Raw genomic sequence first — 56134 nt, 5'->3', positions numbered from 1 at the left:
AGCGCGGCCTGGACATCCACCAGGTGCAGGGCTCCGGCCCCTCGGGTCGCATCGTGAAGCGCGACATCGAGGAGGCGCTGGCGAAGGGCGTCACGGCTCCGGCGGCGAAGCAGGCCCCGGCGCCCGGCGCGCGTCCGGCGGCGGGTGTCCGCCCCGAGCCGCAGGTGGTCCCCCTCTCGTCCATGCGCAAGGTCATCGCGCAGCGGATGACCGAGGTGAAGCCCGGCGTCCCGCACTTCTACCTCACCATCGAGGTGGACATGGACGCCGCGGTGAAGGTCCGCGAGGAGGCCAAGGCGATGGAGCTCAAGGTCTCCGTCAACGACCTCATCGTGAAGGCCGTGGCCATGGCGGTGCGCCGCTACCCGAAGATCAACGTGTCGCTGCAGGGCGACCACGTGGTCCAGTTCAGCACCGTGGACGTGGGCATCGCCGTGGCGCTGGAGGAGGGGCTGATTACGCCCATTCTCCGCGACGCGGACCAGAAGGGCCTGCAGGCCATCGCCACCGAGGTGCGGGAGCTGGCGGAGCGCGCCCGCAAGCGCGCCCTCAAGCCGGCCGAGTACACCGGCGGCTCCATCACCGTCAGCAACCTGGGCATGTACGGCATCGACCAGTTCGTCGCCGTCATCAACCCGCCGCAGGCCTCCATCCTCGCGGTGGGCGCGGTGGCCGACAAGGCGGTGGTCATCAACGGGCAGCTCGCGGTGCGGAAGATGATGACGGCCACGCTGTCGTGTGACCACCGCGTCATCGACGGCGCCATCGGCGCGGAGTTCCTGCGCGAGCTGCGCGGCCTGCTCGAGCACCCCACGCGGCTGCTCTTCTAGGCCCCGGGCGGTACCCGCCCCCGTGCCCCCATGACGGGGCGCACGGAGGCGGGGAGGGGCCGGGGCGCTACTCGCGCGTCGGCTCCTTCGAATCGTCCATGTCCTTCTCCAGCTGGCGCTGCGCGTTCGTCACGCTCGCCTGCTGCTCTCGCGGGGTGCCGGTGGGCAGGTCATGCTCCTCACCCTTCGAGCGGCCCTCGATTCCAGGCCACGGCTCCGGCCGGGTGGCCTGCACATGCTCGATGCGCTCGGCGTAACCCTTCTCGCCGCCGGCATTGCGCTTGTTCTCGTCCGCCTTGTCCTTCTTCGCCATGGCGCTGTCCTCCTTCGTTGGAATGACTCCGTGGCGGTAACGGTGGGACGCGTCACGCGGGCTGACCACCCGGGAGCATGACGCGGACCGGCTCGCTCTCCTGGTTGCTGGGCGGCCGTGCAAAAAAGGTCGGCGGCCGGGCGCGTTCGCTGCTTAACTTCAATGCAATGAACGACGACATGACACGCGAACGGCTCGCCCAGGGTGTGTCGGCGTTGGAGGCCCGCGTGGGCCAGCCGCTGCCCCTTGCGCAGTCGCTGCACGAGGCCCTCCTCGGCGCCGTCTTCCCCCTCACCGCCGAGGAGCTGACGTGGGTGGCCCGGGAGAACGAGGCCCCCCCCACGGTGCTGTCGCTGCTGGGCGGACTGCCGCGCGGCCACTTTGCCTCCCTGGACGCGGTGGCCCTCGCGCTGGAGGGAGACCTGTCCGGAGTCGACGCCGCCCCGGCGCACCCGCCCGCCGCGTCCTCGCGCTGAGTCGCGTCCCGCGCCTCGCGCGTTGGGGCTGACAAGCGTGTAAATCCCGCGAGTCTCCCGCTCTTCACTGTCACTGCAGGATTTCCTCGGGAAGCCTCCCTCGGAAGAGAGGAGGGACGGGGGGATGCTACGCGTCAGGGTCTCCCCATATGCTGCCTGGTGCGCGCCGCACCCAGCGAACCCAGGTGGGGGGAGGCGCTATCCTATTGGCCGTACCAGCCTGGCCCCCGTCGGGACACCCCGGCCAGGAGGAGCGTCATGAATCCGTCTGAACTCCCCGCGGTGCTGTACGTCGATGACGACGCCCTGAACCTGCGGGTCTTCGACGCGAACTTCGGGCAGCGCTTCCGAATCTTCCGCAGCTCCTCGCCCAACGAGGCGCTGGCCCTGCTGGAGCAGCGCCGGGGCGAGATTGGCGTCATCCTCTCCGACCAGCGCATGCCGGGCATGACGGGCGTGGAGCTGCTGGAGCGCGCACGCTCGATTGCGCCCGACGCCAAGCGCATGCTCGTCACGGCGTACGCGGACATGCAGGCCGTCATCGACGCGGTGAACCGCGGCCAGGTGACGCGCTACTTCGTCAAGCCGTGGGACCGGGCGGAGCTGCAGTCGGCGCTGGACGACGCGCTGAAGATTGCGCGGCTGGAGCTGCGCATCCGCGAGGTGGAAGGGCGGATGCTGAAGTCCGAGCGTCTGGCCACGCTGGGGCAGGTGACGGCGGGCATCGCCCACGAGCTGATGGGGCCGGTGGGCTACCTCTCGCAGAACGTGGTGTCGCTGCAGCGCGACCTTGCGGGCGTCATCCAGTACGTGTCGCGGCACCTGCAGACGGACCCGAACGCCGAGGTGGCGGAGACGGTGGAGGACCTTCCCGCGCTCATCAAGGACCTGTCGGACGGCGCCGAGCACCTGAGGCAGGTGGCGCTGGGCCTGCGCGCGCAGGCGCGGGGCGAGGACCATGAGGCCACCGCGGACGTGGCCGAGGTGGTGTCCTTCGCGGTGAAGCTGGCGCGCGCCGAGGTGCGTGACAGGGCGCGGCTGACGAGCAACGGCGACCCGGTGCGCGTCACCTTCGGGCCGGTGAAGCTGTGCCAGGTGGTGCTCAACCTCATCGTCAACGCGTCGCAGGCCATGGGCGGCACGGGCCGGCAGGGCCGCATCGAAGTGCGGTGGACGGCGCGCCAGGACGACGTGGTGCTGACGGTGGCGGACAACGGCTGCGGCATTCCCCTGGAGCTGCAGGAGCGCGTCTTCCAGCCGCTCTTCACCACCAAGCCCGTGGGCGTGGGCACCGGGCTGGGGCTGTCCATCTGCAAGGACCTGGTGACGCAGTCGGGCGGCGCGCTGCGGCTGTCCTCCACGCCCGGCGAGGGCACGGAAATCGAGCTCACCCTCCGGCGAGCCCCGCCCCTCTGAGCCCGAAGGCGTTGCTCAGCATGCGCCACACGCGGTGCAGCGTCTCGCCCTCGGCGGGGCGCACGCCCTCCACCAGCACCGCGCGGCGCGGCGGCTCGCCCTCGGCTGCGTACTCCACCACCAGCGCGTAGCGCGGGCCCGGCCGCTCCACCACGTGCACGGCCTTCACCGCGTCGAAGGGCACCAGCTCCGTGCGCGTGGCCCCGGGCGACCAGGCCAGCCGCTCCACGCGCAGTGACTCCGAGCGGAAGTGCAGCACGAAGCGGCGCCGGCCCAGCCGCGACTCCAGCCGCAGCGCCAGTCCCACCAGGGCCGCCGCCGTCAGGGCCAGGGCGAAGGACGCGGCCGGCAAGGTGCCGCCCTCCCTGCCCACCAGCACGGCCGCGCCCAACGTGCACCCCAGTGCCACTCCCACACACAGCCCCGGCAGCAGGCGCCTGTCCCAGGGAGGGGGCAGGGACTCGCCCACCAGCCTGCCGCCGTCGTAGCGCAGCCTCACGTCGCCCAGCAGGCGGGGCACCCGGTTGTCCTGGAGCGCGTCCTCGAAGCTCGCCACGCCCCGCAGCATAGCGGGCCTGACATCCGAGCCTCGAAGTTGGAAGAGAGCTGTGCGAATCTCCGCGCATGGATCTCCCGTTCGAGACCGGGGACGGCGAGGGTGGGGAGGGGGGAACGCTCGCCTCGACGGTGCTGGTGGTGGATGACGAGCCCGTCGTCCTGGACATCTGCGCGCGCCTGCTGGAGCGCGAGCCAGACCTGGCGGTGACGCTGGCTCAGAGCGCCGAGGAGGCGCTGCCACTCCTGGCCGAGCAGCGCTTCGACGTGTTGGTGACGGACAAGAACCTGCCCGGCCTGGGCGGGGTGGAGCTCATCGCCGAGGCGCGGCGGCTGCAGCCCTCGCTGGAGGCGGTGATGATTACCGCCTACGCCAGCTCCGAGTCCGTCGTCGCCGCCTTCGCCGCCGGCGCCAGCGACTACATCCTCAAGCCCTTCGATGACCTCCGGGTGCTGCGCGCCAAGGTGCGGGCCGCCCTGGAGCGCCGCACCTCCGGGGTGCGCGTGCGAGAGCAGGCCCGGGAGGTGGCCCGAGAGGCCGCCGTGCTGCTGGCCGCCGGCCAGGACGCCCCCGAGCCCGCCCACGAGGCACTGGAAGAGGAGCTGCGCGCCTACGAGGAGGCCGTGCGCGTGGGCCTCAACGGCCGGGTGGCGGTGGTGGGCAGCAGCGAGGCCGTGGCCGTGCTGAAGGAGCACGGCTTCGAGACGCTGGACCTGCCGCCCTACGCGCCGGAATTGGAGGGCGCGGACGTCGTCGTGGTGGAGACGGGCGACCCGCAGTGGCGCACCCTGGCCGAGCGGCTCCAGCGCCTGCCGCCGGACGTGCTGCTGCTGGCCAACCCGCAGGCGGACCTGGGGGATTTGCTGGAGGCGATTACGCTCCGCATGGACCTCGTCGGCTTCGGCAGCACCCAGGGCGCCAGCGCGCTGCCGGAGAAGGTGCGGATGCTGCTGCTGCGCCGGGGCGTCCAGCGTGCCCAGGACCGGCTGGCCACCGCGCTCGCGGCCTTCCGCCAGAGCATCGCCTCGCCGCCCGCCTGAGGTGCGGAAGCGGGGCGTGAGCCCGCACGGGAGGGACGCCATGGCCCGCAAAGCAGAACGCCCACCTTCTTTTCAGAAGGTGGGCGTCTGAGTGACCCTGCCGGGATTCGAACCCGAGTTTGAGCCGTGAGAGGGCTCCGTCCTAACCACTAGACGACAGGGCCGACACTTGTTTCAACCGGTGCTAACTGCCGCTGCTTCCTACATTTTCCGTCTGCCCTCGTCAACCATCTCTTCGTGCTGCTGGTTGCTTCGGACCGCCGGGTGCTGCGAGCTGGGGAACTAGGATTCGAACCTAGATAAGCAGAGTCAGAGTCTGCTGTCCTGCCGTTAGACGATTCCCCAAGAACTGCGGCGCTTCTCTACCAACACCGACTCGGGACTGCAACAACTTCGAGGGGTGCTTCCTTCTTCCAATCCGCTGCTTTTCCGCCTGCTGCTACTTCTTCTTCGGAGGCTTCGGATTCTCGGGCTTCTTCACCGGCCTGGCCGCCTGCTGGCTCGGCACGATGAAGATGCGAACCTCGTCGTTCGCCTCGTAAATGTTCAAGCCCGCGAAGTTCTTCCCCGAGGGATTGATGATGTGGACCGCCTTCACGCCCGGCTGGTTGACGATCTGCCGGCGAGGGTAGTTCGACGTCGAATACACCGAGCGGTAGTAGTCGAGCGTCGCCTCGAAGTCCCGGGGCGCCCGGTAGCGATTCTCGCCGACCTTCTGCGAGCCGTCCGGGAGCTGCGCGCCGCTGACCACCTCGGCGCCCGCCACCGTGGCCCAGAGCGTGAACAGCGCCGCCCCGAGCGGGCGCGCCTTATAGAAATGGCGTTTCAGGCTGTCAAGCGCTCGCATCATGGGTCCGAAAGATAGGTGCCGCATCCACTGACGTCCACCGCTACCTGTGCCTGACGTTCAGCCGCGAGCGAGCGCCGCGTCGATGCGGCTCAGGGCCTCGTCCCGGCCCACGAGCAGCAGCGTCTCGCCGATGCCCGGACTGGTGGTGTTGCCGGTGAGGGCCACGCGCACGGGCTGGGCCACCTTGCCCATGCCCACGCTGGACGACTCGCTCACCGTCTTCACCACGCCGTCCAGCGCCTCCACCGTCCACCCGGGCAGGGCGGTGAGCGCCTCGCGCACCTTGCGCAGCAGGCCGAGGGAGTCCCCGGTGAGGTGCTTGGCGGCGGCCTTCTCGTCCAGGGTGACGCCGGAGCGGAAGTAGACGTTGGCCGCGGTGGTGGCCATCTCCTCCAGCGTGTTGGAGCGCTCGCGCAGGGCGCGCACCAGCGGCTCCAGGCGCGCGTCGCCCTTCGCCTGGACACCCTTCGCCTCCAGGAAGGGCAGCAGCCGCTCGGCGATGACGGACTCGGGCAGCAGCTTCAGCCACTGCTGGTTGAGCCACAGCAGCTTGTTGCGGTCCCAGATTCCGGACGTGGTGCCCACGCCGGTGAAGTCGAACCACTCCACCATCTGCTCGCGGGAGATGACCTCGTCGTTGCCGTGGCTCCAGCCCAGGCGGATGACGTAGTTGAGCAGCGCCTCCGGCAGGATGCCGTCGGCCTTGTGCCGCATCACGTCCGCCTCGGGGTGCAGGCGCTTGGACAGCTTCTTGCGGTCCGACGCGAGGATGAGCGGCAGGTGGGCGAAGTCCGGCGGCTGCCAGCCCAGCGCCTGGTACAGCATCAGCTGCGGGAAGGTGGAGTTGACGTGCTCCTGGCCGCGCGCCACCAGGGTGATGTCCATCAGGTGGTCGTCGATGACGCAGCCGAAGTTGTAGAGGGGGATGCCGTCCGCGCGCAGCATGACCCAGTCATCCAGGTCCGAGTACGGCTTGGTGATGACGCCCAGCGCCTTGTCGTCGAAGGAGACGGAGCCCTCGCCCGAGGGCATCTTGAAGCGGATGACCGCGTCCTCCGCGCGCTTGCCCGGGGGCGGGGCCTTCAGCTCGCGGCAGGTGCCCGGGTACTTGAAGGCGCCGCCGGCCTTCTCCGCGGCCTGGCGCTGCGCGTCCAGCTCCTCGCGGGTGCAGTAGCACCGGTAGGCCTTGCCCTCGGCGAGCATCCGGTCCGAGTGCTCGCGGTAGGTGCCCAGCCGCTGCATCTGGAAGTAGGGGGCGTACGGGCCCTCCTTGCCGGGGCCCTCGTCCCAGTCGATGCCCAGCCAGTTGAGGCCGTCCAGGATGGCCTGCACCGACTCGGGCGTGGAGCGGCCCTGGTCCGTGTCCTCCATCCGGAGGATGAAGGTGCCGCCCTGGCGCCGGGCCTGGAGGAAGTTCATCAGCGCCGTGCGGGCACCGCCAATGTGGAGGTAGCCGGTAGGCGAGGGAGCGAAGCGGACGCGAAGGGCGGAAGGCATACTGGCGCGCGGATTAGCAGGGAGAGGGTGGGGGGTCAACGCGGGCGGCCATTCTGGATGACATGCGGAGCGGGGCTGTTGGGGTAGGCTCGGGGGCCAGGGAGAACGCGTATGTCCATTCGTCAGGTATTTCGCACGTTGCTGCTGGCGGCCCTCCTGGGGGCCCTGCCGGCGAGCGCCACCACCCAGCTCGCCGTGGACCTGTCCGGGCTCGCCCGGGGCGCGGACGCCGTCGTCCACGGAGTCGTCCGGCGGGTGGAGAGCCGCTGGAGTGCCGACAAGATGCGCATCGTCACCGACGTGGAAATCCAGGTGACGGAGGCCCTCAAGGGGCAGCCTGGCGGCTCGGTGCTCGTCATCCAGCCCGGGGGCCGTGTGGGTGACGTGGGGCAGGTGGTGCATGGCCTGGCCTCCTTCACTCCGGGCGAGGAGGTGGTGGTGTTCCTGGAGAAGCGCGGGGCGCGCGCCTTCCGCGTGTCCGCCATGGCCCAGGGCAAGTACCAGGTGAAGCGTGACGCGGACGGCAAGGCCGCCCTGGCGGTGCCGGAGTCCTCGGAGGCGCTGCTGCTGGACCCCGTCACCCGCAAGCCGACCGAGAGCGCGCTCCGGCCGCTGACGCTGGCGGAGCTGAAGGCGGCCGTCCACGCCGCGCTGCGGACGGCGCCCGCGCAGAAGGGGCAGACGCCGTGATTTCGCTCGCCCCCCTCATGGTGGCCCTGGCGCTGGGCCAGTCGGACCCGTACGTGCGCAGCCGCGTGGACGCGGGCGACACGCGGACCCAGTGCCTCTTCTGGACGTCCACGACGCTCACCTGGAACCAGAGCACCTACGGCAACCCGGACACGCCCGGCGAGACGGAGTTCGAGGCGATGCGCAGCTCCTTCCAGAGCTGGCAGGACATCTTCGCCCAGTGCGGCAACCTCACGCTGGTGGAGGGCCCCCGCGTGGACGAGCGCGACGTGGGCTACAAGCGCGAGGGGGACAACCTCAACCTGGTGCTCTTCCGGGACAGGGACTGCAACGCGGTGGTGCCGGCGACGGACGCGTGCTGGGAAGAGGAGACGTGCGCCAACGAGTACGACTGCTGGGAGGATGACGACAACACCATCGCCATCACCCTCACCACGTACGACGAGCGCTCGGGCATCATCTACGACTCGGACATCTCCTTCAACGCGGGGCGCTTCGCCTTCACCACGGCGGATGGCGGCCCCTGCTTCCCGCCGGTGACGACCAACTGCGTGGCCACGGACGTGCAGAACACGGCCACGCACGAGATTGGCCACTTCATCGGCCTGGACCACACGCGCGCGCAGGGCTCCACCATGAACCCGAGCGCCCCGCCCGGCGAGGTGTCCAAGCGCAGCATCGACACGGGCTCGCGCGACTTCGTCTGCGCGGTGTACCCCAGGGGCCGCGAGAGCCAGGCGTGCCTGCACCCTGAAATCGATGAGGACCTGGGGCCCAAGGGCAGCACGGGCTGCGCCGCCACCGGCTCCGCCGCCGTACTGCCCGCGCTGGCCGCGTGGGTGCTGGGGCTGGCGCGCCGCCGCCGCGAGGAGGGCTCCCGGTGAAGACGCCGCTCCTGGTGCTCACGGCCGCGCTGGTGGTGGCGGCTCCCTCGCTGGCTCAGGACGAGGACGCGCCCTTCCGGCGCACCGTGGTGCCGGGGCGGCCGCTGTGTCTCATGTGGCCGGGACGCGACTACGTCTACCACCTGGACGCCGCCGGCAGCGAGCGCACGCCGGGCGACAGCGAGGTGGCCGCCATCGAGGCCTCCTTCGGGTCCTGGCGCGCGCTGTCCGGCACGTGCAGCGACTACAACTTCCGCCGGGGCGAGGACTGGAGCCTGCCGGTGAAGGTGGGGTACGACGAAGAGAAGCCGTATAACAACTACAACATCGTTACCTTCCGCGAGCTGTCGTGCCCGGACGTGGTCTCCGCCGAGGACCCGTGCTGGGAGGACGAGGCGTGCGGCAACGTGTACCGCTGCTGGGAGCACGGCTCGGGCACCATCGGCCTCACCACCTCCACCTTCAGCTTCCGCGACGGGCGGGTGCTGGACTCGGACATCGAGCTGAACGCGTCGCAGCCCGGTGGCGGCCCCGGCTTCCTCTTCACCACCGTGGACTCTCCGGTGTGTGCCACCGCGACGCCTTCAACGGACTGCGTGGCCACGGACCTGCAGAACACCATGACGCACGAGATTGGCCACGTGGTGGGGCTGGACCACGTGTTCAACACGGGCGCCACCATGGAGGCCACCGCGCCGCCCGGGGAGACGGGCAAGCGCATCATCGACCCGGGTTCGGCGGAGGGCTTCTGCTCCATCTACCCGCGCGGCCTGCCGCCCACCCAGTGCTTCGTCCGCGAGGGCGCGGGGCTCACGGTGGCAGCGGAGGGCCGGGGCACCGGCTGCACGGCGGCACCGGGCCCCCTGGCGCTGGGCGCGGTGCTGGCCGCGCTCGCCCTGGCACGGCGGCGGACGGCCAGGCCGCCTGGAACCCCGGACGGCGTCGCGGCCCCTCGCGGGCGGGATTGCTAGAGGTCCCCGCGTGGCCGTCGCCTTCTTCGACCTGGACAAGACGCTCATCGCCGCCAACTCCGGCTCGCTGTGGGTGCGTCGCGAGCTGGAGCTGGGGCACATCACCCGCTTGCAGGCGCTGCGCGCCAGCCTGTGGATTGCGCGCTACCACCTGGGCTTCGTGTCCATGCAGGACGCGGTGGCGCGCGCCATCGCCCTGCTCGCGGGCTCCGAGGCCCTGCCCATCCAGGAGCGCACCGCCGTCTTCTACGAGCAGCTGGTGCGGCCCCTGTACCGCCCCGGCGCGCGCGTGGCGCTGGAGGAGCACCGCCAGGCGGGAGACCGGCTGGTGCTGCTCACGTCCTCGTCGGGCTACCTGTCGGAGCTGGTGGCGCGGGAGCTGCGGCTGGACGCCGTGCTGTGCAATCGCTTCGAGGTGGACGCCGCGGGCCGGCACACCGGCCGGCCGCTGGGCGTCATCTGCTTCGGCCAGGGCAAGCGCACCGTCGCCGAGGCCTACGCGCGAGAGGCCGGCGTGGAGCTGGCGGCGTGCGCCTTCTACACGGACTCGTACTCGGACCTGCCGGTGATGGAGGTGGTGGGGCGGCCGGTGGCCGTGCACCCCGACCACCGGCTGAAGCGCGAGGCGAGAAGGCGCGGCTGGCCGGTGGTGAGCTGGGGCGTGCCTCCGGGAGGCGCTCCGGCCGCGCCGCCCGCTCCGCCGGTGGTGCCGTCCACCGGGCCCTGAGTCACCGCCAGGAAGCGGCGACCGGGCCCGGATGGAGGCACGAGCGGCTCAGCGCCGCGGCGCCACCAGGCTCATGCTGAAGGCGTACTCCACGTTGACCGGGTGACCCTGGTAGACGACGGGCTTGTAGGTGCGCGACTGGAGCGCCTCGAGCACCGCCTTCTCCATGAGCGGCACCGTCTTGAGGACGCGGCACTTCTCCACGCGGCCCTTGGTGGTGATGGTGCACTTGGCGATGAACGCGCCGCCGGCCTTCATGGCGATGGCCTCGCGCGTGTAGACGATGTCCTTCGTCTGGTCGAGCAGCTCCGGGCGGGGCATCTCGTCGTTGTAGGGCAGCACGTCGCCGCGCGCGGACGCCAGCGCCGCCGAGGGCAGCACCGGCACCGCGAGGCCCGTCATCCCCTTGGCCGGGGTCGGGTTGGCAGCGGCGGAGGCGCCCACCGCGCCCGTGGTGACGGGCTCGGGGGCGGGCATGGACGTGGGCGCCAGCATCACCGGGGCGGACATGCCGCCCGGCGTGGCCACCGGCTCGACGGCCTCCACCTCGTCGGTGGCGGAGGCCGAGGCCACCTCGATGTTGTTCCGGCCGCCACCCCCGCCGCCGCGCCGCTTCTGCAGCTTCTGGGACAGCACCACCTCGCCGGAGCCGCCCGCGACGACGGTCTCCATCTGGTAGCCCTCCAGCGCGAAGGTCAGCTCCACCGTGACGGAGCCGTCCTGTCCCGGGGGAATCTCGAGCGTGAAGGGCGTGGTGCCCCGCTCCTTGCCCCGGTAGAAGACGCGCGCGCCGCTCGGCTGGCTCATCAGCTTGAAGCGCACCTTGCCCGTGCTGGGGGCCGCGACGGGCTCCGGCGTGGGGGCGGGCGCGGCCGCGACGGGGGCCGCGGCCACCGGCTCCGGTTTCGCCTCCTCGGCCTTGCCACGCGTCAGGAAGAACACCGCGCCACCGGCGATGAGGCCCGCCACCACGAGGCCGCCCAGGCCGCCCGTCAGGAGCGTGCGCTGCCGGGCGCGCTTCACGTCCCGGGGCACCTCCACGCTGATGTCCACCGCCAGGGTGTCCCCGGAGTCATTGGCCTTGCCCACGTTGGAGAACAGCGCGGGGGACGGGTAGGGGCCCGTCGTCGTCGCGCCGCCGGGCCGCTTGAAGATGCCGCTGTTGCCGCCCGCGGACATGCTGGCCTCGCGCAGCCCCTCCAGCACCTCGTCCATCGTCTGGAAGCGCCGGGCCGGGTCCTTCTCCAGGCAGCGCCGCACCGCCGCCTCGATTTCCGGAGGCACGTTGAGGTCCGGGCGCACCTGCTGGAAGGTGGGCGGGGCCTCTTTGTAGTGGGCGAAGATGAGCTCGATGTGGTCTCTCGCGATGAACGGCGGGCGCCCCATCAGCATCTGGAACATGACGATGCCCAGCGAGTACACGTCGCTGCGCGCGTCGGTGACGTTGCGCGCCTGCTCCGGCGCCATGTACTGCGGCGAGCCGAGGAAGGTGCCGTTCTGGGTGATCTCCGGGGAGATCTGCCCGTCCTGGGGCTCGGCCACCGACTTCACGAGGCCGAAGTCCAGCACCTTCACGAGGTCCTGGTCGGACTCGTTCAGGAGCATGATGTTGGCCGGCTTCAAGTCCCGGTGGACGATGCCCAGGCTGTGCGCCTCGCGCAGCGAGCGGCAGATCTGCTGTGCCACGGAGACCGAGCGCTGCCACGACAGCGGCCCGACCTGTCCGAGCACCTGGGCCAGCGTGCGGCCGTCCAGGTATTCCATGGCGATGTAGTAGATGCCGTCGTCCGTCTGCCCGTAGTCGATGACGGTGACGGTGTTGGGGTGGCGCAGCTTGGAGGTGAGCGACGCCTCACGAAGGAAGCGCTTCTGGAACCCCGGGTCCTTGGTGCTCTGGAAGTTGGGGTTGAGCACCTTCAGGGCAACCACGCGCTCCAGCGGGGCCTGCAGGGCGCGGTAGACCTTGCCCATGCCTCCGACACCGAGCGGTTCCAGGATGCTGAAGCGGCCATTCAGGGTCCGTCCGATGAGCGGATCAGCGCCCGTGCCAGCTGGTGCCTCGGGGTTCGACGCGTCGCCCTTGATCATTCGTAGCCCCTGACAGCAAGCAACATGGATTCTCCAGGAGTGTGGCGAGTTGGCATCAAACCACAAATTCCCGACGAGACGCACCCCTGGGTTGTCTGATCCAGCACGTCTGGTTGCTCTCGGCGACGACCCTGCCCCCGAGGGAGGGTGTGGGCGGATGGAGGGTGCGGCCCCCTTTGACGCTTCTTTACCCTCCGGACTAGCGTGAGGAGTCCGGCGCTTCAGGGCTGAAGCAGGCCGGACGCGCCGATGTCCGACACCCCCAACAATCCCGTGAATGCGCAGGTGCGCCGAGTCTCGGTGCAGGAGCGACTGAGCGAGCTCGAGGCCGAGCAGGTCCAGCTGCGTCGCGAGCTGGCCACCTTGGCGGGCGAGCTGCGCCTGCCCGGCCTGTACCTCACGCTGGACGCGGCGGGCACCAGCGCGCTGCTGGCTGCGGACACGGTGCAGGAGGTCGTCCGCCTGGTGGAGCTGGAGCCGCTGTCAGGCGCGCCGCCGCACATCGCGGGCACCTTCGTCTACCGGGGCAGCCCGGCGGTGGTGGTGGACCTGGCGACGCTGCTGGGCGTGCGCCGCGTGCCGGACCTGGACGCGCACCTGGTCATCTGCAAGGGCGCGCGCACGGTGGCGGTGCTGGTGGACCGGGTGAGGGACCTGGTCGAGACGCCGGTGCTGGTGGACGGCGCGCCCGACGGCTCGGAGGCGCTGCCCTGGGACGCCACGGGGCTGATGGCGGGCCTGTGCCGCACGCCGGAAGGAGTGCGCCCGCTGCTGCGCACCTCGGCGGTGCTGGTGGGGCCGGAGGCGTCGTGAGCGAGGCGGTGCTCGACGATGCGACGCTCATCCGCGTCGAGGAGGTGCTCCGGGCGGCCTGTGGCCTGACGCTGGCGCGCAGCCTGCGGCGCTCGCTGGAGACGGCGCTGGCCCGGGCCTCCGCGGCGTGCCGGCTGGACCCGGAGGCCTTCCTGCGGCGGCTGCTGCTGCGCGAGTCCTCGGCGGTGGAGAGCTTCATCGAGCACGCCGTCATCGGCGAGACGTACTTCTTCCGCCACCCGGAGCACCTGCGCACGCTGGCGCGGCAGGCGGGGGCACACCCGGGGCCCTTCTTCCACGTCTGGAGCGCGGGCTGCGCCACCGGCGAGGAGCCCTACAGCATCGCCATGGCACTGCTGGCGGCGGGCATCCCCGAAGGGCGCTTCCGCGTGCTGGCCACGGACGTGTCGGGCCGGGCGCTGCAGCGTGCGCGCGAGGGCGCCTACGGTGCCTGGTCGCTGCGCCGCATCGAGCCGGAGCTGGAGAAGCGCTTCCTGATGGCGCGCGGCGAGCAGCTCTCCGTGGTGCCGCAGGTGCGGCGCTCGGTGGACTTCCGCCGCCACAACCTCGCGGTGGACGAGCCGCCCGTCTCGGGGCTGGGCGCCATCTTCTGCCGCAACGTCCTCATCTACTTCCCCCCGGAGCTGGTGCGCGACGTGCTGGCGCGCTTCGTCGCGGCGCTCGCTCCGGGCGGGCTGCTCTTCGTGTCGCCCGCCGAGGTGCCTCTCACCAACGGCCTGGGGCTGGAGACGGTGGACGCCGAGGGCAGCGTGGCGCTGCGCGTGCCGACTTCGGGCTCGACACGCCCCGCGGCCGCGGCCCCCGTGGCCCGCTCAGAGCGCCCCCGGCCTCTTCCGTCGCCTCCGCGCCGGAGCGCGCCCCTGCCGCCGCTGGTGGCGGAGCCCGTGCCGTCGCCCGTCGCTCGCGTCGAGGCCCCGGCCGCGCCCGAGCCGCTGCGGCTGGCGCTGGACGCGGCGCGCGCGGGCCGCTTCGAGGAAGCGGAAGCGCTGGCGCGCGAGGCGGCGAAGGGGCTGGTGCCGGAGGCGTACCTGCTGCTGGCCATGGTGGCCGAGGGGCGGGGAGACCTGAACGGGGCGGTGGAGGCGGTGCGCAAGGCGCTGTACCTGGAGCCGCAGTTGGCGCTCGGGCACGCGACGCTGGTGGCGCTCTACGGGCGGATGGACCGGCGCGAGGACTCGGAGCGGGCGAGGCAGAATGCCCTGCGCGCGCTGGAGGGGCTCGACGACGAGCAGCCGCTGCGCGGGGTGGAGACGATGACGGCGGGTGGCCTGCGGCAGGCCCTGTTGCCGAGGACGCAGGCCGGATGGCAGGGCGCGCGCTGAGCGGCGCCTGCCGGAGCAGGTGGGAGGTAACGTGGACGTCAAGGGGACGAAGCTGACACTGCCGATGCAGGCCGCGGTGGCGAAGCTCAGCCTGAGGACCAAGATCCTCGCCGTCACCGGTGTGACGGGTGCGCTGGTGGCCGGCATCCTCATCCTGGCCTTCTGGCTGCAGATGGGCGCCGCGCAGCGCGAGGACCTGTCCCGGCGCTCCCGCTCGGTGAGCGTCGAGTTGGCGAAGACGCTGACCCCCATGCTGGCCGCGAAGGGCGACCCGGGGAAGCTCCAGGCGACGGCGCACGGCGTGCTGCGCCACGTGCCGGACGTGGCCTACGTGCTGGTGCGCGACGCCAATGGCGACCTGCTGGGCGAGGTCGCCTCCGAGCGCTTCGCGGGCGAGGACCAGGTGGCGCCCCAGAGCGACGACGTCGTGGACCGCCGGCTGAGCGTCCGCGGCCTGGGCGTGGTGGAGACCACGACGCCCCTCTTCGCGCCTGTCGCCACCCCGGGGGCCACGCCCCAGCGGGTGGGCACCGTGCAGGTGGCGCTCCACGAGGAGGCCCTGGCCGATGCGCTGAGCGGCACCACCCGCTTCACCATGGTGGTGGGCGTGCTCATCCTCGCGGCCTGCCTGCTGGCGTCCTGGATGATGTCCGGGTTTCTCATCGTCCCGCTGGAGCGACTGGCGCGCGCGGCGGCGGGCATCGCCAGCGGGGACCTGCGCCAGCAGATCGACACCCAGGGGCGGGACGAGATTGGCGACGTGGCCCGCAGCTTCGCCGCCATGGCGGACGCGCTGACGCACCTCCTGCAGGACCTGCGCGGCGCGGCGGCGGAGATGGAGCGCGAGGCGAACGGCGTGCTGTCCACCTCCACGCAGCAGTCGGCCATGGCGCACCAGCAGGCCTCCGCCATCAATGAAACGAGCACCACGATGGCGGAGATTGCCCAGACGTCCAAGCAGGCCACGGCCTACGCGGACTCGGTCATCTCCCAGACGCAGAAGTCGGAGTCGCTGAGCACGGAAGGCCAGAAGGTGGTGGCCGAGAGCGTCTCCGGCATGGAGAAGCTGGGCGAGCAGGTGAAGGCCATCGCCCTGTCGATTACCGACCTGAGCGAGCGCACCCTGCAGATTGGCGACATCATCAGCACGGTGAAGGACGTGGCCGAGCAGTCGAACCTGCTGGCGCTCAATGCCTCCATCGAGGCGGCCAAGGCGGGCGAGCACGGCCGGGGCTTCGCGGTGGTGGCCACGGAGATGCGCACGCTGGCGGAGCAGTCGCGCATCGCCGCGGAGCAGGTGCGCGGCCTGCTCAACGAAGTGCAGAAGGGCACCCGGGCGGCGGTCAACGCCACCGAGGAGGGCAGCCGTCGGGCACAGGCGGCCATGGAGCTGGCGCGCGGCGCGGGCTCCACCATCCTCGGCCTGTCGGAGGTCATCCGCGAGTCCTCGGGCGCGGCGCGGCAGATTGCCGGCAACACCCGCCAGCAGACCATCGGCGTGGAGCAGATTGCCATGGCGATGGGCGAGCTGACCTCCGCCATGGGCGACTCGGTGGAGCAGACACGGCGCATCGAGCAGGTGGCCGGCAACCTCTCGAATCTTTCCAAGCGGTTCTCGGATTTGGTGGGTAGGTACCAGCTATGAACGCAACGATGGCGGGGGCACGAAACGCCATGAAGGTGCTGATCGTCGAGGACACGAAGACCATCACCAACCTCCTCCAGGTGTATCTGATGGGCTGGGGGCTGGAGTTCTTCGATGCGCCCAACGGGGTCCTCGGGCTCAACAAGGCCCGGGACCTCAAGCCGGACCTCATCATCTCCGACGTGCAGATGCCGGAGATGGACGGGTTCGCGCTCTGCGCGGCGGTGCGGGCGGACCCGGGCCTGCACAACACGCCCTTCATGATGCTCACGTCCCTGAAGGACGACGCCAGCCGGCAGAAGGGCAAGCTGGTGGGTGCCAGCGCGTTCCTCAACAAGCCGGTGTCCGTGGATGACCTGCGCTCGAAGGTGCGCGACATCCTGAAGCTGCCCGCCACCCGGTACTGAGCCCATGTCCGGCGACGACTCGAAGAAGGTGGAGATCGACTACACCGGCCTGCGGCGGCAGCTCGACGACGCGAATGCCCTGCTGAAGGGCACTCAGACGGTGAGCGCCGAGAAGCGGCGAGAGGTGCTGGGCGCGCGCGCCCGGGCGCTGGCCGAGTCCCGCCATGAGGAGCGCCAGGAGGTCCTGTCGGTGCTGGTCTTCCAGGTGGGCGGCGAGCGCTACGCGGTGCGAATCGAGCACGTGGACCATGTGCTGGAGGCGCGCGGCCTCGCCGCGCTGCCGGGGGCGCCGAGGCACGTCATGGGCGCGGTGGTGAGCCGCTCGCGCGTGGTGCCGGTGCTGGACCTGCGCCAGCTGCTGGGGCTGGAGGGCGGCGGCATGTCGGACCTGGGGAAGGTCGTGGTGGTGGAGGTGGGTGAGGAGAGCTTCGGGTTGGCGGCGGAGGGCGTGGAGGGCCGCAAGGAGCTGCCGAGGTCGGAGCTGTCGCAGCCGCCGCCGGGGCCCTTCCTGTTCCTCACGCCGGACCGGTTGACGGTGCTGGACCTGGAGCTGCTCGGGGGACCCTCCGTCGCGCGCCAGGAGCAGGAATAGGGGGGCGCCATGGACGCACAGCTCTTGCGCAGCATCTGGCCGGTGTTCTCCGCGGAGACGCGCGAGCAGATCCAGGCCATCGGGTCGAAGGTGCTGGGGCTCGAGGGCCCCGCGCAGGAGCGTGAGCCGGACCTGCTGCCGTCCCTCAAGCGCCTGGTGCACAGCCTCAAGGGCTCGGCGGCCAGCCTGGGGCTGGACGACATCGAGCAGGTGGTCCACGCCATCGAGGACGGGCTGGCCCACTTCAAGCCGGAGGAGCGGCTGGCTCGCACGGTGGTGGAGTCCATGCTGCGCGGGCTGTCCTCCATCGAGACGGCCATGAGCCGTGGCGACGCGGGCCAGTCCCCCGTCGTCGATGGGCTGGGGCCGCTGCTGGCGGCGCTGGGTCGCGAGGGCGCGGTGGCCACCCCGGCCGGCGGGCCCATGGTGAAGGGCCTGGACTCGCTGGACTTGCTGGAGGCGGCGCTGGGCGCGCTGTGCTCGCCAGACGTGCCGGACCGCGCGGCGGTGGTGCGCACGGCGGTGGAGCGGGCCCGCGTGCTGAAGGGCCTGGCCGAGGCCTCCGGGGCGGAGACGGTGGCCTCGTTGGCGGAGGCCGCGGCGCTGGGCTTCACGCGCATGGAGCCGGGCGGCGACGCCGCGGGCATGGCCGCCTCGGACGTGGCGGGCACGCTGGTGGACCTGCGCGCCGCGCTGGAGGCGTCGGGCGGGGCGGGCGTGGTGGAGCGCGCGGTGGAGGCGCTGCGCTCGGTGCCGGCGCCCTCGGCGGCGGAGGGCTCGGGGACGCATGCGTCGGCCGGGGCCTCGCAGGAGTCGCGGGGCGCGGCGGACCGCTCGGTGCGCGTGTCGGTGAAGACGCTGGAGTCACTGGCCCTGCAGGTGGAGTTGCTGGTGGCCGGCCGGGCACAACAGGCCCGCCGGGGCGAGTCGCACCGGTTGCTGATGGATGGGATGCACGAGGTGCTGTTGCACCTGGAGCGCGCGTCGTCGCAGCTCGTCCTGTCCGGCGGTGGGCCGGCGCTGGAGCCGCTGCGCTCGGGCGTGTCGCTGATGCGCGGCCTGCAGAAGCGGCTGCTGGAGCTGTCGAGGGAGACGCACCGCGACGGCGAGCAGCTCTCGCTGATTGCGCAGGTGGCGCGCGACGACCTGCGCGACTTGCGCATGGTGCCGGCCTCGCAGGTGTTGGAGCCGCTGCGGCGCACGGTGCGCGAGGTGTCCGCGCGGCTGAACAAGGACGTCACGCTGGACCTGGTGGGCGGGGACGTGCGGTTGGACCGGCGCATCCTCGACGCGCTGAAGGACCCGCTGCTGCACCTGGTGCGCAACGCCATCGACCACGGGCTCGAGTCCGCGGTGGAGCGGCGCGCGGTGGGCAAGCCCGAGGCGGGGCGGCTGTCGGTGCGGGTGGAGCCCCGGGGCACGCGCATCGCCGTGGTGGTGGAGGACGACGGCGCGGGGCTCTCCCCGGAGCGGGTGAGGGCCACGGCCGTGCGCCGGGGCCTGCTGACGGCGGAGGCGGCGGAGAAGCTGACGGACGCGCAGGCGGCGCGGCTGGTGTTCCAGCCCGGCTTCTCCACGCGCGAGCAGGTGACGGCCACCTCCGGGCGCGGCGTGGGCCTGGACGTGGTGCAGGCCACCGCGCAGCGCCTGCAGGGCTCGGTGGACGTGGGCTTCACGGCGGGCCGGGGCACGCGCTTCACGGTGGACCTGCCGCTGACGCTGGCCGCGGCGCTGGGGCTGCTGGTGCGCACCGGCACGACGGTGTCCGCCATTCCCTCCGACTGCGTGAATCGCGTGCTGCGGCTGACGCCGGACGAGGTGGGCACGGTGGCGGGCCGCGTGGTGGCGCGGGTGGACGGCGAGCAGCTGACGTTCCTGCCGCTCGCGGAGTCCATCGGCCTGCCGCGCCTGCCCATGGCGATGGACGCGGGGAAGCTCCAGACGGCGGCGCTGCTGACGGTGGGCGACGACAAGGTGCTGTTCGCCATCGACGAGGTGGTGGGGCAGCAGGAGATTGTCGTCCGCTCCCTGGGGCGGCACGTGCAGGGCGTGCGGCACCTGGCGGGCGCGGCGGTGCTGGACGACGGCCGCGTGGTGCCGGTGCTCAACGCCACCGAGCTGGTGCGGGCGGCCCGGCCGGAGACGCGCTCCGCGTCGACGCAGGGCACGCGGCCCCGCATCCTGGTGTGCGACGACGCGCTCACCACGCGCTTCGCCATGAAGTCGCTGCTGGAGATTGCCGGCTACCCGGTGGTGACGGCGGCGGATGGCGAGGAGGCGTGGAGCGTGCTGGAGCGCTCGCCCTGCCATCTGGTGGTGAGCGACTGGCAGATGCCCCGGTTGGACGGCGTCGGGCTGACCCGGCGCATCAAGGCCCACCCCGGGATGAACCGCACGCCCGTCATCCTCGTCACCTCGCTCGACAGCCCGGAGGACCGGGCCGCGGGCCTGGAGGCGGGCGCGGACGGCTACCTCGTCAAGCGCGAGGTGGAGCGCGGCAAGCTGCTGGAGCTGGTGCGCCAGCTGCTGCCCGCGTCCTGAGCCTTCCTACGCGTCGAGCGACGCGGGCACGGTGTCATCGGCGGGCAGGTGCACCACCAGCTCGCCTCCGTCCTCCGTGGGCAGCGCCAGCCCGCCACGCAGCCGCTGCGCGAGGTGCCGCAGCACCGCCGCCGTCTTCTCCGGCAGGGCCCGCCCGCCGCGCGAGTCCACGCGCAGCCGCCACATGCCTGGCTCCTCGGCTGACTCCACGCGCACGGCCACCGCCGCGCCGGACGCCGCCACGGTGCGCGCCAGCGTGCGCACCAGCAGGTCCACGTCGGCCCGGGGCCCCTTCACCGCCACGGGCCGGCCCGGCAGCGTCAGGGCCACGTCCGCCGTGCGGCCCCCGCGCGTGGCCGGAATGAAGGCGGTCCGGAGGAGGGGACGCAGGTCGTCCACGCCCTCGTCCACCCCCTTCGCCAGGCGGCGCTCGATGAGGGCGCCCTGGTCGTTCGCCACCCGCTGCATCCGGTCCAGGTACCGCTGCATGGCCGGAGTCAGCGGGCCCGCGGTGCCCTTCACCATCATGTCCACGTAGCCCTTCATGACCATCAGCGGCGTGCGCAGGTCATGCGACGCCCGCGAGCGCCGCCGCTCCTGTTGGGCCACCGCCCGCTCCAACCGCTGCTTCGCTTCCAGCAGGCGCGCCTGCCGCGCCCCCGCGTCCACTTCGCGCGCATGCGCCGCCATCAATGAGCCTCCAAAGGACGCCAGCCGGGCGAGCAGCTCCTGTTCAGAAGCCCCCGTCCGCTCCGGCCACACCACCAGCGCCTGCCTCCGCGCCGTCGGGGCACATGCGCGTGCCGGGGCGGCATGTCCCGCCCTGGCCACGCACGTACGCCCATCATAGAGAGCTGCCCCGGAAGCACCGGTCAGCCGCAGTGCCTCGCGCACCAGGGCGTCCAGCCCCGCGCGCGTGCCACACCGCAGCGCCCGCTCGGCCACCGCCGCGAGCACCTTCTCCACCCTTGCATCGAGGCTGTCCTCGATGCGCCGCCCCATCCAAGCCCCAGCCCGCACGCGCCAAGGTATGGGCATGGACCGGCCGGGACGCAACGCTGCCCATGCTGGGAAACCGGAAGGCGTCGGGCGGAAATCCTTTACCCACGCCATCCCCCCTTCCTCCCGAATTTTTACCGCCGTACGGGGTGGGGTGATCCGCCAAACCCCTTCAACTCCTCGGGAGTACCCACTGGCCGGGCGTTTGCTAACACCCTCCGCGACGGGCGGCGGAAGGGACGGATGGGGACTCTCGACTACTACGCGGCGATCGCTCGACTTGCACCAGCGGGGCTGGCGCGGAGCGCGGTGCGGCGGGTTCAAGGCGTGGCCAGGCAGGCGCTCTATCGTCGGCGCGAGCGTGCCGACGAGGTGCAGCTCCTCCAGGCCTTCGGCGCGACGGTCGCCGACGAGCTGGCGGACCTCGCCCTGGGGCAGCGCTCCTCACGCGTCTGGTGCGAAGTCTCCCAGCGGGCCTCGGTGCTCGAGGCGCTCGCCGCCATTCCGGGTGCCCGCGAGCGCGCGGTGGCCCGGGCCCACGCCGCGCTCCGGCAGGAGTGGGACCTTTTTGGCACTCGCGTGTCCTTTGGTGAGGGCCGTCCGGTGGACTGGTCGTTGGATCCGATCAGCGGTCACCGCTACCCGGTGGAGCCGGTGGAGCGGATGCCGCATCACTCGACGGGGAAGGACCCGAAGTACCCGTGGGTGATGGGTCGGCTCGACAGCGCGGTGGCGCTGGGGCAGGGCTACTGGCTGGCGGCCTCGCGCGGGGCGCGCGCCCGGCTGGCCACCGCCTTCGTGGCCCAGACGCTGGACTTCCTGCAGGCCAACCCCGTGGGCCTGGGCGTCCACTGGACGTGCGCCATGGAGATTGCCCTGCGCGCGGCGAACCTCGCGCAGGCGCTGGTGATGTTCTCCGACGCGCCCGAGGTGCGCCGGCCGGAGTTCCTGGTGCCGGTGCTGGGCTCGCTCGCCGAGCACACCGCCTGGGTGGAGGCCCACCTCGAGGACCGGAGTGCGGTGCCCAACAACCACCTGGTCTCCAACTACGTGGGCCTGCTGGTGGTGGGCCTGCTCTTCCCGGAGCTGCCAGGGGCGCCGCGGCAGGTGGCGCTCGCGGTGGGCGGCCTGAGAGACCAGATGGTGGCGCAGGTCCACCTCGAGGGCACGTCCTTCGAGGGCTCCATTCCCTACCACCGGCTGGCGGTGGAGCTCTTCGGCCTCGCGTACCTCGTGGCCCGGGGGGCGGGCGTGCCGCTGGGGCCGGGGTACGAGTCACGGCTGCGACGCATGTTCCACGCCGTGCGCGCGTGGTGCTCGGAGCAGGGGCTGGCGCCGCAGATTGGCGACAACGACTCCGGCCGCGTCTTCCCGCTGCGGGAGCGCGAGGACAACGAGCACGGCTACCTGGTGGGCCTGGGCGCGGCGCTCTTCGGTGACGCGGGCCTGGGCGGTGGCGAGCTTCCGGACGAGGCGGCGTGGCTGCTGGGCCGGGCGGGCCTGGAGCGCTTCCGTGCGCTTCCCGTCGCGCCGGCGCCCGTCTCGGTGAGTTTTCCGGACGGTGGCTTCCACATCTTGCGCGGAGCGGGTGCCGTTATCACTGTCAGCGCCGGCAAGCAGGGGCAGGGCGGAGTCGGGGGACACAGCCACAACGACAAACTTTCTTTCGAGCTCCACCTCGACGGGCGCCCCGTCATCGTGGATCCGGGCACGGGCACGTACACGCGGGACCCGGCGACGCGGAACTGGTTCCGCGGCACGGCGGCGCACAACACGGTGCAGGTGGATGGCGCGGAGCAGTCCACGTTGGACCCGGCGCGACTGTTCGCGCTGCCGGAAGAGGCCCGGGCGCGGGTGGTGGCCTTCCTTCCCGGAGGCACCGTGGACAGGCTGCTGGTCCGCCACGACGGCTACCGCATGCTGCCGGCGCCGGTGGGAATCGAGCGCACGTTCCGGCTGGACCGGCACGAGCGCGCGCTGGCCGGGCGCGACAGGTTCGTCGGCATGGGCCGGCATGACGTGGTGGGCCGGCTGCATCTGCCGGACGAGCAGGCGCGGATGGTGGCGCCGGATGTGCAGGTGCTGGAGCGCGCGAGGCGCGTGGCGGAAGGGCCGGTGGAGTTCGAGCCGCTCGCGGTGGAGCTGGGCCCGGAAGGGGCGCCGCACGCGTGGGTGGTGCTGGAAAAAGGCTTGGCGCTGAAGCTGGCGCCGTCGCGGTATTCGCCAGGGTACGGGCGCGTGGTGCCGGCGCTGGCGGTGGAGTTCCGGGGGCAGGTGACGCCTCCGGTGTGGCTGAGGTGGGTGGTTGTCTTCAGGTGAGTGTCGGGTCGGGGCGTGACCGTCGGCGACGGCACGTCGCATCAGGAGAGGTGAGGACGATGAGGGTGATGGTTGGCAGCCCGCTGCTGGATCGCATCAAGGCGCGGGACGCGAGGGTCGGGGTCGTTGGGCTGGGTTACGTCGGTCTGCCGCTGGGCATGGCGTTCGCGGAAGCGGGCTTCCCTGTCATGGGGCTCGATATCGACAAGCGGAAGATCGACAAGATTGAGAAGGGTGAGAGCTACATCAAGCACATCCCCAGCGCGCCGCTGGCGGAGCTGAGCAAGTCGGGCAAGCTGAAGGCGACGTCGGACTTCGCGAAGGCGAAGGACATGGACTGCGTCATCATCTGCGTCCCAACGCCGCTCACCGCCTCGCGCGAGCCGGACATGAGCTTCATCATCCAGACGGGTGAGGCCCTGGCGCCGCACGTGCGCCGCGGTCAGCTCTTCATCCTGGAGTCCACCACCTACCCTGGCACCACCGAGGAGGTGCTCAAGCCGCTGCTCGAGAAGAACGGCCTCAAGGCGGGCAAGGACTTCTACCTGGCCTTCAGTCCTGAGCGTGAGGACCCGGGCAACAAGAACTTCAACACCAAGACGATTCCGAAGATTGTCGGCGGCTACTCTCCCGAGTGCGCCGAGGTGGCCTGCGCCCTCTACGGCAGCGCGCTGAAGGAAGTGGTGCCGGTCTCCTCCACCCGCGTGGCGGAGCTGTCCAAGCTGCTGGAGAACATCTTCCGCTGCGTCAACATCGCCATGGTCAACGAGATGAAGATGCTCTGCGACCGGATGAATGTGGACGTGTGGGAGGTCATCCAGGCCGCCAGCACCAAGCCCTTCGGCTTCATGCCCTTCTTCCCGGGCCCGGGCCTCGGTGGGCACTGCATCCCCATCGACCCGTTCTACCTGACGTGGAAGGCGCGCGAGTTCGAGTTCCACACCAAGTTCATCGAGCTGGCCGGCGAGGTGAACTGGCAGATGCCCTACTACGTGGTGCAGCGCACCATGGAGGCCCTCAACAACAACCGGAAGACGCTCAACGGCGCCAAGGTCCTCTGCATCGGCGCGGCGTACAAGAAGGACATCGACGACATGCGTGAGAGCCCCTCCCTGCGCGTCATGACGCTGCTCAAGGAGAAGGGCGCGGAGCTCGAGTACCACGACCCGTACGTCCCCGAGCTGCACAAGGGCCACGGCTTCAACATGGAGCTGACGTCGGTGCCGTTGGACCCGGAGAAGCTCGGCCAGTACGACGCCGTCCTCATCCTCACGGACCACTCGAACATCGACTTCAACATGGTGGTGGCGAAGTCGCAGGTCGTCATCGACACGCGCAACGCCACGAAGAACGTCAGCAAGGGCCGTGAGAAGGTGACGAAGGCCTAGCGAAGACCGAGGAGTTGCCCGGATACCGACCCTCCGGGCAAGGGTCCTCGTCTCCGGACGCCGGGAGGGGCGTCGGGAGGCGAGGACCTGCTCGTCTTTCGTCATGGGCCGGATACAGTGGGGCGGTGCGAACCTTCTTCCGTCCTGTACTCCCACTGCTGGCGGCCTCGGCCGTGTTGATGGCGGCGGCGCCCGCGCCGGACGCTCGCGTGACGCTGCTCGACGCCATGGCGAGCGAGCTGACGCGCAACCAGCAGCAGCTGAAGATGCAGAGCCACGAGCCGCCGTACTTCATGAGCTACCAGCTCAAGGACTACGTGCAGTACGCCGTGGGCGCGCGCTATGGCGCGCTCTTCCTGGATGATGGCTACCGCGAGCGGAAGCTGTACGTCGACGTCCGGGTGGGCAGCTACGAGTTCGACAGCTCCGTGCCGGAGGGCTTCGAGTTCAGCTTCTCCACCAAGGGCACCAGCTACATCTCCCGCAAGGAAGGGCCGCTGGATGACTCGCCGCTGGCGCTGCGCACCGCGCTGTGGCTCATCACCGACGAGAAGTACAAGTCGGCGCTCTTCCAGTATCTGAAGAAGAAGGGCGAGGACGTCTACTCGGTGGAGGACCCGAAGCGGCCTCCGTCCTTCACGAAGGAGAAGCCGAGCACCCTGGTGCAGCCGCCCGTGCAGGCCCCGTTCAACCGGGAGCGCTGGGTGAAGCTGGCGCGCGAGGTGTCCGCGCAGTTCAACGCGCACCCGGAGCTGTTCGACTCGGAGGTGCGCGTCACCACCGACAAGGTGACGCGGCTGTTCGTGTCCACCGAGGGCAGCCGCATCATCTCCGAGGAGGTCCTCTACGGCCTCCACGTCTCCGCGGTGACGCGGGCGCCGGACGGGCAGCTGCTGGACGACTCGCGGGACTACTACTCGCCCACGGAGGCGGGGCTGCCGAACGACGCGAAGGTGCGCGAGGCGGCGGCGAAGGTCATCGAGGAGCTGCTGGCGCTGCGCGCGGCGCCGGCCATCGACCCGTACACGGGCCCGGCCATCCTCGCGCCCGAGGCGGCCGGCGTGCTCTTCCACGAGGCGGTGGGCCACCGGCTGGAGGGTGAGCGGCAGGACGGGGACAACGAGGGCAAGACGTACAAGGGCCAGGTGGGCAAGCTGGTGCTGCCGTCGTTCATCTCCATCCACGATGACCCGTCGCTGCGGATGCTCAACGGGGAGCCGCTCAACGGCTACTACCAATTCGACGAAGAGGGCGTGAAGGGGCAGCGGGTGACGCTGGTGGAGAAGGGCGTGCTGCGCAACTACCTGCTGGGGCGCGTGCCGGTGGAGGGCTTCCTCCAGTCCAACGGCCACGGGCGCAGCCAGGGCACGCTGAAGCCGGTGGCGCGCATGGCGAACCTCCTCGTGGACAGCACCAAGGCGGTGAGCGACGCGGAGCTGAAGCGGATGCTCATCGCCGAGGCGAAGCGGCAGGGCAAGCCGTACGGCCTCATCATCCGCGACATCACCGGCGGCAACACCAACACGTCCAGCTTCGGCTACCAGGCGTTCAAGGGCGTGCCGCGGATGGTGTACCGGGTGGACGTGAAGACGGGGCAGGAGACGCTGGTGCGCGGCGTGGAAATCGTCGGCACGCCGCTGTCGGCCGTGAATCGCATCATGGCGTCCGGGCAGAAGCAGGGCATCTTCAACGGCTTCTGCGGCGCGGAGAGCGGTAACGTGCCGGTGTCCACCGTGGCGCCCTCGATGCTGCTCCAGGAGCTGGAGCTGCAGCGCGCGGTGGAGGGCAAGGACCGTCCGCCCATCCTCTCCAGCCCCGCGGAGGCCCTGCGCGAGCCGTCCCTCCGCCAGGAGAAGCCCGCGACCCGCCCGGAGAAGCCATAGCGCGTCGGCGCTTCGCGGAGGCCCGCACCTGACCTCGGGGGCACTTGTGTCCGCCCCCGCTCCCTCGTCTCATGTCGATGATGCGTCCCGTCCTGCTCCTCCCGCTGCTCGCGCTCGCCGTGGCCTCCGGCGCCAACGCCCAGGCCCCGTCTGCCCGGGCCTCGCTGGAGCTGGCCCATGAGGACCGGCTCGGAGCGGAAGGGGACTGGGAGCTGCGCTCGGTGGAGTACTGGCTGGACGGCACGCCGCTGGCGGCGGAGTCGGTCGGCGTTAGCGTGTCTCTCCCCACGGGCGTGCGCCAACTGGACGTGCGCGTGGTGTACGAGGGGCGCTCGCAGGTGTTCTCGTACGTGGACGGCTACCGCTTCGTGATGCGGGGCCGCGTCACGCTGGACGCGCGCCCGAGGGACACGGTGCGAATCACCTCCACGGCTTCCGCGCGCGAGGGCGTCACGGTGGAGTGGCAGCGGCGCCCCAGCTTCCTGCTCCAGGGCCAGCCTCAGGCGGCCGTGGTGGGCATCGAATACGGGCCCGTGGAGGACACGCCGCTGGCGCGGGCCGCCGCCTCGCGCGCCGTGGACGAGGTGCTCGCCGAGGCCCGTCGCCAGGTGCCCGCCTCCGCCGCCCGGATGGAGGTCACCGCCTCGTGCGCGCTGGAGCCCGTCTTCTTCGGCTTCTTCGACACGCGCCTGAGTCCCGAGGCGGAGGCGGTGCTGCGCCGCTCCGCGGAGTGCCTGCTCCAGCAGCCTGCCTTGCGCGTGCGCCTGGCCGGCCACGCGGATACGAGCGGGCCCGAGTCCATCAACACGTCCCTGGGCCAGGGGCGCGCGCAGTCGGTGGCCGCGTACCTCGTGGCGCTCGGAGTGGCGAGCGCGCGGCTGGTGCTGCAGACGGAAGGCGACGCGCGGCCACCGTGCAACGAGCACACGCCCGAGTGCTTCGCGCGCAGCCGCCGCGTGGAGCTGGTCACCGAGGCCGCGGGCCCCTGACGCCGGGCCCCTCGCGCGGGGTTTTCAGTTGCGCAGCCGCGCGCTGGCGGCGGCCACCAGGTCGCGGACGTGAGCGGGCTCGAAGGGCTTGGTGAGCGTCGGGTTGCCCACCTGCTGGAGGAAGCGCTGCGTGTCCGGGGTGAAGGCGCCGCCGGTGACGAAGACGATGCGCTCCTGCAGCCCCGGCCAGGACTCGCGCACGGCTTCGTACACGTCCACGCCGGTCAGCTCCGGCATCATCAAGTCACAGAGGATGAGGTCGAAGGCCCGGTCGACGCGCAGCCGCTCCAGGGCCTCGCGGCCGTTGGCGGCGGTGACCAGCTCGTGCCCGCGCAGCAGCCGCCGCAGCAGGTCCAGCACCCGGGGCTCGTCATCCACCGCCAGCACGCGGCGGCCACTCGACGGCGACGCCTGGGCCGGGGCGGGAGGCTGGGGGACGACGTCCTCGGCGCGGGGCAGGCACACCTCCACCGTGGTGCCCTGGCCCGGCTCGCTGCGCACGGCGATGCTCCCACCCAGCGTGGTGACGATGTCGCGGCAGATGGCCAGCCCCATGCCCATGCCTCCGCCCACGCGGCGCGTGGTGAAGAACGGGTCGAAGATGCGGGGCAGCACCTCCGGGGGGATGCCGCGGCCGGTGTCGGAGACGGTGAGCACCGCCCCGTGGTCCGTGGCGCGCACGGAGAGGGTGATGCGGTGCTCGGAGTAGCGCCCTTCGGGGATGGCCTGCACGGCGTTGAGCACGAGGTTGAGTGCCACCTGTCCCAGCCGCGTCGGGGTGCCCCTCACCCGGGGGGTCTTCACGTCGAAGTCCCGCACCACCTGCGCGCGGTGGCGGAGCTGATTGGCGGTCATGCGCAGGGTGCTCTCGAGGACGGCCTTGAGGTCCACCGGCTCTTCGCCGCCGGTGTCCTTGAGCGAGAAGGCCCCGAGGTCCGCGACGATGCGCCGGATGCGCACCGCGCCCTCCAGCGCCTCGTCCAGCACCTGGTGGCACTCGTCCGCGAGGCCCTCCGCCGAGGAGGGGCAGGGCAGCCGCTGCTTCAGGTACTCCAGGTTGCCCGTCGTGTAGGCGAGGGGGTTGTTGATTTCATGCGCCAGCCCCGCGGCGAGGATGCCCAGCGAGCGCGCGCGCTGCTCCTGCTCCTTTTCGTGGAGGAGCAGCGTGTCACGCCGCTTGCGCTCCAGCGCCGTCACGAGCGCGCTGCCCGTCATCCCCAGCAGTTGCAGCTCTTCCGGCGTCCAGCCGCGGGACAGGCTCACCGCGTCGAAGCCCATCCACCCGACGAGCCGGCCCCCGAGCGACAGGGGCGTGTTGACGTAGGCGCGCACGCGCCGCGCATCCAGGGAGTCGCGCTCCGCGACGGCCTCGGGCGGCAGCATGGACGGGTCCGTGACAGTCACCGTCTGGCCCGCCTTGAACTGCTTCAGCGTCCAGTCGAAGCCGGCGGTGGAGCGGCCGCGGTAGGACTCCAGCCCGAAGGGCTCCGTCCCCGGCGCACACCACTCGTACGCGTCCGTCACCTGGTCGCCGTCGTCGGACAGCAGGCCCACGTAGCAGCGCTGCGCGTGCACGTGCTCGCCCAGCAGGGCGAGCGCGGCGCGGATGCCGGACTCCATCTCGTCCGGAGGCAGGTTGAGCAGCCGGTGCGCCGTGTCGGAGATGAGCGCGCTCCGCTTGAACAGCTTCTCCAGCTCACCGCGCATCTGCCGCAGCGCGGTGACCTCCTGGCGCAACGCGGCGTGGGTGTCGGCCTCGACGCCAGGCGTCGCCGGTGCGCAGAGGCGCTCCAGGCTCTCCTCGGACCGCTGGAGGCGCTCCAGCAGCGTCCGTGAGTCCGCCCACTCGCCGGCCGGCTCCTGTCGTACGCCGTGCTGCTCGACCATGAACTCACCCCTCGTGTCCGGGCGGCGGCATCCCCCTCCGCCTCCCGGATTCCAACGCGGTGAGAATAGTGCCACTATTTTGTGAGATGCATCCAGTGTGCATTTTTGGAAAATGCAGGCTGGCGGCGGATGTGGGCTTCAGTGGGCAGAGGGGGGTGGGACGGAGAGGGCCGGGGCGGAGGGGGCCGGGCGCTGGGGGGCCAGCTTCCGGCCGCCCTTGAAGCCCCGCAGGCGGACGTAGCGGCGGAAGTCCTCGAGGAACGCCTCGTGCTTCAGGCCCACGGCCTCGGCGAAGGCGTCGGAGAAGTCGGGGCCCCGGCTCATGGCGTGGAGGACGCCGCGGATGGCGGGCTCGCCGTAGCGGCGCACCAGGAAGGTGAAGGCGTGGTGGGCGGCGCCGTAAACGATGTCGCTGTCGCCCTGGTAGAGGGAGTCCGCCTGCATGAGCGGGTCCGCGCCGGGGTGGGTGCGCCAGAAGCGCTCCAGGTCATCCAGGCTGGGGACGCGGTAGCCCTGCTCGGCGGTGTACGAGGCCATGCCCTCGCGGAACCAGAGGGGGATGCGCTTGCGCGTCCAGCCGAGCCGGTCCGAGGCCACCTGGTACATGAGGCTGTGGGTGAGCTCGTGCAGCAGCAGCTCGTCCACCTGGGGCTGGCTGGCGCCGAGCAGCGTCCACGTCCTGGGGCTCTGCAGCTCTATCTGCTCGTAGCGGGCCCACGCGCGCAGGAAGTCGTAGCCGGAGCGGTTGGCGGCGCGCTCCAGGGCGGCGTGGTTGGGGTGGATGACGATGGTGACGGAGTCGTCGAAGGCGCCCCAGCGGGCCAGCCTCGGGAGGGCACGCTCCACCGCGAGCTGCACCTGGCGGGCGGCGTCGGTGTCGCGCTCCCGGTAGTGCACGTCGATGCGGGGGCCGGCGGACGTCTTCATGCGCGCGCCATCGGCGGACTCCGAGGTGGACGACTCCGTGGCGGGCACGCTGGAGCTGAGCGTCCTGGCGCAGCCCGACAGCAGGGCCAGCAGCAGCAGCGCCGCCACCCGGCCGTGACTTCCTCCCCTGTGCGTCCATCCCCGCTTCACGTGTCTCACACCACCCTGAGCCAGCGCAGCACCGCGCGCCCCACGTCGGCCACGGTGGAGAAGGGCTCCTCCGGCGACAGGGGTGGCCCGAAGTAGAGCACGGGCACGGGGTGCAGGGTGTGCCCGCGCGTGGACAGGTCCTCCACATTGCCGTGGTCACTACACACGAGCACCCGGGCGTCCGCCGGGCGGGCCGCCACCACGGCGCGGGTGAAGGCGTCGAAGGTGTCCAGCGCGTCCAGGGCGGCCTTCAAGTCTTGAGCGTGGCCGGCCTCGTCGGCGAGGTAGTGCTCGAAGAAGGTGAAGTCCGCGCCGGAGGCCACGTGCCAGAAGACGTGGGCGGCCTCCTCGGGGGTGCGTACCGGGGCGGGCAGGCCGTAGGCGCGGGCGGCGGCGCCGGTGATGTCGGGGGTGAGGCCGTCTCCGGCGCGCGCGTCATCCAACGTCCGCAAGGGGACACCGCCGGCGGCGAAGGCGAGCTTGGAGGCCGAGGGCTTCATCTTTCGGCGGGCCTCGGGAGTGACGGCGAACTCGGGAGGGGAGGTGCTGGCGCGGCGGGGCACGTCCATCGCGTCCAGGTACGGGGCGGGGTAGGCGTTGGCGAAGGTGGCGGTGCGGCCGGCGGCGACCAGCCGCTTGACGATGGAGCGGTCCGCCATCAGCCCCCGGAGGGGCGCATTGGGGTAGCCGAGGATGTGGCGGCCCAGGAGGGCGGGGGCGGGCTCTCCGGTGAGGATGGCCGTCTGATTGGAAGCGGACTGGGGCCGGCCGGCGACACCGAAGGTGGTGTCCACGGGGAGGCAGCGGCCTCCGTCCGGCAGGAAGGGGCCCGGGGCGTCCTGGAAGCAGGAAAGCAGGTGCTCCCGGTGGGCAAGTGGATTCACGGCCGGGTCCTTCCGGCCAATGCCCACGCCATCGATGAACAGGAGCGCGACTCGCACGGCTGTCGACTGTATCCTCGAATCCGACAGCATGGCCCTCCACGGCGACCTCTTCAGCTACCCGCTTCCTGAGTTCCTTCAATGGTTGGATAGCTCCCGCAAGACGGGAACGCTCCAGCTCTCCTGGGAGGCTGGCGAGCGCAAGCTCTTCGTCCTGTCCGGACAGGTGGGCGCCACGGCGTCGGAGGGGCTGCGGGGCCGGGTGGCGCGGCTGCTGACGCTGGCGAAGCTGGCCTCGGGGACGAAGGTGCTGGCGGCCTTCGACGAGCTGGCGCGCACGCCGGACGTGGACGCGGCGTTCGACTCGCATGGCCTGCAGGCGCGGTGGATTCGCGACCTGGGGCGCGAGGAGCTGTTCGCGGCGATGACGGACCTGACAATCGCCGCGCGGGGCACGTTCCACTGGACGGAGGACGCGGACCGCTCGGGCGAGGACTGGGTGCCGTCGGACATGAGCATCCGCGAGCTGCTGTTCGAGTCGCTGCGGTGGGTGGACGAGCAGCCCGACGTGGACAAGGCGCTGCCGATTGACGCGCTGAGCGTGCGCGCGCTGTCGCCGCCGAGCCCGAGCCAGCCGCTGATGCACCGAATCATCCTGGGGCTGTGCGCGACGCCGCAGAACCTGGGGCGGCTGCGGCTGTCGATGGGCGTGTCGCGCTCGTCGGTGACGCGGCGGGTGTACGAGCTGCTCCGGGCGAAGCTGGTGGACGTGGACGGGGCGCCGCAGGTGGAGGCGGACCCGGTGGCGGAGATGCTGGAGAAGGGCGCGGTGCTGATGCGCGAGGGCCAGTTCGACGCGGCGGGCATCGTCTGCGCGTCCCTGCTGGCCAGCGACCCCGCGGACCGGCGCGTGCGCGAGTTCGCCCGGCTGGTGCAGCGCGAGCACGTGGCGGCGCTCTACAGCGAGCTGCCCCCGCTGGTGGTGCCGGTGATGGTGCACGACCCGCAGGGGCTGGCGATGCTCAAGCCCGAGGAGCGGCAGGTGGCCGGCCTGGTGAGCGGAACGTGGGACGTGTCCACGCTCGTGCTGGCGAGCCCCGCGCGCGAGCTGGAGACGCTGAAGACGCTGGCGAAGCTTCAGCGGATGGGGCTGTTGCAGCTCACGTTTCCGCGCTGACGCCAGCCCGGGGGCTACTCCGCGTTGGGCAGCCCCACCGCGTTGAGCCGGACGAAGACCTGCATCAGCACGTACAGGGCGAACGCGGCGTCATCCACGCGGATGTGCTGCTGTGTGGCCATGCCCTGGAACCGGAGCAGGTCCGCTCCATCCACGCGGAGCAGGTACGCCTGCTGCGCCAGTGAGCCCTCACCCGCAAAGGACAGGGCCCGGCGAATGGCGTCCGTGCACGCGGTGACGCACGTCGCGTAGTCGCCCGACATGAACGCGGCCTCGGCGGCGCGCGCATGGTCGAACATGTCCCCCGAGGCCAGCGCGCTCGCCGCGCCCAGCAGCTTCGGGCCGGCCGGCGGCGCGGTGACCTGGGCCACCTCGGGGCGGGGCTGCGGCACCATCGTCACCGGCGCCACGCGAGGCACCGGCGTCTGCGCGGGGCCTCCACCGAAAGCCAGGCCCGGCGGCTGCGCCGGAGGCGGCTGCTGCTGTCCCGGGTTCGGCTGCTGCCGGTTCTGCAGGTGCTGCGTGAGCTGCGCCTCCAGGCCCGCGGGCTGCTGCCCTCCGGCCGGAGTCGCGGGACGCGGCGGCGGAACAATCCGCTTGGTGCGCAGGTCCTTGATGACCAGCCGGGTAATCGCCTTCAGCGTGTCGAGCACCCCGCGCCCGTTGGCCGCGGCCGTCTCGAACTCGGGCACGCCCCGGGGGTTGAGCTCCCTGCGGAGTTCATCCACGGGCAGCACGCCTTCCAGGTCGCGCTTGTTCCACTGCATCACCAGCGGGAAGCGGTCGATGCGGATGCCGTGCTCGAAGAGGTTCTCCTCCAGGTTGGCCAGGGACTCGCGGTTGGCGTCCATGGCCTCCGGCTGCGAGTCCGCCACGAACACCACGCCGTCGGCGCCCTGGAGCACCAGCTTGCGGGTGGCGTTGTAGAAGACCTGGCCGGGCACCGTGTAGAGGGCGAGCCGCACGGAGCAGTCGCCCACGCGCTCCACCTTCACGGGGAGGAAGTCGAAGAAGAGCGTCCGGTCGCCCTCCGTGGCGATGGACATCATCTCGCCACGGTGCGCGGGACGCACTGTCTCGTAGATCTTCCGCAGGGTGGTCGTCTTCCCCGACAGGCCCGGCCCGTAGAAGACAATCTTCGCGGCCACCTCGCGGGCCATCAGGTTCACGCTGCTCACGGTGTCAGCTTTCCTAGAACGACTCGACGCCTTGCGCCAGTTGCGGATGGCACATTCGCCGGAGTCCCTACGAGATGTTCGGCCGCCAGGAGCGCGAAGAGGGCTGCCTCTTTCGCACCTTCCGGGAAACCCAGGGTGTCCAACGTGTAAACCGGCAGCGGCATCATCCGGGCCTGGAGTCGCTCCATCAACGACGGGTTCCGCGTTCCTCCCCCGGAGACGTACATGCCCTCCAGCCGGGGGAAGCGCGGCAGGAGCCACGTTTCATACGACTGGGCGATGCTCTCCACCGTGAATTCCAGCGCCGTGGCCACCAGGTCATACGGGCGCTCCGGGTGCCTCGCCCACATCCGCTCCACCAGCACCTCGCCGAAGCTCTCGCGTCCGGCGCTCCGGGGCGGGGGCTGCGCCAGGAAGGGGTGCTCCAGCAGCTCCGCGAGCAGCTCCGGAATCACCCGGCCCCGCCGCGACAGCGTGCCGTCCATGTCACACGCGAGCCGGCCCTGGGTGACGCGCCGCGCCAGTCCATCCAGGGCCATGTTGCCGGGGCCGGTGTCGAAGGCGAGGGTGTCCTCCAGCCGCGCGCTGACGACGCTGACGTTGCCGATGCCGCCGATGTTGAGGAGGGCCCGGGGGGCCTCGCGGCTCCGGAAGACGGCCCAGTCCAGGTAGGGCACCAGCGGCGCGCCATGGCCACCGGCGGCCATGTCCCTCGTGCGGAAGTCGCTGATGACGGGGACGCCGGTGCGCTCGGCGATGACGGCGGGCTCGCCAATCTGCAGGGTGGAGGGCGTCCCGTCCGCGCCAGGAGGCACGTGCGCCATCGTCTGCCCGTGCGAGCCGATGGCGGCCACCTGCTCCGGTGTCACGCCGGCGCGGGCCATGGCCTGCCGCGCGGCGTCCGCGAAGTGCTCGGCCAGCTCGAAGTTGAGCTGGCTCAGCGAGCCCGCGTCCTGGGGCCCCAGCACGCGCGCCACCAACTCGCGAGGGAAGGGCACCGAGACATGCGACAGCAGCCTCAGCCGCACGCTGTCGCCCGTCCCCGTCACCTCGCACAGGGCCGCCTCCACGGCGTCCACGCTGGTGCCGGACAGCAGGCCCACGCACAGGCGCGGCTGTCGCGAGTCAGTGAGGGGCGGGTGCAGGCGCATACCGGCAGTGTAAGCCCCGGGGCCCACACCCCGCTCCTCACCGGGTCGTGCGCCTGCTCCGGGGCTTCGCGCCCCTCCGGCCGGTGGGCGAGAGGGCACGCAGGCCCTTCGCCAGGAGCCGCTTCCGGGCCTCCTTCGCGTCCAGCCCGGTGAAGTGCATGGCCAGCGCCAGCTTCACCTCCCCGCCCGCGGCCTCCAGCAGCTTCGAGGCCTGCCTGGCGGGAAGCTCCGTCAGCTCCGCCACCATGCGCGCCGCGCGCGTGCGCAGCTTCGCGTTGGCCGGGCGCACGTCCACCATGCGCCCCCGGTACACCTTGCCCAGGGACACGAAGGCCGCGGTCGTCACGGCGTTGAGGATCAGCTTCGTCGCGGTGCCGGCCTTGAGGCGCGTGGAGCCCGCCACCAGCTCCGGCCCCGTGCGCGCCAGCACCACCGTGTCCGCGTCCACCTTCGGGCCGGGCGGGTTGCAGCACACCAGCACCGTGCGCGCGCCCCGCCGCTTCGCCTCGCCCAGCGCGCCCAGGACGTACGGCGTGGAGGCGCTCGCGGAGATGCCGCACACCACGTCCTTCGGGCCCGCCCGGAAGGTGCGCACCGCCGCGGCTCCGGCGTCGACGTCGTCCTCGGCGCCCTCCACCGCGCGCGTCAGCGCCGGGCGGCCACCGGCAATGGCGGCGCGCACCCGGGACGGAGGGACTCCGAAGGTGGGAGGGCACTCGCTCGCGTCCAGCACGCCGAGCCGTCCGCTGGTGCCAGCCCCGACGTAGAGGAGGCGACCGCCCGAACGCAAGGCGTCCGCCACGGCCCGGGCCGCCTCCGCGACAGCGGGAAGCGAGGCACGGACCGCACGGACGGCAGCCAGGTCTTCGTCATGCAACCGACGGACGACCGACCTGATGGAAAGCAGATCCAGGTCGTCCGCACGGGGGTGAAGCCGCTCGGTGGGGGGCAGTACCGGCGGTGAAGCGCGAGACGTGCCCACCCTCGAGCGTCCTGACTTCAGGCGGCCTTCGTCACCTTGCCCGCCTTGATGCAGCGGGTGCACGCCAGCACGCGCTGGGTGCTGCCCTCGACGCTCGCCCGGACCTTCTGGAGGTTCGGGAGGGTCCGCTTCTTGGTCTTGTTGTTCGCGTGGCTGACGTTGTTACCCACCAGCGGACGCTTCCCACAGATGTCGCACTTCCACGCCATGACTTCTAACTCCTTGAAAACTGGGGCGTCGGGCGCCTGCCATTAAAAGAGCGGCGGAACCTGCCAGAAGACGGCCTGGAAATCCAGCCTTTACCGCCGCCGGAGGATCAGCCCTTGAGCGGATCCTTCTTCTTCAACATGTCCTGAACCATCCGCGCGGCCCGGATGCCGGCGATCATCTCGCCCTCCAGCCCCAGTCCCGGCAGCACTTCACGGCCGGCGAGGAGGATGTTCTTCGCGGGCGTACGCTGGCTCAAACCCGTGACGCCCAGGAAGGCTTCCGACTCGAAGCTATAGAGCGGATGGGGCATCAGCCGGCTGCCGCGCACTCCTCCGGCGTCCAGGTAGGGCGCCGAGCGAAGCAGCCGGTGCTGCGCGGTGAAGGGCATCAGCGCGTCCAGGTGCTCGTCGATGCGGTTGGCCACGCCCTGGAGGTGCTCCTCGCCCAGGTCGCGGTAGGAGGCCGGGACGAAGGCGCCGACGCACACCACGCGCAGGCCCTCCACCTCCTTGCCCTCCTTGCCGCTGGGGCCCGGGGCGGAGCGCGCCAGGTGGACCTGCACCAGCAGCGGGCCCAGCTCCTGGTCCCCGGTCTCCACCAGGGCCAGCTCGCCCAGGCCGCGCGGCAGGGCCGACTCCGGCACCACCCAGTTCACGGTGAAGAGGAGGGACTTCGGGGCGGACTGGTCCAGGTGCTCCAGCAGGCCGCGGTTGTGCTTTTTGTCCGTCACCAGCCGCCGCAGCGCACCGGCATCCGTGGCCGCCACGAGGCACGCTGCCCGGTACACGGTGTCCGAGCGCAGCAGCTTCATGCCCGCGAACTTGCTGCCGTCGAAGGTGAGCTCCTCGACGATGAAGCCGGAGGGGCTGTCGCGGCCGAGCACGTCTCCGCCCAGCTCCGTCACGCGCCGGGTGAGCAGCTCGCGCAGTCCCTCGCGCCCGCCGTTGAAGCAGGAGGGGGACGAGAGCACCTGGGACAGGGCCCGCGTGAGGGCCAGCGGAGACTCGGGGTTCTCCAGGTGGGTGACGAAGGGCAGCATGCCGCGCACCAGCTTCAGCGCGGCGGAGTCCCCGGCGAGCCGGGGCGTGGCCTCCAGGCCGGGGTTGGCCTTGATGACCTTCTTCAGGCCCCAACCCTCGAAGAAGCCGTCCGGGGGCAGGGGTGGGGCGGCCTTGATGAAGGCGTCGGTCGTCTCGTGCTGCGCGGAGGCGCCGGCCAGGGCCCCGAGGAGCGCCTCGCCCTCCTCGCCCAGCTCGCGCGTGGCCTCGGCCTTGCGGCGGGCGGGGTCGGCGTGCAGGTCCAGGCGGTTCCGGGGCAGCAACAGCTGCAGCTCCGGGGCGTGGGGCCGCAGCGAGCGCTGCACGCTGCCGGCGAGGCCCAGCTCCGTGAGGGCCTCCTCCACCGTGGGCATGGTCTTCAGCGGAGGCGCCACGAAGGGGGCATAGGGGAGCACGTAGCCGCCGTGCTCGTAGCCGGGGCCCATGCCGTCATGCTCGACCAGGAGGACGCGGTGGTTGCGCTTGGCGAGAATCGCGGCCGCGAGCGCACCGCCCAGCTGACTGCCGAGCACGATGACGTCATAGACGTGCCGGGACGGGCCCGAAGGAAGCTTGAGTTTGGCTGAGGACGTCGCCATGGGCGCGCAACACTACACAACGCGCCCGCCGCTGGCGCCCTTTTGGCGCATGGACGCGCGGGGGAGGGGGCCGACTGGTGCCGTTGGACCCGGGGCGCGTGTGCCCGGTACCCACCAGGGAGCACGGCGGCCCCCTGAGGCTCGGGCCCAGCCCGTGCCCTCCGTCCCTCAGGGGGCGCGGAAGAGGCGGGCCTCCAGCTCCGGCGGGAGCGAGGTGAAGTCCGGGACAATCCACTGGGCCCCGGCCTCACGGAGCTGCTCCGCGGACGTCGTGGTGGTGACGCCCACCACGGGCATGCCGGCGTCCCGCGCGGACCTGACGCCGAGGATGGCGTCCTCGAAGGCGAGACAGGCGGAGGGCTCCACGTCCAGCGCCTTCGCCGCGGCGAGGAAGATGTCGGGCCAGGGCTTGCCCCGCGTCACCTCCTCGGCCCCCACCACGCGGGTGAAGAGCGGGCGGATGCCGAGCCCGTCGAGCACCAGCTCGCGGTTGCCCTGCGGCGCCGCGGTGGCGATGGCCGTGGGGATGCGCGCCTCGCGCAGGCGGTTGATGAAGCTCTCAGCGCCGTGGTGGAGCCTCAGGTGGGGCCGGTAGAGGGTGCGGTAGTGGTTCTCCTTCTCCTCGGCGAGCTGGTTCAGCTCGTCATGGAGGAGGGGGCGCCCGAGCAGCACGGGGAGGATTTCCTCGTTCTTCTTTCCGGCGTGGTGGTTCTGGAAGTCCTCGGCCGTCATCGACAGTCCGAGCTTCCGGGCGAGCGCCACCCAGGCCTGGTTGTGGAAGACCATGTTGTCGACGAGCGTGCCGTCCATGTCGAAGACGACGGCGCGGAGGGAGTCCATGGAGGAAGTCATGGTGTTCCCATAGCGCGTCCGGTGACACCCGGGGCCACGCAAATCCGCGCGCGGGGACCGCCCGCCTGATATCCCCTGCGATCATGAGTGATGACGTGCTCCTGGAGACTCGGGGGGCGGTGGGCGTGGTGACGCTGAACCGTCCCAAGGCGTTGAACGCGCTGGACCTGGGGATGTGCCGGACGCTGCACCCGGCGCTCGACGCCTGGGCCGTGGACCCTGCCGTGAAGGCGGTGGTCATCCGGGGCGCGGGAGGCCGGGCCTTCTGCGCGGGAGGCGACGTGCGCGCGGTCGCCTCCTCGCTGGGCGCGGTGACGGACGGGGAGGACGGGCCGCTGTCGCGGGAGTTCTTCCGCGCCGAGTACGCGCTGAACCACCGCATCCACCACTTCGGCAAGCCGTTCATCGCGCTGGTGGACGGCATCTGCATGGGCGGCGGGCTGGGGCTTTCCATCCACGGCCCCTACCGCGTCGTCACCGAGAAGCTGGTGCTGGCGATGCCGGAGACGGCGATTGGCCTGTTCCCCGACGTGGGCGGCGGCTGGTTCCTGCCGCGCTTCCCGGGCGAGTCGGGCACGTACCTGGGGCTCACGGGGGCCCGGTGCAACGCGGCGGACGCGCTGTGGCTCGGGTACGCGACACACCACGTGGAGTCCGCGCGGCTGGACGCCGTGCTGGAGGCGCTCGTCGGAGCGGAGTGGAACGGCTCGGCCGCGAGCGCGGTGGTGGAGCACGTGCTCGCGGGCTTCCATGCGGACGCGGGGACGTCACCGCTGGCGGTGCAGCATGCGGCCATCGACCGGTGCTTCGCGGCGGAGCGGGTGGACGACATCCAGCAGGCGCTGGAGCTGGAGGGCACGCCGTGGGCCCAGGAGACCTGGGCCACGCTGCTGCGCATGTGCCCCCTGAGTCTCAAGGTGTCGCTGCACCTGCTCCGGATGGGGCGCACGCGCGACTACGACGAGCTGGTGCCGGTGGAGTACCGGCTGAGCCAGGCGCTGACGGCGCGAGCGGACTTCCGCGAGGGCATCCGCGCGGTGCTGGTGGACAAGGACAACAAGCCGCGCTGGCGTCCGGCCACGCTGTCCGACGTGTCGGACGCGGACGTGGAGGCATGCTTCGCGCCGCTGGACGGGGATGACTGGAAGCCCGGCGGGCTCCGGCTGGTCGTCACCCCAGAGACGCCATGATGCCGCGCTGGGAGAGCTGGGCGCGGCGGCGGATGGCGCGGATGCCCTCGATGGCCGCTTCCACGCTGTTGGCATCCGCCGTCTGGGCGTTGTAGCGCGCGCCGCTGGTGCGGAAGGTGGCCCGCCCGTCGGTGCTGGTCCGGACGCGATAGGTGATGCCCATGTAGTGGTTGCACAGGTCGGCCCGATACTCTCCCCAGAGGGCCAGCGCGTCGTCCACGACCTGAAAGTCGTCGAGCACGATGACGACGTCCGGCCTGTGCTCCAGCGTGAAGTGTTTGAGACCCTGCTTCCACTCCTCATGCCAGGCGAGCACGTCGTCCCGGGTGCGCAGCGTCCAGTGAACCGTGGCGATGACGATGTCGTTCACCAGGTCGTACCTGAAATCAATCATTCGCTGTCCCCCGGACATGAGCCCCCACTGTCGAGGCGCGGTCGCGCCTGTTGAGCCGGGCTGTAGATATCAATTATGTCTGTCATTTCCTTGTAAGGCAAGGAGCCCCCTGTCTTCTTTGTGTCTGGGGATGTCTGAGATTGTTCAGATGTTTTGCGCACTGGCACCCGGCTCAATCGCGGGGGTGTCTGTCAAGGGAGTCTGAGCATGAGGTGCCGTCCGGGATTGAACCTTGCGGATACGGGCCCGCGCGGACTCGTCTGCTCCGGCTGCGAACCGCTGGACGGTCGCCGTCCGTGGCAGGTCCCGCCAACGAGGTACAGACTTGAGGCAGCCATGGACGCTTCCCCCCGTGAGGCTCATGCGCTCGAGAGGTGAGGTACATGGTGGGCTCCCGGACACTCGCTCGCATGGAGGCTCGGCTCGATATCCCGAGGCGCGCGCGGGCGCATGACGTCCACCGGGTTCGCTGGTGGCTCCATCACAGGGTGTGGCTGATGCCCCTGCTGAGTGCGGTGCTGGGCGCGCTGCTGGGCGTGCTGCTGGTGCTTCAGCCCGGGTTCATCGCCTCGGCGTTGCGAGGGGTCGCCTGGAAGGCGTCAGTGGTCGAGGCGCGGACGATGCTCTCCACGGTACTGGGCATCGCAATCTCTTCGTTGAGCATCGTGCTGTCGCTGTCCATGCTCGTGGTCCAGAACGCCGCCGGGCAGTACTCGCCGCGCCTGCTGCGCCTGTTCCTGCAGGGCGCGGGCATTCGCGTCGTCATCCCCGTCTTCGTCGCCACGAGTGTCTTCTGCCTCGTGGCCGCGCAGGTGTTCGGCCTCGTTCCAGGAGACGGGCGACTGCCGCGCCCTGCCCTCAGCATGGCCATGCTGCTGCTCGTGCTCTGCGAGGCGGCGCTGGTGTTCCAGATGCTCGACACCCTTCAGCTCATGCGCCTGGAAAACCTCGTGCGGCAGGTGGGGCGGGACACGCTGAGCGTCGCGCGGGTGATGGACCGGCGCCGCAAGGAGGACGTGGCGCCGCCCGCGATACCGCCGTCTTCCAGTGCCTCCTTGCCGCTGCGGGCCCGTGCGGAAGGCTTCGTCGTGGACGTGGACGGGGCGGCGCTCCTGCGGGGGGCCGAGGCCCACGGGCTCGTGGTACACGTGGACGTCACCATCGGCGAGCCGGTGGTGTGGGGCGCCGTGGTGGGGCGCGTGGAGTCGGGCAACCCCGGCCTCCCGGTGTCGCGCGAGCAGGCCGAGCCCCTGGTGCACGCCATCCTCCTGGACCGCTGGCGGGAGCAGGATTCGGACGTGGCTCTGGGCGTGCGGCAGCTCGTGGACGTGGCCATCAAGGCGCTCTCGCCCGGTATCAACGACCCCTACACGGCCGTGGAGTCGCTGGACCAGCTCACCTTCCTGCTGTGTGAGCTGTGCCGGATGCGGCTGGGCACCCGCGTCCTCGCGGATGCGGAGGGCCGACCGCGTGTCTTTCTTCGTGCCCCCGCGCTGCGCGACTACCTGGAGCTGGCCACGGACCAGATTGGTCGCTACGGCGCTGGTGAGCCCGCCGTGGTGCTCCGGCTGCTGCGGCTGGCGGGAGCGGTCGGCCAGCGCGCGCGGAGCGCGGAGGACCGGCAGGCGGCCCGCGAGACGTTGCACCACGTCCTGGCGGTGGCCGAGCAGGCCCTGGCGGACTCTCCTCAACTCGAGCGCCTGCGGCGGCATGCACGGGACCTCGAGCAGGCGTTGGAGGGTGGGCCCCTCCCTCCGCTGCCGGCCATCGGCTTCTGAGGGCTCGGAAGCAGCCCGCCAGGGGCCCTCCGAGCGCGACGTCCGGACAGAGAGCCTGACTACAGGTCCTCGTCACTGAGGACGGTGATTCCCTCCGAGCGCAGCAGCGCGGCGGTGATGCCCTCACCGGGCCGCAGCTTCCCGGCCTCGTACACGTGCTGGGTTCCGCACGAGGGGCTCTTCTCCTTGAGCAGGGCCACCGTCGCGCCGAACGTCCGAGCCGCCTCCAGCGCCAGCCGCGCGCCCCGCAGGAAGGCGTCCGTCCTGTCCACGCCGGCCTCGCGCTCCAGCGCCCGCGCCCGGCCCGCCCAGACGTCCACGCCCGTGCCGCCACTCAGCTCCACGGGAGGACGCGGTACCGGCAGGCCCGAGCCCACCTCCGGGCACACGGGCACGACCTCCTTGCCCTCGAGCGCCGCCATCACCCGCCCGGAGCCCTTGGAGCGCCCGTCGAACCGGCACGCCTCGCCCACCAGGCACGCGCTCACCAGCACCACCCGGGCCTCGCGCAACGCCGCGAGGCGCTCCTCGCGCGAAGGGGAGTCCGGAAGCACCAGGGGCTCCGTCACCGGGGCGCCCCCGGGCTGCGCAGGGACAATTCGCCCACCGTCGCTTCCGCATCCACGCGCGTGCGCGTCGCGCCCATCGCAACCTTGCCCGTCACCGCCAGCCGCACGGCCAGCGGATAGAGCCGGTGCTCCTCGGTGAGGATGCGCGCGCTCAGGCTCTTCTCGTCATCGTCCGGCAGCACCGGCACCGCGGCCTGCGCGATGATGGGGCCGGTGTCCGTGCCCGCGTCCACGAAGTGCACGGTGCACCCGGCGACCTTCACCCCGCGCTCCAGCGCCTGCCGCTGCGCATGCAGCCCCGGGAACGAAGGCAGCAGGGAAGGGTGGATGTTCAGCACCCGCCCCGTGTAGTGCCCCAGGAAGTCCGCGCTCAGCAGGCGCATGAACCCGGCCAGGCACACCCACTCCACGCCCGCCGCGCGCAGCGCCTCCAGCAGCGCCTTCTCGAAGTCCGCCTTGGACGCATGCGTCTTGTGGTCCACCACCACCGCGGGCACGCCCGCCTTGCGCGCGCGCTCCAGCGCGAAGGCCGTGGGGACGTTGGACACCACGCAGGCCACCTCGGCCGGGAAGCCCTCCTGCGCGCATGCGTCCAGCAACGCCTGCAGGTTGCTCCCGCTGCCGCTCACGAGGACGCCCAGCCGCGTGCGCCCCGCGCTCATGGGTCGATGACCGCCGTCGCCTCGCCCTGGCCCGCCTCCACGCGGCCCACCTCGGTCGCCTGGACGCCGCGCCCGTTGAGCAGGCTCAGCGCTTGCGCCACGTCCTCCGGCGCCACGACGAGGATGAGGCCCAGGCCCATGTTGAACGTGCTGAACATCTCGTCCCGGGCCACGCTCCCATGCTTCGCGATGAGGTCGAAGATGGGCGGCTTCGTCCACGTCTTCTCGCTCAGCACCGCGCGCGTGCCGTCCGGCAGGCACCGGGGCAGGTTGCCCGGAATGCCGCTGCCGGTGATGTGCGCCAGGCCCTTCACCTTCACCGCCTGGAGCAGCGCCAGCACGTCCTTCACGTAGATGCGCGTGGGCTCCAGCAGCGCGTCCGCCAGCGGCCGGTCCAGACCCTCGGGCGTCGCGTCCAGCGGCAGCTTCACGTCGTCCAGGAGCACCTTGCGCGCCAGCGAGTAGCCGTTGCTGTGCAGGCCGGAGGAGGGGAGGCCGATGAGCGCGTCACCCGGCTTCACGCTCTTGCCGTCGATGATGGCCGAGCGCTCCACCACGCCGACGCAGAAGCCCGCCAGGTCGTACTCGCCCCGCGCGTAGAAGCCCGGCATCTCCGCCGTCTCGCCGCCCAGCAGCGCGCACCCGGCCTGCTCGCAGCCCTGGGCAATGCCCTTCACCACCTCGGCCGCCGCGTCCACCTCCAGGCGACCGGTGGCGAAGTAGTCGAGGAAGAACAGGGGCTCCGCGCCGCAGGTGAGGATGTCGTTCACCGACATGGCCACCAGGTCGATGCCCACCGTGCCGTGGCGCCCGGCGGAGAAGGCCACCTTCAGCTTGGTGCCCACCCCGTCCGTGCCGGCCACCAACACCGGCTCCTTGTACTTGCCGGGCGGCAGGGCGAACAGGCCGCCGAAGCCTCCCACCCCGGCCAACACCTCGGGGCGCATGGTGCGCGCGGCATGGGGCTTGATGCGCTCGACGAACGCGTCGCCGGCCTCGATATCCACTCCGGACTGCTTGTAGGTCGTTCCCACGGGCGGCCTTCTACCCGGCCAGGACGCCCGTGTCTCGGGCCTCGAAACGGGGGTGTCTTCTTTGCGGCTACGATGGTTGCCGGGATGACCTCCTTCCTCTCACGCCACCGCTTCGAGCTGCTTGCCCTGGTGCTCGCCGCAGCCTCCTGCGCCCTGCATGTGTGGGTGGAGCGCACGCCCGTCGTGGGGCTCGCGGCGGGCAGCGACAGCGAAGAAGACGCCCCGCTGCTCATCCGGGGCATCCACCTGCTGGAGGGCAAGGTCACCGACCTCCAGTTCCTCCTGCGCGGCCCGCGCGAACCCTCCGACGAGGTACTCGACGCGGTGCTCGTGGTGGAGGTGGACGAGAAGAGCGCCCAGGCCCACGGGCGCTGGCCCTGGCCCCGGGACCTCGTGGCGAAGGCCGTGGACCGGCTCCAGGCGGCGCGCGCCACCGCCGTGGGCCTGGACATCATCTTCACCGACGAGGCCCGCGAGGAGGACACCCGCGTGTGGGCGGAGGCCCTCCACGCCCTGGACCGCACCCTGGCGGAAGTGCCGCACCTGGCCCCCGCGCTCGCGGGCTATCGAGCCGAGCTGGCCACCCGGGGCGCGTCCTCCCGCGACGAGGCCCTGGCCGAGGTGTTCGCCCGCTCGCCCCGCGTGGTCCAGGGCGTCATGGTCTACACCGACAAGGAGCGCGAGCAGTTCGCTCCCCGAGAAGCCGGGTGGGCCACGCTGCTGGAGCCACACCTGCTGCGCCGCTTCCCGGGGGACGCGCCCGGTGCCTTCTTCGAGGTGGACGTGGCCGACGTGCCCGGCTGGCGCAACCACTCCGCCCAGCTCTCGCTGCCGGAGCTGGCTCGGGCCAGCCAGCGGCTCGGTCACTTCAGCGCGGCCATGGACCCGGACGGCGTCCTCCGCCGGCTGCCCGTCTTCGCGAAGCTGGAGGGGCCTGGCGGCTTCCTGCCCTCCTTGAGCGTGCAGACGGCTGCGGCGGCCCTGGACGCCCGGGTGGAGCCGGTGTTCGACCCGGACTCGGGCCAGCTCTCCGGGGCACGCCTGCGCTCCGCCAGCGGCTCGCCGTACTTCGTGCCCATCCCCCTGGCGGAGCCCTTCACGCTCATCAACTATCCCGGCCCTGGGGAGGTCTTCGCCCGGCTGAGCATCGCGGACGTGCTGAAGGAGCCCTTCGACGCGAAGGCCCTGGAGCAGCTGGCGCAGAAGGTGAAGGGCAGGGCGGTGCTGGTGGGCATCACCCTGCTGGGCAACTACGACCAGCGCGTCACGCCGTTCCACGAGTTCGAGCCCGGCGTCTACGCCCACGCCGCCTTCCTCTCCAACATCCTCGCCCAGGACTTCCTCACCCGGCCCGAGGGACTCATCGGACTGGAGCTGCTCTTCATGGTGGGCGCGGCGGTGCTGCTGGCCCGGCTGCTCCCGCGCGTGCGCTACAAGTGGAAGCTGGGCGCCATTGCGCTGCTGCTCGCCGCGTGGCTCTCGGTGGACCAACTGCTCTTCGTCCAGGGCGTGCAGGTGGCCACCGTGGTGCCGGTGCTGTCGGTGCTCACGTCCTCGTTCGGCCTCCTCTTCCTGGGCTACCGCACCGTGGACCAGGAGAAGTCCCGACTGCGCCACACCTTCCAGCACTACCTGGACGCCAGCGTCATGGAGCAGGTGCTGGAGCACCCGGAGCGGCTGAAGCTGGGCGGAGAGCGCAAGGAGCTCACCGTCCTCTTCTCCGACATCCGCGGCTTCACCTCGCTGTCGGAGCAGCTGTCTCCCGAGCAGCTCGTCACCTTCATCAACCAGTACCTCACGCCGATGACGGGCGTGGTGTTCACCCACGGGGGCACGCTCGACAAGTACATCGGCGACGCCATCATGTCCTTCTGGGGCGCCCCGGTGGACCAGCCCGACCACGCGCTGCGCGCCTGCCGCGCGGCCCTGGACTTCCTCGACACGCTCCAGGCGCTGAAGGTCCGCTGGCGTGCCGCCGGCCTGCCCGAGGTGGACATCGGCGTGGGCATCAACACCGGCCCGATGAACGTGGGCCACATGGGCACCGAGTCCCGCTTCAACTACACCGTCATGGGCGACGCGGTGAACCTCGCCTCGCGCCTGGAGGGCCTCAACAAGGAGTACGGCACCCGCATCCTCATCTCCGAGGGCACGTACCTCCAGGTGAAGGACCACGTCGTCGCCCGCCGTCTGGGCTCCGTGCGCGTGAAGGGCAAGCAGGAGCCCGTCGCCATCCACGAGCTGCGCGGCCTGGGCCTCCCCACCGACACGGACGCCGAGGCCATCCGCCTCTTCGAGGAGGGCCTGGCCCGCTTCACCGCCCGCGACTGGGACGCCGCGGAGCCGCTCTTCGGCCGTGTGCTGTCACTGTGGCGCGACGACGTCCCCGCGCGCCGCTACCAGGAGGCCATCGCCGCCTTCCGCTTGCGGCCTCCCGACCCGGACTGGGACGGCGTCTTCACCGCCACGACCAAATAGGTCGCACGCACGCGCTGTCCCACCGCCGCGCACAGCAAGGATATTTGACCGGGGGGGTGGGGGCTGATTGACTCCTCGCAGGATGGGCGCCGAGGAAACACTCTTTCAACGTTTCGGGAAGGAATTCCCCAAGGGAACCGAGCTCTTCCGTGAGGGAGAGACCGGCAAGGAGATGTACGTCATCCAGGCGGGGAAGGTGTCCATCTCCAAGCGCGTGCGCGACGTGGAGAAGATCCTCGCGGTCCTCGGCCCCGGCGAGTTCTTCGGGGAGATGGCCATCATCTCCAACAAGCCGCGCAACGCGTCCGCCGTCGTCAACGAGGACGCCCGGCTCCTGGTCATCGACCCCAAGACGTTCGAAGGGATGATCCGCGGCAACGCCGAAATCGCCGTCCGGATGATCAAGAAGCTCGCCGAGCGCCTCTCCGAGGCCGACGCGCAGATTGAGAACCTCCTCCACCACGACCCCGCCAGCCGCGTCGTGCACCAGCTCCTCCAGTCGGCGCTGACGCGTGGCCGCCAGATGGACGACGGCGTGGAGATCGACTTCATCGTGCGCGAGATGCCCCGACAGCTCGGCGTGGGCGAGCCCGCGGTGCGAAGCATGCTGGACAAGCTGGAGCGGGCCGGCCTCATCGAGCGCGGCCCTGACAGACTGACCGTGTATGACACGGCCAGACTCCACGACTACCTCCAATACCTGGAGATGAAGTGGAAGTTCGGAGACCTCTAGCGTGAAGCTGCGAGTCCTCGGCTGCCACGGCGGCGAGCTGCCCACCTGCAAGAGCACGTGCTTCCTCGTCGATGACGTGCTCGCGCTCGACGCGGGGGCGCTGACGGGGACGCTCTCGCTCGAGGAGCTGTGCCGCGTCGACCACATCCTCGTGGGCCACAGCCACTTCGACCACGTGAAGGACCTGCCGCTGATGGCGGACCTGGTCATCGGCCGCCGCGACAAGCCCGTCACCATCCACGCCTCTCGCGAGTGCGCCCGCGCCCTGCGCGAGAACATGTTCAACAACGCGCTCTGGCCGGACTTCACCCGCATCCCCACGCGCGCCAACCCCGTCCTGCAGATCAAGACCTTCCGCGCGGGCGGCACCTTCGAGGTCGGCCCCTACACCGTGCGCAGCGTGCCGGTGAGCCACCCGGTGGAGTCCTGCGGCTTCATCATCTCCAACGGGAAGAGCACCCTCGCCATGAGCGGCGACACCGGGCCCACCGACAAGCTCTGGAAGGCGCTCAACGAGACGAAGAACCTCAAGGCGCTGCTGCTGGAGACGTCCTTCCCCAACAAGCTCCAGTCGCTCGCGGACATCTCCGGCCACCTGACGCCCTACACGCTGGAGCAGGAGCTGAAGAAGTTCCGCCGCAACGGCGCCTCGGTGATGCTCTACCACCTCAAGCCCGCCTTCGTGGCCCAGCTCAAGAAGGAGCTGTCCACCCTGCCCGTGGACGTGCTCGAGCTGAACGACATCTTCGAGCTGTAGTCCCGAAGCCCGGCTCTCAAGCCAGGCTTCGGACGTAGACGCGGCGCGCCACACGGAACGGTTGACGGCTGGGAGCCGTCGGATTAACCCCGCCCGTGTCATGGCCTGGTTCTCCAAGAAGCCCCGCATCTCCATCACCCCCGCCGCCGAGCAGCCGACCGAGTCCCGCCCGTCCCGTATGGAGGGGCTGTGGGCGAAGTGCGAGACCTGCGACGAGATCATCTACCGGCAGGACCTGGAGAAGAACTGGATGGTGTGCCCGCACTGCGAGCACCACCACTACTGGCCCGCCCGCTCCCGGCTCGCCACCCTGTTGGACCCCGACAGCTTCGAGGAGTTCGACAAGGAACTGGAGCCGCAGGACCCGCTCGGGTTCAGCGACTCGAAGAAGTACAAGGACCGGCTGAAGTCCTCGCGAAAGAACCTGGGCGAGTCGGATGCCTTCATCTCCGGCGTGGGCCGCATCGAAGGCCACCAGGTGTCCGTGGGCTGCTTCGTCTTCGAGTTCATGGGCGGCTCCATGGGCTCGGTGGTGGGCGAGAAGGTCACCCGCGTCTTCGAGCGCGCCCATGAGCTGAAGTGCTCCGCGCTCGTCTTCTCCGCCTCGGGCGGCGCGCGCATGCAGGAGGGCATCTTCTCCCTCATGCAGATGGCCAAGACGTCCGCGGCCATCGCCCGCTTCCGCACCGGCACGCGGCCCTACATCTCCGTGCTGCTCAACCCCACCACCGGCGGCGTCGCCGCGTCGTTCTCGTGGCTGGGAGACGTCATCCTCGCCGAGCCCAAGGCCCTCATCGGCTTCGCCGGCCCGCGCGTGATTGAGCAGACCATCCGTCAGAAGCTGCCCGAGGGCTTCCAGCGCTCGGAGTTCCTGCTGGAGCACGGGATGATCGACAGCATCGTCCACCGCAAGGAGCTGCGGACGAAGCTGGGGCAGATTCTCGGCCTGCTGGGCTGAGCCCGCGGCACCCACACCGGCATGAGCGCCCCCCGGACGCCACAGGAGGCGCTGGCCTTCCTCGCGAAGCTCAACCCCTCGGGCATCAAGCTGGGGCTGGAGCGTGTGCGCGAGGCGCTGGCCGCGCTGGGCCACCCGGAGCGGCGCTTCCCCGCGCTGCACGTGGCGGGCACCAACGGCAAGGGCAGCACCTGCGCCTTCACCGCCACCGCGCTCCAGGCCGCCGGGCACCGCGTGGGGCTCTACACGTCCCCGCACCTGGTGCGCGTCAACGAGCGCATCCGCGTGGACGGCGTGGACCTCTCCGACGAGGACTTCGGCCGCGCCATCCTCGAGGTGCTGGAGCGCTACCCGTCCGCCGTCTCCGAGCCGATGACGTACTTCGAGTTCGGCACCGTGGTGGCCCTCTGGCACTTCGCCCGGGTGGGGGTGGACGTGGCCGTGCTGGAGACGGGACTGGGCGGGCGGCTGGACGCCACCACCGCCGCGAGCCCGGTGGTGACGGCGATTACGCCCGTGTCCTTCGACCACATGGAGTACCTGGGCCACACGCTCGCGGCCATCGCCGGGGAGAAGGCCGGCATCCTCAAGCCCGGCGTGCCCTGTGTCGTGTCGCGGCAGGAGCCGGAGGCCCTGGAGGCGATTGTCCGCAAGGCCGGTGAGCTGGAGGCCCCGCTGTGGGTGGAGGGGAGGGACTTCGCGGGCGAGGCGCATCCGGACGGGACGCTGTCCTACCGAGGGCCCTCCTGGTCTCTGGACGGGCTGACGCTGGCCCTCCGTGGCCCGCACCAGCGGCAGAACGCGGCGGTGGCGCTCGCCTGCCTGGAAGCCCTCCACGCGCGCGGAATCCCGGTTCCCCTGGAGGCCGCGCGGACGGGGCTGGCCTCGGCGCGCTGGCCGGGGCGGCTGGAGGAGGTGGGCGGGCAGCCCCCCGTGCTGCTCGACGGCGCCCACAACCCCGCGGGTGTGGAGGTACTGCTCGCGTCGCTGCGCACGCTGTATCCGGGGCGCCGCGTGCACCTCGTCTTCGGTGTGGTGGCGGACAAGGACCGGGGACCGATGATGCGGGCGCTGTTCCCCCACTGTACCTCCGTACAACTGACGCCCCTGGACACGCCGCGCTCGCTCGCGCCCGCCGCCTACCTCGATGAAGCCCGCTCGCTCTGCGCGGACGCGGCTGCCTGGTCTGACGTGGACTCGGCGCTGGCGGCTGCCCGGCGGCGCGCGGGGCCGGACGACGTCGTGCTCTGCACAGGCTCACTGTTCCTGGTAGGCATGGTGAAGGCTCGCCTGGTTTGAAACCTTGGCGCAATGCATCAGCAGTCGTACATTCAAGGCATGCGCCTGCCGGACTGGAGATCCACCGCGAGCCCAGGGCCGCACTTTCCCACGGTCGACGAAGTCGACTTCCGGGCGCTTTACTCGAAGACGAAGTACGTCGTGGAGACGGCGGACGGCTGGTCGCTGGTCATCACCCGATACCGTCCGGTGAAGCAGCCCTTCCCGCAGCCGCTGTTCGGTGAGCCGCTGCTGCTGGTGCACGGCTTCTCGCAGAACCGTCACACGTGGACGAGCGGCCAGTTCGTGAAGAACCTGCTCTACTTCGGGGTGGACATCCACATCCTGGAGCTGCGCGGCCACGGCAAGAGCTCCATCGCCTTCCAGCAGGAGCGGGCCGAGCGCTTCAAGCGCCCCCTGCCGCCGGACCTGGACTACGGCTGGGACATCGACAGCTACTTCCTCTACGACCTGCCGGCGGCCGTCTCCGGCGTGAAGCGCATCACCCGCCGCGAGCGCATCTTCTACTGCGGCCACTCCATGGGCGGGATGCTGGGCTACGGCTACGCCGGCATCCACAACGACTTCGAGGGGCTCATCACCATCGGCTCCCCGGCGGACCTGGGACGGGGCTTCATGATGCTGCGCCTGCTGGCGCACGGCACGCCGCTGCTGGGAGGGATGATCGACCTGACGCTCGCCGGGCTCAACGTGGGCAGCCAGGCGGAGGCCCTGGGCCGCAAGCTGCTGGCGCGCGGGGTGGGGACGCTCCACGCCGGGTTGGGCCGCAAGCTGGCCCCGAGGGAGCGCCGGGCGCTGCGCTTCACCGCCATGCCGGTGGACCTCATCCTCAAGTTCGTCGAGCGGCAGATTGGCAAGGCGGAGGACTCGCCGCTGTACCAGCAGCTCACCACCCGCATGAACCGGCTCGTCAACCCGGAGCGGGTGAGCGCGGACGACGTCCGCTGGTTGCTGCGCGAGGGCGGCGAGCGCGAGCCCCGCAAGGTGCTGGAGCAGTTCGCGCGGTGGATCCGCCGCGGGGAGATGGTCTGCTATCGGACGGGCTTCGACTTCAAGCGCGGCTTCGGCCGCATCGAAGTGCCCATGGCCATCATCTTCGGGGACCTGGACCCGCTGGCCTCGCTGGAGTCGACCCGGAGCGTGTATCGCGCGGCGAAGAGTGAGTACCTCCTCTGGCGCCCGGTGAAGGGAAACAGCCACATCGAGCTGACGATGGGCCACGACATCCGGCAGATCTGCTACGACATCAAGAACCTCATCGAGTACGCCCGGACGCATCGCAGCCGCGCGCCGAGTCTTCCGCGCCTGGGGCGGTAGCGCCCCTCGCGGCGGCCACGGCCGACTCGTCCGGACGGAAAGTTGGAGGGAAGGGGGTGCGTGTTAGCATCCCCGGGCTCTGTCAACGTGAACGGGAGTGGGCGATGAAGGCCTCTGCGGTGTGGCTGCTCGGTGTCGTGCTCGTGCCCATGGTGGTGCTCGCGCAAGCTCCGGCGGCGGACGTGAACACCATCACCGGCGTCCAGGTGAATGGCGGCACCGTGTCCATCACCGGCACGAAGAAGCCCAACTTCACCACCTTCACCATGACGGACCCGCCGCGGCTCGTCATCGACATCTCCGAGGCCGTCTTCTCCGGCGTCCCCGAGGAGGTGCAGGTCGGCAATGGCACGGTGACGGGCATCCGCACCGCCAGCTACGGCTCGGACGCGTCCGCCATCGCCCGTGTGCTCATCGGCTATGAGCGCGAGGTGGAGACGGACATCCAGGCCAACGGCAACCAGCTCGTCGTGAAGGTGGCCGGTGGCGCGGGCCCCGCCGTGGCGGAGGCGCCCGCGGCTCCGGCCGAGCAGCCCGCCGCCGCCCAGCCCACCACGGATGGCACCGCCGCCCAGGCCTCCGCCGCCGCCGAGGCGGAGCGTCAGGCCCAGGAGAAGGCCGCCGCGCAGGCCGCCGCCGCCGCCGAGGCCGACCGCGCGGCCCAGGAGAAGGCCACCGCTGACGCCGCCGCTCGGGCCCAGCAGGACGCCGACGCCGAGAAGAAGCGCCAGGAAGAGGCCCGCGCCGCCTCGCAGCGCCAGGAGGAGGAGGCCCGCGCCGCCGCCCAGGCGCAGGCCGCCGAGGACAAGAAGCGCCAGGAGGAGGAGGCCCGCGCTTCCGCCCAGGCCGCCGCCGACGAGAAGAAGCGCCAGGAGGAGGGCGCCCGCGCCTCCGCCAAGAGCTCAGAGGAGGAGCGCCGCGCCGCCGCCCAGGCCGCCGCCGACGAGAAGAAGCGCCAGCAGGAAGAGGCCCGTGCCTCCGCGCAGGCCGCCGCCGAGGAGAAGAAGCGCCAGGCCGAGGCCGCCGCCGAGGAGCGCCGCGCCTCCGCGCAGGCCGCCGCCGACGAGCGCCGCGCCGAGGCCGAGGCCGCCGCCGAGGAGCGCCGCCAGCGCCAGGAAGAGGCCCGCGCCTCGCGCGACAGCCGCAAGCAGGAGAAGCTGGCCATGGCGGAGCCTCGCGAGCGTCCGAGCCGCCAGGTGTCCGGCGGCTCCGACGCCTCGGTGGAGGTGTCCTCGCGCCGCAAGACGATGACGCTGGTCGGCTTCCAGCAGCAGTCCGGCGCCTCCCGCGTCTTCATCCGCACCAACGAGCCGGTGCGCTACACGGCGAGCGAGGACGGCCGCGCGGTGGTGGTGGAGCTGGAGAACACCCGCATCGACCTGAGCAACAACACCCGCCCGCTGGACACGTCCTTCTTCAACTCCCCCGTCACCCGGGTGGAGGCGGACTCCGCGGGCCGGGGCGTGCGCGTCACCATCCAGCTCCGGGGCTCGGTGCCGTTCCAGGCGCGGCAGGAGGGCAACCTCATTTCATTGGACTTCCAGCGCACAGGACGGTGAAAAGGGCGCGCGGCGCGGCCCGGGCGCGGCTTACCTTGCACCCCTGAATGAGCATCCTCGTCCCGCTCGCCGCCGCGCTGCTCGTTACGACGGCGCAGATTCCGCTCGCCACCCAGGTCCAGCTCCCCACGGGTGAGACGGTGGAGTTGGCGGCGGACTTCGTCGCCTACGAGGCCGACAAGCAGGTCCTCACCGCGCGCGGCCACTGCGAGCTGCGCACCGGGGACATGCTGCTGCGCGCCGACGAGGTGACGTACGACGAGGCGGGCCAGGTGGCCACCGCCACCGGCAACGTCATGTTCGTGGGCCCCGGCGGCATGGCCGCGGTGGCCGACTCGGTGCGGGTGGACATCCGCACCTTCGAGGCCAACCTCCAGGGCGGCCTCTTCATGCAGAAGCGGGGCGTCACCCTGGAGGCCATGCTCTCGGCGAAGACGCCGCAGGAGCTGCGCGCCATGGGGGAGACGCCCGTCATCCTCAGCGGCACCCGCATCCGCCGCACCGGGCCCGAGTCCTTCGTCGTCGACGACCTGGCCTTCACCCCCTGCGAGTGCGGCCCCGGTGAGCCCAGCTGGCGCGTGGAGGCCAGCTCCGCCAACGTCGTCCTCGGCGAGCGCGCCACGCTGACCTGGCCCGTGGTGTATGTGCGCTCCGTGCCCGTCTTCGCGGTGCCCTGGCTCTACCTGCCCCTGGCCGAGCGGCGCTCGGGCCTGCTGCTGCCCAAGCCCTCCTTCTCCGGTGTCAACGGCATCACCCTGGAGCAGCCCGTCTTCTTCACGCTGGGCCGCAGCTACGACGTGACGCTCACCCCAGGCTACTTCGCCGGTGGAGCGGACCAGGAGAAGACGCTCTACAACCCGAGCACGGGGCAGAACGAGGTCGTCCGCGATCCACGCGACCTCGGGGTGAAGGGACCCAGGCTGCTCACCGAGTTCCGCTACGTGCCCAGCGAGCGCACCCGGGGCCGTGCCACGCTGGGCCTCCTCTACGATGTCCGGCCGATTCGCGACCCCCGGGACGGGAGCTACTTCCGGGAGTCGGTGAACGGAGTCGGCACCCTCGACATCATCGATGAGGCGCGGGGCCTGCGCGGCGAGGCGTCCTGGCAGCACACCCAGGAGCTGGGGAGCGGGTGGTACAACCGCGTCGATGCCTCCATCCTCTCGGATGGGTTCTACACGCGCGACATCACCGCGGACATCATCGCTCGCGAGTACCAGTACCTGCGCAGCACCGCCGCGTTCTACAACCGCCAGGATGAGCTCTACGCCGGCATGGATGTGTCGCTGCGCCAGGACATCCGCTTTGGCTACAGCTTCTTCAGGCCGGACATCGTGCCGGACAACGCCGCGGGGCCGACGCCTCCGGGGACGGAGCTGAAGGGCCCCACCACCTTCCACCGCCTCCCTGGCGTCACCTTCGCCCTGCCCGAGCGCCCGTTGGTGGGTGGGCTCATCGGCGGGTTCCGCATGGAGTACTCCCGGCTCTCGCCCGTCCTGGCCCGCTTCGGGGATGAAGGCGCCGACGGCATCTTCCGGGTGACGAATGACTACATCCCCGCCTGGAACTCGCCGGAGGCGGGAGTCAAACAGCCAGACCCCTTCCAGCAGGATGGCACCTTCAACGCGGCCGACCGCGAGGCGCGGGACCGGGTGGACTTCGTCCCCCGGCTGTCCACGTCCTTCGGTCTGGGGCCCTACGCCCGGGTGACGCCCTCTCTGGCGGTTCGTCAGGACATCTGGGTCGGCGAAGTCTCGGGGAAGACCTGGCAGCGGGGGTACCCCATCGCGGGACTGCTGCTGGACAGCCAGGTCGCGACCACCTGGTCGGGGCGCGGCCAGTCGAAGTACCGACATGCCATCGCCCCCTCGCTGGAGGTGCGCTACGTGCCGGGCGGCTGGGGACGCGTCCCCTCGGCGGGCGCCTCTGGCGGCGAAGCGCCCCAGCCCTACGACGAGGTCGATGCCGCGGTTCCCCTGCGAGCGGACGGCCGGACGCGCGGCTTCCTGCACGCCATCCTGGCCGTGGACCAGACCCTGCGCCTCAAGCGCGGCAACGATTTGCGCGAGCCGCTGCGCCTGCGAATCGGGCAGGGGTTCGACCTGACCCGTCACGCGTCGATTCCTGGCTCCGAGCAGGACACCGGCCCGGTGCTGCGTGACACCTTCGCGCGGCTCAGCGCCAGCGCGGGCGTGCTGACCGCGGGTGGGCAGATCCGCATGGACCCGAACACCGGCCGCGTGACGCAGCTCAGCGCGGACTTCAACATCGACAACGGCAAGGGCTCCGCCCTCTACGCCCGCTTCGACGACCTGCTGGTCACCAACCCTCTCGCCGTTGAGGTAGGGGCCGACCCCCTTGATGTCGGGCCGGACGCCGTGCGCCGCCGGTTGGATACCCTGGTAGGCAGCGCATCGTTCGAAGCGCCAGGCCTCCCTGCGGCCAAGCGGGAGCAGACCCTCATCGCGGGTACGCGTTTGAGGCTCGGATTTGGGCTGGGAGTGCGGTACGAAGCGTATGTGCAGCCGTTGTACGAAGATCCGACCACGCAAGAATCCCAGTCGCCCCTCTCTCAGCAGACTCTCGGCCTCTCGTATGGGCCGGCGTGTGACTGCTGGCGGATAGAGGGGGTGTTGGTTCTTCGCAGGGGTGTGTCGCCGGAATTTGGCGGCATCAACCTCAGCGTCGCGGGCTTCGGGTCCTTCGGTGCCGGTGGCTAGGAATCACCCGCCGTGCGTGGGGGTTCCACCAACCTCGAATCAGCCAGGAGATGTAATTTCGTGTCGGACCTCGGAAAACGAATCGGCCAGCGCATCCGCGAGCTTCGCACGCAGCGCCCGGAGCGATGGACGCAGGAAGAGCTCGCGGAGCGGGCCCAGATCAGCGTCTCCTTCCTTTCCATGATCGAGCGCGGCGAGCGTGTCCCCCATGTGGAGACGCTTGCGGCCCTGGCGAACGCCCTCGGCGTCAGCCTGGGTGAGCTCTTCACGGGAACGGAGCAGACCCTTGCTCAGACGGAGGACCTGCTGCGTCCCCTGTCTGACTTCGCGCGAGCCCGCGGCCTCACCGCGCGGGACGTGGACCGCCTGCTTGGGGTCGCGCGGGTGATGTTCAGCGG

General features: G+C 71.1%; 49 protein-coding genes and 2 tRNA genes (2 of these 51 running past the window's edge). 30 read left to right on the top strand and 21 right to left on the bottom strand.

All coding sequences use genetic code 11. The features are described from left to right. Window positions 1-830, top strand: the 3' portion of a protein-coding gene (locus G4D85_RS29010; RefSeq protein ID WP_164017256.1) for a pyruvate dehydrogenase complex dihydrolipoamide acetyltransferase. It extends 793 nt beyond the left edge of the window; 830 of the gene's 1623 nt are visible here — the last part of the coding sequence; its start codon lies beyond the left edge, outside the window; it ends in the stop codon at window positions 828-830. A gap of 67 nt (window positions 831-897) precedes the next feature. Here G4D85_RS29010 and G4D85_RS29005 read toward each other — a convergent pair whose 3' ends face one another. Beyond that, window positions 898-1143: a hypothetical protein gene (locus tag G4D85_RS29005; RefSeq protein WP_164017255.1), complete on the bottom strand. Its 246-nt coding sequence runs from the start codon at window positions 1141-1143 to the stop codon at window positions 898-900. Window positions 1144-1322: 179 nt separating this feature from the next. Here G4D85_RS29005 and G4D85_RS29000 point away from each other — a divergent pair, with 179 nt between their 5' ends. Together G4D85_RS29000 and G4D85_RS28995 are read left to right on the top strand one after the other, a co-directional pair. Further along, window positions 1323-1619, top strand: coding sequence for a DUF2795 domain-containing protein (locus G4D85_RS29000; protein WP_164017402.1), 297 nt, complete (start codon window positions 1323-1325; stop codon window positions 1617-1619). Between the two features lie 258 nt (window positions 1620-1877). Then, a complete protein-coding gene (locus tag G4D85_RS28995; protein ID WP_164017254.1) occupies window positions 1878-3035 on the top strand; it encodes a sensor histidine kinase in 1158 nt (385 codons plus the stop codon). Here the strand turns inward: G4D85_RS28995 and G4D85_RS28990 are convergent. Beyond that, complete coding sequence (locus G4D85_RS28990) at window positions 3007-3603, bottom strand: hypothetical protein (RefSeq protein WP_164017253.1); 597 nt, start codon at window positions 3601-3603, stop codon at window positions 3007-3009. The genes G4D85_RS28995 and G4D85_RS28990 overlap by 29 nt on opposite strands. 56 nt (window positions 3604-3659) lie before the next feature. Here G4D85_RS28990 and G4D85_RS28985 point away from each other — a divergent pair, with 56 nt between their 5' ends. After that, window positions 3660-4631 carry a response regulator gene (locus G4D85_RS28985; protein WP_164017252.1) on the top strand — a complete coding sequence of 324 codons (972 nt, stop codon included), beginning with the start codon at window positions 3660-3662 and terminating at the stop codon, window positions 4629-4631. Window positions 4632-4723: 92 nt separating this feature from the next. Here G4D85_RS28985 and G4D85_RS28980 read toward each other — a convergent pair. From G4D85_RS28980 to gltX, 4 genes are all read right to left on the bottom strand, one after another. Then, a tRNA-Glu gene (locus G4D85_RS28980) sits at window positions 4724-4795 on the bottom strand. Window positions 4796-4905: 110 nt separating this feature from the next. After that, window positions 4906-4976 (bottom strand) — tRNA-Gln (locus G4D85_RS28975). A gap of 94 nt (window positions 4977-5070) precedes the next feature. Continuing rightward, entirely contained in the window at window positions 5071-5481 is a 411-nt protein-coding gene (locus tag G4D85_RS28970) for a hypothetical protein (protein ID WP_164017251.1), read from the bottom strand. 57 nt (window positions 5482-5538) lie between these two features. Then, window positions 5539-6978: a glutamate--tRNA ligase gene (gltX, locus tag G4D85_RS28965; RefSeq protein ID WP_164017250.1), complete on the bottom strand. Its 1440-nt coding sequence runs from the start codon at window positions 6976-6978 to the stop codon at window positions 5539-5541. Between the two features lie 111 nt (window positions 6979-7089). Here gltX and G4D85_RS28960 point away from each other — a divergent pair, with 111 nt between their 5' ends. The 4 genes from G4D85_RS28960 to G4D85_RS28945 are packed head-to-tail and all read left to right on the top strand — an operon-like array spanning window position 7090 to window position 10250. Continuing rightward, entirely contained in the window at window positions 7090-7668 is a 579-nt protein-coding gene (locus tag G4D85_RS28960) for a hypothetical protein (protein ID WP_164017249.1), read from the top strand. Then, window positions 7665-8552 (top strand): myxosortase-dependent metalloprotease, MXAN_2677/MXAN_2678 family, encoded by an 888-nt coding sequence (locus tag G4D85_RS28955; RefSeq protein WP_164017248.1) that lies wholly within the window; start codon window positions 7665-7667, stop codon window positions 8550-8552. Before G4D85_RS28960 ends, G4D85_RS28955 begins: the two co-directional genes overlap by 4 nt. Next, window positions 8549-9523: a myxosortase-dependent metalloprotease, MXAN_2677/MXAN_2678 family gene (locus tag G4D85_RS28950; protein ID WP_164017247.1), complete on the top strand. Its 975-nt coding sequence runs from the start codon at window positions 8549-8551 to the stop codon at window positions 9521-9523. Before G4D85_RS28955 ends, G4D85_RS28950 begins: the two co-directional genes overlap by 4 nt. 10 nt (window positions 9524-9533) lie before the next feature. Further along, window positions 9534-10250, top strand: coding sequence for an HAD family hydrolase (locus G4D85_RS28945; protein WP_164017246.1), 717 nt, complete (start codon window positions 9534-9536; stop codon window positions 10248-10250). 48 nt (window positions 10251-10298) lie between these two features. Here the strand turns inward: G4D85_RS28945 and G4D85_RS28940 are convergent, their stop codons facing one another. Beyond that, entirely contained in the window at window positions 10299-12338 is a 2040-nt protein-coding gene (locus G4D85_RS28940; protein WP_164017245.1) for a protein kinase domain-containing protein, read from the bottom strand. Window positions 12339-12587: 249 nt separating this feature from the next. Between G4D85_RS28940 and G4D85_RS28935 the strand changes: the two genes are divergently transcribed. From G4D85_RS28935 to G4D85_RS28910, 6 genes are read left to right on the top strand one after another with little or no spacing between them, the layout of a single operon-like run. Further along, on the top strand, window positions 12588-13151 hold the full coding sequence (locus tag G4D85_RS28935; RefSeq protein WP_164017244.1) for a chemotaxis protein CheW: 564 nt from the start codon (window positions 12588-12590) through the stop codon (window positions 13149-13151). Next, entirely contained in the window at window positions 13148-14494 is a 1347-nt protein-coding gene (locus tag G4D85_RS28930; RefSeq protein ID WP_164017243.1) for a CheR family methyltransferase, read from the top strand. Before G4D85_RS28935 ends, G4D85_RS28930 begins: the two co-directional genes overlap by 4 nt. 31 nt (window positions 14495-14525) lie before the next feature. Then, window positions 14526-16139, top strand: a complete 1614-nt coding sequence (locus G4D85_RS28925; RefSeq protein ID WP_420821729.1) for a methyl-accepting chemotaxis protein — start codon at window positions 14526-14528, stop codon at window positions 16137-16139. Window positions 16140-16168: 29 nt separating this feature from the next. Further along, entirely contained in the window at window positions 16169-16546 is a 378-nt protein-coding gene (locus G4D85_RS28920; RefSeq protein WP_240359556.1) for a response regulator, read from the top strand. A gap of 4 nt (window positions 16547-16550) precedes the next feature. After that, entirely contained in the window at window positions 16551-17138 is a 588-nt protein-coding gene (locus G4D85_RS28915; RefSeq protein WP_164017240.1) for a chemotaxis protein CheW, read from the top strand. A 9-nt stretch (window positions 17139-17147) separates the two neighbouring features. Continuing rightward, complete coding sequence (locus G4D85_RS28910; RefSeq protein ID WP_164017239.1) at window positions 17148-19679, top strand: hybrid sensor histidine kinase/response regulator; 2532 nt, start codon at window positions 17148-17150, stop codon at window positions 19677-19679. A gap of 6 nt (window positions 19680-19685) precedes the next feature. Here G4D85_RS28910 and G4D85_RS28905 read toward each other — a convergent pair whose 3' ends face one another. After that, window positions 19686-20681 carry a HAMP domain-containing histidine kinase gene (locus G4D85_RS28905; RefSeq protein WP_205525758.1) on the bottom strand — a complete coding sequence of 332 codons (996 nt, stop codon included), beginning with the start codon at window positions 20679-20681 and terminating at the stop codon, window positions 19686-19688. Between the two features lie 240 nt (window positions 20682-20921). Here G4D85_RS28905 and G4D85_RS28900 point away from each other — a divergent pair, with 240 nt between their 5' ends. The 4 genes from G4D85_RS28900 (at window position 20922) to G4D85_RS28885 (ending at window position 27257) form a co-directional block, all read left to right on the top strand. Next, window positions 20922-22997, top strand: a complete 2076-nt coding sequence (locus G4D85_RS28900) for a heparinase II/III family protein (protein WP_205525757.1) — start codon at window positions 20922-20924, stop codon at window positions 22995-22997. Window positions 22998-23065: 68 nt separating this feature from the next. Further along, window positions 23066-24385 (top strand): nucleotide sugar dehydrogenase, encoded by a 1320-nt coding sequence (locus G4D85_RS28895; RefSeq protein WP_164017399.1) that lies wholly within the window; start codon window positions 23066-23068, stop codon window positions 24383-24385. Between the two features lie 179 nt (window positions 24386-24564). Next, complete coding sequence (locus tag G4D85_RS28890) at window positions 24565-26268, top strand: TldD/PmbA family protein (protein WP_240359566.1); 1704 nt, start codon at window positions 24565-24567, stop codon at window positions 26266-26268. Window positions 26269-26345: 77 nt separating this feature from the next. Beyond that, a complete protein-coding gene (locus tag G4D85_RS28885) occupies window positions 26346-27257 on the top strand; it encodes an OmpA family protein (RefSeq protein ID WP_164017237.1) in 912 nt (303 codons plus the stop codon). A gap of 24 nt (window positions 27258-27281) precedes the next feature. On the opposite strand, the gene G4D85_RS28880 is transcribed toward G4D85_RS28885, so the two are convergent. From G4D85_RS28880 to G4D85_RS28870, 3 genes are all read right to left on the bottom strand, one after another. Next, window positions 27282-29144 carry an ATP-binding protein gene (locus G4D85_RS28880; protein WP_164017236.1) on the bottom strand — a complete coding sequence of 621 codons (1863 nt, stop codon included), beginning with the start codon at window positions 29142-29144 and terminating at the stop codon, window positions 27282-27284. 138 nt (window positions 29145-29282) lie between these two features. Continuing rightward, complete coding sequence (locus G4D85_RS28875; RefSeq protein WP_205525756.1) at window positions 29283-30179, bottom strand: gluzincin family metallopeptidase; 897 nt, start codon at window positions 30177-30179, stop codon at window positions 29283-29285. A 47-nt stretch (window positions 30180-30226) separates the two neighbouring features. Continuing rightward, window positions 30227-31162 (bottom strand): alkaline phosphatase family protein, encoded by a 936-nt coding sequence (locus G4D85_RS28870; RefSeq protein WP_164017234.1) that lies wholly within the window; start codon window positions 31160-31162, stop codon window positions 30227-30229. Window positions 31163-31193: 31 nt separating this feature from the next. Between G4D85_RS28870 and G4D85_RS28865 the strand changes: the two genes are divergently transcribed. Beyond that, window positions 31194-32279: a DUF4388 domain-containing protein gene (locus G4D85_RS28865; RefSeq protein ID WP_164017233.1), complete on the top strand. Its 1086-nt coding sequence runs from the start codon at window positions 31194-31196 to the stop codon at window positions 32277-32279. A 14-nt stretch (window positions 32280-32293) separates the two neighbouring features. Here the strand turns inward: G4D85_RS28865 and G4D85_RS28860 are convergent, their stop codons facing one another. The 6 genes from G4D85_RS28860 to G4D85_RS28835 all read right to left on the bottom strand — a co-directional run bounded on the left by G4D85_RS28860 (window position 32294) and on the right by G4D85_RS28835 (window position 38288). Continuing rightward, entirely contained in the window at window positions 32294-33457 is a 1164-nt protein-coding gene (locus G4D85_RS28860; protein WP_164017232.1) for a GTP-binding protein, read from the bottom strand. After that, a complete protein-coding gene (locus G4D85_RS28855) occupies window positions 33454-34608 on the bottom strand; it encodes an anhydro-N-acetylmuramic acid kinase (RefSeq protein ID WP_164017231.1) in 1155 nt (384 codons plus the stop codon). Before G4D85_RS28855 ends, G4D85_RS28860 begins: the two co-directional genes overlap by 4 nt. 37 nt (window positions 34609-34645) lie before the next feature. Continuing rightward, complete coding sequence (gene murQ, locus G4D85_RS28850) at window positions 34646-35590, bottom strand: N-acetylmuramic acid 6-phosphate etherase (RefSeq protein WP_164017230.1); 945 nt, start codon at window positions 35588-35590, stop codon at window positions 34646-34648. 17 nt (window positions 35591-35607) lie between these two features. Continuing rightward, window positions 35608-35799 (bottom strand): 50S ribosomal protein L28, encoded by a 192-nt coding sequence (gene rpmB, locus G4D85_RS28845; RefSeq protein ID WP_164017229.1) that lies wholly within the window; start codon window positions 35797-35799, stop codon window positions 35608-35610. 107 nt (window positions 35800-35906) lie between these two features. Beyond that, entirely contained in the window at window positions 35907-37436 is a 1530-nt protein-coding gene (locus G4D85_RS28840) for an NAD(P)-binding protein (RefSeq protein ID WP_164017228.1), read from the bottom strand. A gap of 168 nt (window positions 37437-37604) precedes the next feature. Beyond that, window positions 37605-38288, bottom strand: a complete 684-nt coding sequence (locus G4D85_RS28835; RefSeq protein ID WP_164017227.1) for an HAD family hydrolase — start codon at window positions 38286-38288, stop codon at window positions 37605-37607. A gap of 83 nt (window positions 38289-38371) precedes the next feature. On the opposite strand from G4D85_RS28835, the gene G4D85_RS28830 reads away from it, so the two are divergent. Continuing rightward, the gene (locus G4D85_RS28830; RefSeq protein ID WP_164017226.1) at window positions 38372-39478 is read left to right on the top strand and encodes an enoyl-CoA hydratase/isomerase family protein; all 1107 of its coding nucleotides are present in this window, start codon (window positions 38372-38374) and stop codon (window positions 39476-39478) included. On the opposite strand, the gene G4D85_RS28825 is transcribed toward G4D85_RS28830, so the two are convergent. Continuing rightward, complete coding sequence (locus G4D85_RS28825; protein WP_164017225.1) at window positions 39459-39872, bottom strand: hypothetical protein; 414 nt, start codon at window positions 39870-39872, stop codon at window positions 39459-39461. The genes G4D85_RS28830 and G4D85_RS28825 overlap by 20 nt on opposite strands. 383 nt (window positions 39873-40255) lie before the next feature. Here G4D85_RS28825 and G4D85_RS28820 point away from each other — a divergent pair, with 383 nt between their 5' ends. Next, window positions 40256-41650, top strand: coding sequence for a DUF2254 domain-containing protein (locus G4D85_RS28820; RefSeq protein WP_164017224.1), 1395 nt, complete (start codon window positions 40256-40258; stop codon window positions 41648-41650). 59 nt (window positions 41651-41709) lie between these two features. On the opposite strand, the gene G4D85_RS28815 is transcribed toward G4D85_RS28820, so the two are convergent. Genes G4D85_RS28815 through purM form a run of 3 tightly spaced genes read right to left on the bottom strand, consistent with a single transcriptional unit; the run spans window position 41710 to window position 43915 of the window. Next, a complete protein-coding gene (locus G4D85_RS28815) occupies window positions 41710-42219 on the bottom strand; it encodes a 2-thiouracil desulfurase family protein (RefSeq protein WP_240359554.1) in 510 nt (169 codons plus the stop codon). Continuing rightward, window positions 42216-42881, bottom strand: coding sequence for a phosphoribosylglycinamide formyltransferase (gene purN / locus G4D85_RS28810; protein WP_164017223.1), 666 nt, complete (start codon window positions 42879-42881; stop codon window positions 42216-42218). The genes G4D85_RS28815 and purN overlap by 4 nt, the downstream gene beginning before the upstream one ends. After that, the gene (gene purM, locus G4D85_RS28805) at window positions 42878-43915 is read right to left on the bottom strand and encodes a phosphoribosylformylglycinamidine cyclo-ligase (RefSeq protein WP_164017222.1); all 1038 of its coding nucleotides are present in this window, start codon (window positions 43913-43915) and stop codon (window positions 42878-42880) included. Before purM ends, purN begins: the two co-directional genes overlap by 4 nt. Window positions 43916-43999: 84 nt before the next feature. Between purM and G4D85_RS28800 the strand changes: the two genes are divergently transcribed. The 9 genes from G4D85_RS28800 to G4D85_RS28760 form a co-directional block, all read left to right on the top strand. Then, window positions 44000-46393 (top strand): adenylate/guanylate cyclase domain-containing protein, encoded by a 2394-nt coding sequence (locus tag G4D85_RS28800; protein ID WP_164017221.1) that lies wholly within the window; start codon window positions 44000-44002, stop codon window positions 46391-46393. Between the two features lie 82 nt (window positions 46394-46475). Next, complete coding sequence (locus G4D85_RS28795; protein ID WP_164017220.1) at window positions 46476-47126, top strand: cyclic nucleotide-binding domain-containing protein; 651 nt, start codon at window positions 46476-46478, stop codon at window positions 47124-47126. Between the two features lies 1 nt (window position 47127). Then, entirely contained in the window at window positions 47128-47883 is a 756-nt protein-coding gene (locus G4D85_RS28790) for an MBL fold metallo-hydrolase (RefSeq protein ID WP_164017219.1), read from the top strand. A gap of 100 nt (window positions 47884-47983) precedes the next feature. Beyond that, window positions 47984-48841, top strand: coding sequence for an acetyl-CoA carboxylase, carboxyltransferase subunit beta (gene accD / locus G4D85_RS28785; RefSeq protein ID WP_164017218.1), 858 nt, complete (start codon window positions 47984-47986; stop codon window positions 48839-48841). 21 nt (window positions 48842-48862) lie between these two features. After that, the gene (locus tag G4D85_RS28780; protein ID WP_205525755.1) at window positions 48863-50140 is read left to right on the top strand and encodes a bifunctional folylpolyglutamate synthase/dihydrofolate synthase; all 1278 of its coding nucleotides are present in this window, start codon (window positions 48863-48865) and stop codon (window positions 50138-50140) included. A gap of 39 nt (window positions 50141-50179) precedes the next feature. Beyond that, window positions 50180-51457, top strand: a complete 1278-nt coding sequence (locus tag G4D85_RS28775; RefSeq protein WP_164017217.1) for an alpha/beta fold hydrolase — start codon at window positions 50180-50182, stop codon at window positions 51455-51457. Window positions 51458-51561: 104 nt separating this feature from the next. After that, window positions 51562-53016, top strand: coding sequence for an AMIN domain-containing protein (locus G4D85_RS28770; RefSeq protein ID WP_164017216.1), 1455 nt, complete (start codon window positions 51562-51564; stop codon window positions 53014-53016). Window positions 53017-53063: 47 nt separating this feature from the next. Beyond that, window positions 53064-55736, top strand: a complete 2673-nt coding sequence (locus tag G4D85_RS28765) for an LPS-assembly protein LptD (protein WP_164017215.1) — start codon at window positions 53064-53066, stop codon at window positions 55734-55736. 60 nt (window positions 55737-55796) lie between these two features. After that, on the top strand, window positions 55797-56134 hold the 5' portion of the coding sequence (locus tag G4D85_RS28760; protein ID WP_163996972.1) for a helix-turn-helix domain-containing protein. 13 nt of this gene lie beyond the right edge of the window; 338 of the gene's 351 nt are visible here — the first part of the coding sequence; its start codon is at window positions 55797-55799; its stop codon lies beyond the right edge, outside the window.

Origin of the sequence: Pyxidicoccus trucidator, from assembly GCF_010894435.1 — a bacterium.
GTDB classification, from domain to species: domain Bacteria; phylum Myxococcota; class Myxococcia; order Myxococcales; family Myxococcaceae; genus Myxococcus; species Myxococcus trucidator.
This window is presented reverse-complemented; position numbering and strand designations above follow the sequence as displayed.

Bases quoted from the DNA above. Each gene is read 5' to 3' on its own strand.
- G4D85_RS29005 (WP_164017255.1), bottom strand. From the start codon at position 1,143: ATGGCGAAGAAGGACAAGGCGGACGAGAACAAGCGCAATGCCGGCGGC.
- G4D85_RS29000 (WP_164017402.1), top strand. From the start codon at position 1,323: ATGACACGCGAACGGCTCGCCCAGGGTGTGTCGGCGTTGGAGGCCCGC.
- G4D85_RS28995 (WP_164017254.1), top strand. From the start codon at position 1,878: ATGAATCCGTCTGAACTCCCCGCGGTGCTGTACGTCGATGACGACGCC.
- G4D85_RS28990 (WP_164017253.1), bottom strand. From the start codon at position 3,603: ATGCTGCGGGGCGTGGCGAGCTTCGAGGACGCGCTCCAGGACAACCGG.
- G4D85_RS28985 (WP_164017252.1), top strand. From the start codon at position 3,660: ATGGATCTCCCGTTCGAGACCGGGGACGGCGAGGGTGGGGAGGGGGGA.
- G4D85_RS28970 (WP_164017251.1), bottom strand. From the start codon at position 5,481: ATGATGCGAGCGCTTGACAGCCTGAAACGCCATTTCTATAAGGCGCGC.
- gltX (WP_164017250.1), bottom strand. From the start codon at position 6,978: ATGCCTTCCGCCCTTCGCGTCCGCTTCGCTCCCTCGCCTACCGGCTAC.
- G4D85_RS28960 (WP_164017249.1), top strand. From the start codon at position 7,090: ATGTCCATTCGTCAGGTATTTCGCACGTTGCTGCTGGCGGCCCTCCTG.
- G4D85_RS28940 (WP_164017245.1), bottom strand. From the start codon at position 12,338: ATGATCAAGGGCGACGCGTCGAACCCCGAGGCACCAGCTGGCACGGGC.
- G4D85_RS28935 (WP_164017244.1), top strand. From the start codon at position 12,588: ATGTCCGACACCCCCAACAATCCCGTGAATGCGCAGGTGCGCCGAGTC.
- G4D85_RS28920 (WP_240359556.1), top strand. From the start codon at position 16,169: ATGAAGGTGCTGATCGTCGAGGACACGAAGACCATCACCAACCTCCTC.
- G4D85_RS28915 (WP_164017240.1), top strand. From the start codon at position 16,551: ATGTCCGGCGACGACTCGAAGAAGGTGGAGATCGACTACACCGGCCTG.
- G4D85_RS28910 (WP_164017239.1), top strand. From the start codon at position 17,148: ATGGACGCACAGCTCTTGCGCAGCATCTGGCCGGTGTTCTCCGCGGAG.
- G4D85_RS28905 (WP_205525758.1), bottom strand. From the start codon at position 20,681: ATGGGGCGGCGCATCGAGGACAGCCTCGATGCAAGGGTGGAGAAGGTG.
- G4D85_RS28900 (WP_205525757.1), top strand. From the start codon at position 20,922: ATGGGGACTCTCGACTACTACGCGGCGATCGCTCGACTTGCACCAGCG.
- G4D85_RS28895 (WP_164017399.1), top strand. From the start codon at position 23,066: ATGGTTGGCAGCCCGCTGCTGGATCGCATCAAGGCGCGGGACGCGAGG.
- G4D85_RS28890 (WP_240359566.1), top strand. From the start codon at position 24,565: ATGGCGGCGGCGCCCGCGCCGGACGCTCGCGTGACGCTGCTCGACGCC.
- G4D85_RS28885 (WP_164017237.1), top strand. From the start codon at position 26,346: ATGATGCGTCCCGTCCTGCTCCTCCCGCTGCTCGCGCTCGCCGTGGCC.
- G4D85_RS28880 (WP_164017236.1), bottom strand. From the start codon at position 29,144: ATGGTCGAGCAGCACGGCGTACGACAGGAGCCGGCCGGCGAGTGGGCG.
- G4D85_RS28865 (WP_164017233.1), top strand. From the start codon at position 31,194: ATGGCCCTCCACGGCGACCTCTTCAGCTACCCGCTTCCTGAGTTCCTT.
- G4D85_RS28855 (WP_164017231.1), bottom strand. From the start codon at position 34,608: ATGCGCCTGCACCCGCCCCTCACTGACTCGCGACAGCCGCGCCTGTGC.
- rpmB (WP_164017229.1), bottom strand. From the start codon at position 35,799: ATGGCGTGGAAGTGCGACATCTGTGGGAAGCGTCCGCTGGTGGGTAAC.
- G4D85_RS28840 (WP_164017228.1), bottom strand. From the start codon at position 37,436: ATGGCGACGTCCTCAGCCAAACTCAAGCTTCCTTCGGGCCCGTCCCGG.
- G4D85_RS28835 (WP_164017227.1), bottom strand. From the start codon at position 38,288: ATGACTTCCTCCATGGACTCCCTCCGCGCCGTCGTCTTCGACATGGAC.
- G4D85_RS28830 (WP_164017226.1), top strand. From the start codon at position 38,372: ATGAGTGATGACGTGCTCCTGGAGACTCGGGGGGCGGTGGGCGTGGTG.
- G4D85_RS28825 (WP_164017225.1), bottom strand. From the start codon at position 39,872: ATGATTGATTTCAGGTACGACCTGGTGAACGACATCGTCATCGCCACG.
- G4D85_RS28820 (WP_164017224.1), top strand. From the start codon at position 40,256: ATGGTGGGCTCCCGGACACTCGCTCGCATGGAGGCTCGGCTCGATATC.
- purN (WP_164017223.1), bottom strand. From the start codon at position 42,881: ATGAGCGCGGGGCGCACGCGGCTGGGCGTCCTCGTGAGCGGCAGCGGG.
- G4D85_RS28800 (WP_164017221.1), top strand. From the start codon at position 44,000: ATGACCTCCTTCCTCTCACGCCACCGCTTCGAGCTGCTTGCCCTGGTG.
- G4D85_RS28795 (WP_164017220.1), top strand. From the start codon at position 46,476: ATGGGCGCCGAGGAAACACTCTTTCAACGTTTCGGGAAGGAATTCCCC.
- accD (WP_164017218.1), top strand. From the start codon at position 47,984: ATGGCCTGGTTCTCCAAGAAGCCCCGCATCTCCATCACCCCCGCCGCC.
- G4D85_RS28780 (WP_205525755.1), top strand. From the start codon at position 48,863: ATGAGCGCCCCCCGGACGCCACAGGAGGCGCTGGCCTTCCTCGCGAAG.
- G4D85_RS28775 (WP_164017217.1), top strand. From the start codon at position 50,180: ATGCGCCTGCCGGACTGGAGATCCACCGCGAGCCCAGGGCCGCACTTT.
- G4D85_RS28770 (WP_164017216.1), top strand. From the start codon at position 51,562: ATGAAGGCCTCTGCGGTGTGGCTGCTCGGTGTCGTGCTCGTGCCCATG.
- G4D85_RS28765 (WP_164017215.1), top strand. From the start codon at position 53,064: ATGAGCATCCTCGTCCCGCTCGCCGCCGCGCTGCTCGTTACGACGGCG.